This is a genomic window from Bacillus sp. ISL-39 (genome assembly GCF_018613295.1).
GTDB lineage: Bacteria > Bacillota > Bacilli > Bacillales > Cytobacillaceae > Mesobacillus.
Genome location: NZ_JAGGQM010000016.1, coordinates 57,672 through 114,535, shown reverse-complemented (window position 1 = coordinate 114,535; position 56,864 = coordinate 57,672). Strand labels below are relative to the sequence as shown.

56 protein-coding genes (1 of these 56 only partly in view) are annotated in these 56,864 nt (G+C 43.8%); 35 read left to right on the top strand and 21 right to left on the bottom strand.

The genetic code is table 11. From position 1 onward, the window contains the following. The first annotated feature begins 629 nt into the window (after nt 1-629). Nucleotides 630-2,009: a class II fumarate hydratase gene (fumC, locus tag J7E37_RS13670; RefSeq protein ID WP_215024479.1), complete on the top strand. Its 1,380-nt coding sequence runs from the start codon at nt 630-632 to the stop codon at nt 2,007-2,009. A 155-nt stretch (nt 2,010-2,164) separates the two neighbouring features. Here the strand turns inward: fumC and J7E37_RS13665 are convergent, their stop codons facing one another. Then, nucleotides 2,165-2,368 carry an alpha/beta-type small acid-soluble spore protein gene (locus J7E37_RS13665; protein WP_214781768.1) on the bottom strand — a complete coding sequence of 68 codons (204 nt, stop codon included), beginning with the start codon at nt 2,366-2,368 and terminating at the stop codon, nt 2,165-2,167. 357 nt (nt 2,369-2,725) lie between these two features. Between J7E37_RS13665 and J7E37_RS13660 the strand changes: the two genes are divergently transcribed. Further along, nucleotides 2,726-2,968 carry a hypothetical protein gene (locus tag J7E37_RS13660; RefSeq protein WP_214781876.1) on the top strand — a complete coding sequence of 81 codons (243 nt, stop codon included), beginning with the start codon at nt 2,726-2,728 and terminating at the stop codon, nt 2,966-2,968. Between the two features lie 75 nt (nt 2,969-3,043). Here J7E37_RS13660 and J7E37_RS13655 read toward each other — a convergent pair whose 3' ends face one another. Together J7E37_RS13655 and J7E37_RS13650 are read right to left on the bottom strand one after the other, a co-directional pair. Beyond that, nucleotides 3,044-4,144 carry an ABC transporter ATP-binding protein gene (locus J7E37_RS13655; protein ID WP_214781769.1) on the bottom strand — a complete coding sequence of 367 codons (1,101 nt, stop codon included), beginning with the start codon at nt 4,142-4,144 and terminating at the stop codon, nt 3,044-3,046. 134 nt (nt 4,145-4,278) lie between these two features. After that, nucleotides 4,279-5,178 (bottom strand): PucR family transcriptional regulator, encoded by a 900-nt coding sequence (locus J7E37_RS13650; protein ID WP_215024476.1) that lies wholly within the window; start codon nt 5,176-5,178, stop codon nt 4,279-4,281. 169 nt (nt 5,179-5,347) lie between these two features. Between J7E37_RS13650 and J7E37_RS13645 the strand changes: the two genes are divergently transcribed. Continuing rightward, nucleotides 5,348-5,608: a metal-sensitive transcriptional regulator gene (locus J7E37_RS13645; RefSeq protein ID WP_041966706.1), complete on the top strand. Its 261-nt coding sequence runs from the start codon at nt 5,348-5,350 to the stop codon at nt 5,606-5,608. A gap of 424 nt (nt 5,609-6,032) precedes the next feature. On the opposite strand, the gene J7E37_RS13640 is transcribed toward J7E37_RS13645, so the two are convergent. The 6 genes from J7E37_RS13640 to J7E37_RS13615 form a co-directional block, all read right to left on the bottom strand. Next, a complete protein-coding gene (locus tag J7E37_RS13640; protein WP_214781771.1) occupies nt 6,033-6,218 on the bottom strand; it encodes a hypothetical protein in 186 nt (61 codons plus the stop codon). A 58-nt stretch (nt 6,219-6,276) separates the two neighbouring features. Continuing rightward, on the bottom strand, nt 6,277-6,489 hold the full coding sequence (locus J7E37_RS13635) for a YheE family protein (protein WP_215024474.1): 213 nt from the start codon (nt 6,487-6,489) through the stop codon (nt 6,277-6,279). A 173-nt stretch (nt 6,490-6,662) separates the two neighbouring features. Next, nucleotides 6,663-7,847 carry a YheC/YheD family endospore coat-associated protein gene (locus tag J7E37_RS13630; protein ID WP_215024472.1) on the bottom strand — a complete coding sequence of 395 codons (1,185 nt, stop codon included), beginning with the start codon at nt 7,845-7,847 and terminating at the stop codon, nt 6,663-6,665. After that, entirely contained in the window at nt 7,844-9,211 is a 1,368-nt protein-coding gene (locus tag J7E37_RS13625; protein WP_215024470.1) for a YheC/YheD family endospore coat-associated protein, read from the bottom strand. Before J7E37_RS13625 ends, J7E37_RS13630 begins: the two co-directional genes overlap by 4 nt. Beyond that, nucleotides 9,208-10,293 (bottom strand): YheC/YheD family endospore coat-associated protein, encoded by a 1,086-nt coding sequence (locus tag J7E37_RS13620; RefSeq protein WP_215024469.1) that lies wholly within the window; start codon nt 10,291-10,293, stop codon nt 9,208-9,210. The genes J7E37_RS13625 and J7E37_RS13620 overlap by 4 nt, the downstream gene beginning before the upstream one ends. Before the next feature lie 449 nt (nt 10,294-10,742). After that, nucleotides 10,743-11,846: a YheC/YheD family endospore coat-associated protein gene (locus tag J7E37_RS13615; protein WP_215024468.1), complete on the bottom strand. Its 1,104-nt coding sequence runs from the start codon at nt 11,844-11,846 to the stop codon at nt 10,743-10,745. Between the two features lie 507 nt (nt 11,847-12,353). On the opposite strand from J7E37_RS13615, the gene J7E37_RS13610 reads away from it, so the two are divergent. From J7E37_RS13610 to J7E37_RS13595, 4 genes are all read left to right on the top strand, one after another. Further along, nucleotides 12,354-12,713: a YlbF/YmcA family competence regulator gene (locus tag J7E37_RS13610; protein ID WP_215024467.1), complete on the top strand. Its 360-nt coding sequence runs from the start codon at nt 12,354-12,356 to the stop codon at nt 12,711-12,713. A 349-nt stretch (nt 12,714-13,062) separates the two neighbouring features. Further along, the gene (locus J7E37_RS13605; RefSeq protein WP_214781785.1) at nt 13,063-13,935 is read left to right on the top strand and encodes a Cof-type HAD-IIB family hydrolase; all 873 of its coding nucleotides are present in this window, start codon (nt 13,063-13,065) and stop codon (nt 13,933-13,935) included. Between the two features lie 274 nt (nt 13,936-14,209). Continuing rightward, on the top strand, nt 14,210-15,718 hold the full coding sequence (locus tag J7E37_RS13600; RefSeq protein WP_215024466.1) for a coproporphyrinogen III oxidase: 1,509 nt from the start codon (nt 14,210-14,212) through the stop codon (nt 15,716-15,718). A 342-nt stretch (nt 15,719-16,060) separates the two neighbouring features. Continuing rightward, nucleotides 16,061-16,855: an enoyl-CoA hydratase gene (locus tag J7E37_RS13595; protein ID WP_251009659.1), complete on the top strand. Its 795-nt coding sequence runs from the start codon at nt 16,061-16,063 to the stop codon at nt 16,853-16,855. A 35-nt stretch (nt 16,856-16,890) separates the two neighbouring features. Here J7E37_RS13595 and J7E37_RS13590 read toward each other — a convergent pair whose 3' ends face one another. Next, nucleotides 16,891-17,076, bottom strand: coding sequence for a YhzD family protein (locus tag J7E37_RS13590; protein ID WP_214781789.1), 186 nt, complete (start codon nt 17,074-17,076; stop codon nt 16,891-16,893). 518 nt (nt 17,077-17,594) lie between these two features. On the opposite strand from J7E37_RS13590, the gene J7E37_RS13585 reads away from it, so the two are divergent. From J7E37_RS13585 to J7E37_RS13555, 7 genes are all read left to right on the top strand, one after another. Further along, nucleotides 17,595-18,494, top strand: coding sequence for an ABC transporter ATP-binding protein (locus tag J7E37_RS13585; protein WP_215024453.1), 900 nt, complete (start codon nt 17,595-17,597; stop codon nt 18,492-18,494). Beyond that, nucleotides 18,487-19,740, top strand: coding sequence for an ABC transporter permease (locus tag J7E37_RS13580; RefSeq protein ID WP_215024451.1), 1,254 nt, complete (start codon nt 18,487-18,489; stop codon nt 19,738-19,740). Before J7E37_RS13585 ends, J7E37_RS13580 begins: the two co-directional genes overlap by 8 nt. A 209-nt stretch (nt 19,741-19,949) precedes the next feature. Next, complete coding sequence (locus tag J7E37_RS13575) at nt 19,950-20,645, top strand: Type 1 glutamine amidotransferase-like domain-containing protein (RefSeq protein WP_215024449.1); 696 nt, start codon at nt 19,950-19,952, stop codon at nt 20,643-20,645. 412 nt (nt 20,646-21,057) lie between these two features. Next, the gene (locus J7E37_RS13570) at nt 21,058-22,281 is read left to right on the top strand and encodes a metallophosphoesterase family protein (RefSeq protein ID WP_215024447.1); all 1,224 of its coding nucleotides are present in this window, start codon (nt 21,058-21,060) and stop codon (nt 22,279-22,281) included. A 17-nt stretch (nt 22,282-22,298) separates the two neighbouring features. Beyond that, a complete protein-coding gene (locus J7E37_RS13565; protein WP_215024445.1) occupies nt 22,299-25,298 on the top strand; it encodes an AAA family ATPase in 3,000 nt (999 codons plus the stop codon). A gap of 76 nt (nt 25,299-25,374) precedes the next feature. Then, nucleotides 25,375-26,319 carry a 3'-5' exoribonuclease YhaM gene (gene yhaM, locus J7E37_RS13560; RefSeq protein ID WP_215024443.1) on the top strand — a complete coding sequence of 315 codons (945 nt, stop codon included), beginning with the start codon at nt 25,375-25,377 and terminating at the stop codon, nt 26,317-26,319. Between the two features lie 438 nt (nt 26,320-26,757). Then, a complete protein-coding gene (locus tag J7E37_RS13555) occupies nt 26,758-26,940 on the top strand; it encodes a sporulation YhaL family protein (RefSeq protein WP_215024441.1) in 183 nt (60 codons plus the stop codon). 44 nt (nt 26,941-26,984) lie between these two features. On the opposite strand, the gene J7E37_RS13550 is transcribed toward J7E37_RS13555, so the two are convergent. Next, nucleotides 26,985-27,866 carry a peptidylprolyl isomerase gene (locus J7E37_RS13550; RefSeq protein ID WP_215024439.1) on the bottom strand — a complete coding sequence of 294 codons (882 nt, stop codon included), beginning with the start codon at nt 27,864-27,866 and terminating at the stop codon, nt 26,985-26,987. 193 nt (nt 27,867-28,059) lie between these two features. Here J7E37_RS13550 and J7E37_RS13545 point away from each other — a divergent pair, with 193 nt between their 5' ends. The 3 genes from J7E37_RS13545 to J7E37_RS13535 all read left to right on the top strand — a co-directional run bounded on the left by J7E37_RS13545 (nt 28,060) and on the right by J7E37_RS13535 (nt 28,502). Next, entirely contained in the window at nt 28,060-28,140 is an 81-nt protein-coding gene (locus tag J7E37_RS13545; RefSeq protein ID WP_023615406.1) for a YjcZ family sporulation protein, read from the top strand. Between the two features lie 93 nt (nt 28,141-28,233). Next, entirely contained in the window at nt 28,234-28,317 is an 84-nt protein-coding gene (locus tag J7E37_RS13540) for a YjcZ family sporulation protein (RefSeq protein WP_064503397.1), read from the top strand. Between the two features lie 92 nt (nt 28,318-28,409). Beyond that, nucleotides 28,410-28,502 carry a YjcZ family sporulation protein gene (locus J7E37_RS13535; RefSeq protein WP_102261746.1) on the top strand — a complete coding sequence of 31 codons (93 nt, stop codon included), beginning with the start codon at nt 28,410-28,412 and terminating at the stop codon, nt 28,500-28,502. A 164-nt stretch (nt 28,503-28,666) separates the two neighbouring features. Here the strand turns inward: J7E37_RS13535 and J7E37_RS13530 are convergent, their stop codons facing one another. From J7E37_RS13530 to J7E37_RS13520, 3 genes are all read right to left on the bottom strand, one after another. After that, nucleotides 28,667-28,855: a hypothetical protein gene (locus J7E37_RS13530; protein ID WP_225650422.1), complete on the bottom strand. Its 189-nt coding sequence runs from the start codon at nt 28,853-28,855 to the stop codon at nt 28,667-28,669. Nucleotides 28,856-29,180: 325 nt separating this feature from the next. After that, on the bottom strand, nt 29,181-29,756 hold the full coding sequence (locus tag J7E37_RS13525) for an HTH-type transcriptional regulator Hpr (protein ID WP_214781806.1): 576 nt from the start codon (nt 29,754-29,756) through the stop codon (nt 29,181-29,183). Between the two features lie 236 nt (nt 29,757-29,992). Further along, on the bottom strand, nt 29,993-30,364 hold the full coding sequence (locus tag J7E37_RS13520; protein WP_214781808.1) for a YtxH domain-containing protein: 372 nt from the start codon (nt 30,362-30,364) through the stop codon (nt 29,993-29,995). 175 nt (nt 30,365-30,539) lie between these two features. Here J7E37_RS13520 and yhzF point away from each other — a divergent pair, with 175 nt between their 5' ends. Continuing rightward, nucleotides 30,540-30,731, top strand: coding sequence for a membrane protein YhzF (gene yhzF / locus J7E37_RS13515; RefSeq protein ID WP_214781810.1), 192 nt, complete (start codon nt 30,540-30,542; stop codon nt 30,729-30,731). Between the two features lie 46 nt (nt 30,732-30,777). On the opposite strand, the gene J7E37_RS13510 is transcribed toward yhzF, so the two are convergent. From J7E37_RS13510 to J7E37_RS13500, 3 genes are all read right to left on the bottom strand, one after another. Further along, complete coding sequence (locus J7E37_RS13510; protein ID WP_214781812.1) at nt 30,778-31,296, bottom strand: tryptophan transporter; 519 nt, start codon at nt 31,294-31,296, stop codon at nt 30,778-30,780. A gap of 124 nt (nt 31,297-31,420) precedes the next feature. After that, a complete protein-coding gene (gene serC / locus J7E37_RS13505; protein ID WP_215024437.1) occupies nt 31,421-32,503 on the bottom strand; it encodes a 3-phosphoserine/phosphohydroxythreonine transaminase in 1,083 nt (360 codons plus the stop codon). Nucleotides 32,504-32,847: 344 nt separating this feature from the next. Next, nucleotides 32,848-33,267, bottom strand: a complete 420-nt coding sequence (locus tag J7E37_RS13500; protein WP_215024435.1) for an HIT family protein — start codon at nt 33,265-33,267, stop codon at nt 32,848-32,850. 577 nt (nt 33,268-33,844) lie between these two features. On the opposite strand from J7E37_RS13500, the gene J7E37_RS13495 reads away from it, so the two are divergent. The 3 genes from J7E37_RS13495 to J7E37_RS13485 all read left to right on the top strand — a co-directional run bounded on the left by J7E37_RS13495 (nt 33,845) and on the right by J7E37_RS13485 (nt 36,802). Beyond that, nucleotides 33,845-34,585, top strand: a complete 741-nt coding sequence (locus J7E37_RS13495) for an ABC transporter ATP-binding protein (protein WP_215024433.1) — start codon at nt 33,845-33,847, stop codon at nt 34,583-34,585. After that, on the top strand, nt 34,578-35,789 hold the full coding sequence (locus tag J7E37_RS13490) for an ABC transporter permease (RefSeq protein WP_215024431.1): 1,212 nt from the start codon (nt 34,578-34,580) through the stop codon (nt 35,787-35,789). The genes J7E37_RS13495 and J7E37_RS13490 overlap by 8 nt, the downstream gene beginning before the upstream one ends. A gap of 290 nt (nt 35,790-36,079) precedes the next feature. Continuing rightward, complete coding sequence (locus J7E37_RS13485; protein WP_215024429.1) at nt 36,080-36,802, top strand: EcsC family protein; 723 nt, start codon at nt 36,080-36,082, stop codon at nt 36,800-36,802. A gap of 27 nt (nt 36,803-36,829) precedes the next feature. Here the strand turns inward: J7E37_RS13485 and J7E37_RS13480 are convergent, their stop codons facing one another. Continuing rightward, nucleotides 36,830-38,047, bottom strand: coding sequence for a M20 family metallopeptidase (locus J7E37_RS13480; protein ID WP_215024427.1), 1,218 nt, complete (start codon nt 38,045-38,047; stop codon nt 36,830-36,832). A 145-nt stretch (nt 38,048-38,192) separates the two neighbouring features. Beyond that, a complete protein-coding gene (locus J7E37_RS13475) occupies nt 38,193-39,584 on the bottom strand; it encodes a hypothetical protein (RefSeq protein ID WP_214781824.1) in 1,392 nt (463 codons plus the stop codon). Between the two features lie 313 nt (nt 39,585-39,897). On the opposite strand from J7E37_RS13475, the gene liaF reads away from it, so the two are divergent. Genes liaF through J7E37_RS13460 form a run of 3 tightly spaced genes read left to right on the top strand, consistent with a single transcriptional unit; the run spans nt 39,898 to nt 42,339 of the window. Next, nucleotides 39,898-40,650: a cell wall-active antibiotics response protein LiaF gene (gene liaF / locus J7E37_RS13470; protein ID WP_251009658.1), complete on the top strand. Its 753-nt coding sequence runs from the start codon at nt 39,898-39,900 to the stop codon at nt 40,648-40,650. Nucleotides 40,651-40,663: 13 nt separating this feature from the next. Then, the gene (locus J7E37_RS13465; protein WP_215024423.1) at nt 40,664-41,698 is read left to right on the top strand and encodes a sensor histidine kinase; all 1,035 of its coding nucleotides are present in this window, start codon (nt 40,664-40,666) and stop codon (nt 41,696-41,698) included. After that, nucleotides 41,698-42,339, top strand: coding sequence for a response regulator transcription factor (locus J7E37_RS13460; RefSeq protein ID WP_214781830.1), 642 nt, complete (start codon nt 41,698-41,700; stop codon nt 42,337-42,339). The genes J7E37_RS13465 and J7E37_RS13460 overlap by 1 nt, the downstream gene beginning before the upstream one ends. Nucleotides 42,340-42,795: 456 nt before the next feature. Here J7E37_RS13460 and J7E37_RS13455 read toward each other — a convergent pair whose 3' ends face one another. Then, nucleotides 42,796-43,305: an antibiotic biosynthesis monooxygenase family protein gene (locus J7E37_RS13455; RefSeq protein ID WP_215024421.1), complete on the bottom strand. Its 510-nt coding sequence runs from the start codon at nt 43,303-43,305 to the stop codon at nt 42,796-42,798. 303 nt (nt 43,306-43,608) lie between these two features. Between J7E37_RS13455 and hemE the strand changes: the two genes are divergently transcribed. The 5 genes from hemE to J7E37_RS13430 all read left to right on the top strand — a co-directional run bounded on the left by hemE (nt 43,609) and on the right by J7E37_RS13430 (nt 50,263). Then, nucleotides 43,609-44,655, top strand: coding sequence for a uroporphyrinogen decarboxylase (gene hemE, locus J7E37_RS13450; protein ID WP_215024419.1), 1,047 nt, complete (start codon nt 43,609-43,611; stop codon nt 44,653-44,655). Between the two features lie 90 nt (nt 44,656-44,745). Then, nucleotides 44,746-45,684 carry a ferrochelatase gene (hemH, locus tag J7E37_RS13445; RefSeq protein WP_215024417.1) on the top strand — a complete coding sequence of 313 codons (939 nt, stop codon included), beginning with the start codon at nt 44,746-44,748 and terminating at the stop codon, nt 45,682-45,684. A 142-nt stretch (nt 45,685-45,826) separates the two neighbouring features. After that, nucleotides 45,827-47,254, top strand: coding sequence for a protoporphyrinogen oxidase (gene hemY, locus J7E37_RS13440; RefSeq protein WP_215024415.1), 1,428 nt, complete (start codon nt 45,827-45,829; stop codon nt 47,252-47,254). A gap of 163 nt (nt 47,255-47,417) precedes the next feature. Beyond that, nucleotides 47,418-47,990, top strand: coding sequence for a TetR/AcrR family transcriptional regulator (locus tag J7E37_RS13435; protein ID WP_214781840.1), 573 nt, complete (start codon nt 47,418-47,420; stop codon nt 47,988-47,990). 74 nt (nt 47,991-48,064) lie between these two features. Further along, nucleotides 48,065-50,263, top strand: a complete 2,199-nt coding sequence (locus J7E37_RS13430; RefSeq protein WP_215024413.1) for a YhgE/Pip domain-containing protein — start codon at nt 48,065-48,067, stop codon at nt 50,261-50,263. A gap of 520 nt (nt 50,264-50,783) precedes the next feature. On the opposite strand, the gene yhfH is transcribed toward J7E37_RS13430, so the two are convergent. Beyond that, nucleotides 50,784-50,918: a protein YhfH gene (yhfH, locus tag J7E37_RS13425; RefSeq protein ID WP_214781845.1), complete on the bottom strand. Its 135-nt coding sequence runs from the start codon at nt 50,916-50,918 to the stop codon at nt 50,784-50,786. A gap of 170 nt (nt 50,919-51,088) precedes the next feature. Between yhfH and J7E37_RS13420 the strand changes: the two genes are divergently transcribed. From J7E37_RS13420 to J7E37_RS13395, 6 genes are all read left to right on the top strand, one after another. Next, nucleotides 51,089-51,823 carry an MBL fold metallo-hydrolase gene (locus J7E37_RS13420; protein WP_215024411.1) on the top strand — a complete coding sequence of 245 codons (735 nt, stop codon included), beginning with the start codon at nt 51,089-51,091 and terminating at the stop codon, nt 51,821-51,823. 14 nt (nt 51,824-51,837) lie between these two features. Beyond that, nucleotides 51,838-52,827, top strand: coding sequence for a lipoate--protein ligase (gene lplA, locus J7E37_RS13415; protein ID WP_215024408.1), 990 nt, complete (start codon nt 51,838-51,840; stop codon nt 52,825-52,827). Between the two features lie 170 nt (nt 52,828-52,997). Next, the gene (locus J7E37_RS13410; RefSeq protein ID WP_215024406.1) at nt 52,998-54,554 is read left to right on the top strand and encodes a fatty acid--CoA ligase family protein; all 1,557 of its coding nucleotides are present in this window, start codon (nt 52,998-53,000) and stop codon (nt 54,552-54,554) included. 289 nt (nt 54,555-54,843) lie between these two features. Beyond that, nucleotides 54,844-55,620 (top strand): enoyl-CoA hydratase-related protein, encoded by a 777-nt coding sequence (locus J7E37_RS13405; protein ID WP_215024405.1) that lies wholly within the window; start codon nt 54,844-54,846, stop codon nt 55,618-55,620. 281 nt (nt 55,621-55,901) lie between these two features. Beyond that, nucleotides 55,902-56,630, top strand: coding sequence for an AzlC family ABC transporter permease (locus tag J7E37_RS13400; RefSeq protein ID WP_353050020.1), 729 nt, complete (start codon nt 55,902-55,904; stop codon nt 56,628-56,630). After that, nucleotides 56,623-56,864 carry the 5' portion of an AzlD domain-containing protein gene (locus tag J7E37_RS13395; RefSeq protein WP_102261771.1) on the top strand. It continues 64 nt past the right edge of the window, so only the first 242 of its 306 coding nucleotides appear in the window; its start codon is at nt 56,623-56,625; its stop codon lies beyond the right edge, outside the window. Before J7E37_RS13400 ends, J7E37_RS13395 begins: the two co-directional genes overlap by 8 nt.

Genomic DNA, 56,864 nt, shown 5'->3' with positions numbered 1-56,864 from the left:
CCACGACCGAAAGCGGTAGCTTTTGGGAGGACGTGGCGTCATAGGCGGGCAGCGCTTGTCGGGGCTTAACGAGGCGATTGAGCTTTTTGTTCTGTGCAGCTGTCCAATTTTAGGGTGAATGTGCAATCATCGCTTATGTTGGTGCAATTATTACCATTCACTGGGCAATTATCGGCTATGGCGTGCAATTATGGTCCTTTTTTGTGCAATAATCTAACATTATAAAACATAAAGGGCAACAGACTTAAGAGTCCTATGAGAAACATCACAACGGTTTTTGTTTTTGTCACAGAATGTTACGAAACCCTTCCGTTGCCATCTGGCGTCCTGTGGTAATTTAATTATAAACACATGAAAATTCAGGAGGTTGTCAAGATGGCGGAGTTTGCAGTAACCTTAAGCATCGCAAGCATCATGATCCTGGGCTATTATATAGGCTATGCAATTTATAAGGCATAACCTGGAGCGAAAATAGACATAATGAAAAGCGGAAGCAGCATTCAAGCTGCTTCCGCTTTTTTTGATTTTCATGCACTTTTCTGTAATTTCTTCTAAAAAACAGTTATCCTATAGGCGAAAATGTTTTAAATGTTTCGATAAGTTAATAATTAGATTGAGGAGGGATCGTGTTGTCAGATTATCGGGTTGAAAGAGATACGATAGGCGAAATCAAAGTACCGTCAGATAAGTATTGGGGTGCACAAACTCAGCGGAGCAAACAGAATTTCAAGATAGGTACAGAAAGAATGCCGATTGATGTGATTTATGCATTTGCGGAAGTAAAGAAAGCTGCAGCGAGTGTGAATGCTGCTTCTGAAAAGTTGTCTGATGCAAAAGCGAAGGCAATCCAGGCAGCCTGCGATGAAATTCTTACCGGGAAATTTGATACCCATTTTCCGTTAGTCGTATGGCAGACGGGAAGCGGAACTCAATCCAATATGAACGTGAATGAAGTGGTCGCAAGAAGGGCGAGTGAACTGCTCGCAAATCAAGGGTCTAATGAAAAAGTCCACCCAAATGATGATGTGAACATGTCACAGAGCTCAAATGATACATTCCCGACAGCGATGCATATTGCCGCGGTAAAAAAGGTGACAGGGGAAGTTCTGCCTGCACTTGAGCTTTTCAAAGAAACTTTAAAGAGAAAAGAACAGGAATTCAATGATATCATCAAAATCGGCAGGACCCACCTCCAGGACGCAACTCCATTGACATTAGGCCAGGAGATCAGCGGCTGGAGAACCATGCTTGAAAAAAATGAGCAGATGATAAAGGATGGCCTCAAATACGTCCGGGATTTAGCGATTGGCGGTACGGCTGTAGGAACAGGCATCAATGCCGCGAAGGATTTTGGAGATCAGGTAGCGAAGCAGCTTGTTGAACAAACGGGCGAGACATTCCATTCAGCGCCAAATAAGTTCCATGCATTGACCTCTCATGATGAAATCGTGTTCCTTCATGGAGCATTAAAAGGGCTGGCTGCAGATTTGATGAAAATTGCCAATGATGTTCGCTGGCTTGCCAGCGGCCCAAGAAGCGGGATTGGTGAACTATCGATACCGGCAAATGAACCTGGCAGTTCAATCATGCCTGGTAAGGTTAATCCAACCCAAAGCGAAGCACTGACAATGGTGGCGACACAGGTGTTTGGAAATGATGCTTCCATCGGCTTTGCCGCAAGCCAGGGGAATTTTGAGTTAAATGTCTTCAAACCTGTTATCATTTATAACTTCCTGCAGAGCGCGAGGCTGTTGGCAGATGGAATGAGATCATTCAATGATAACTGTGCAGAAGGTATAGAGGCGAACCTTGAAGTAATTGCTGGCCATGTTGAGCGGTCATTAATGCTTGTAACTGCTTTGAATCCTCACATTGGTTATGAAAAAGCAGCAGAAATCGCCAAGCTCGCCTTCAAAGAAAATACAACCTTGAAGGAAGCCGCGATAAAAACAGGTTATCTGACATCAGAGCAATATGATGAGTGGGTTAAGCCAGAAAGGATGATTTAACAGACCTGGACGGGAACATTGAAACGAGACTGCCTGATTGGGGATATAATAGCTCATCGTTCCCATTTGGTGCTCGGAACCCTGCCAAATTTAAAGGCCCCCTATTGGAAGGGGGCCTAAGCCATTCTATTTAATTATCTTGTTAATTTTACAATTTAGCGTACAGAACCACCAAGTTGTTGCTCAGCCATTTGAACTAGGCGCTTAGTGATTTCTCCACCAACAGATCCGTTAGCGCGAGAAGTAGTTTCTCCACCAAGTTGTACGCCAAATTCTGTAGCGATTTCGTACTTCATTTGATCAAGAGCTTGTTGAACACCAGGAACTAATAATTGATTAGAGTTGTTACTGCTAGCCATTAATATTTCCTCCTTTGTGTTTTTCAAAGTTGTATTTGGGTCAGTATTGGAATCGAACCAATCATGGCTTTTGCCACGCCGCCTGGTTTAACCCTCGATAAGGAATTTGGCTGGGCTAGCCGGAATTGCACCGGCGCGCGTAATAGCTGCCTTCTAAGGCTTAACCCAATGGTTTGTTGCGCTAGTTGCTGCTTCGTTGTTTTCTGTTGCTGTTTTATTAATAACTAGTATGTTTTTTTTCGAGAACTTTATGCGCCAATGGATTAAGGTAATTAATTCCAAAGGCAACGTCCTACATAACCGTTTTCTAATCAACGCAAACTATCAATAGCAGGAAAGCAGAAAGGATTGAAGAGAATGGGTATGTGCCCGATTTGCAACGGCTTCAGAACTATCACTCCAGCGTGTCCAAACTGCAGCGGCAGCATGGAGAACAATGGACGTGAAGCGGATTTTTATGATGATTACAGCCCTTATATGCCAATCGATCAAATGAAGCTAGAAGATGGGTATCCAACTGATTTTTCTGAAGGGGAATGTCCGCATCTGTTCAAATGTACAAATTGCGGATCAAGCCAGGTTTTCTTGATTAAAGAATAAGGCTTTAATAACTTTTGGAAAAATGAGTATAGAAAAAAGCAACCGTGGCCACGGTTGCTTTTTTATCATCTAAAATTAAGGGCGGATTCTCTTTTCTGTTTCAGCGTCAAAGAAGTGGACCTTATTCATATCAAAGGCCAATTCGATGACTTGGCCTGGTGTTACGTCTGTACGTGAATCAACACGTGCCACAAAATCCTGGCCTTCGAACTGAGAGTAGATCATTGTTTCAGCACCAGTTAATTCAGATACTTCAACAGTTGCCTTGATAGTAGCGCCTTGAGAAGCATCGATGAATACTGGCTCATCGTGAAGGTCTTCAGGTCTTACACCAAGGATGATGTCTTTCCCTACAAACCCTTGTGCACGAAGAACTTTCATTTTTCCTTCTGGAATAGCGATTGAAGAGTTGTTGACTGTGAATTTGCCTTCTTCAAGCTTGCCAGTAAAGAAGTTCATGGAAGGTGATCCGATGAACCCGCCAACGAAGACGTTTTCTGGATTTTCGTAAACCTCTTTAGGAGCTCCAACCTGCTGGATGATACCATCCTTCATGACTACAAGGCGGGTCGCCATTGTCATCGCTTCCGTCTGGTCATGCGTTACGTAAATAGTCGTGGTATCAAGACGGCGGTGAAGCTTTGCAATTTCAGCACGCATTTGTACACGAAGCTTTGCGTCAAGGTTTGATAATGGTTCGTCCATCAAGAATACCTTTGCGTCACGGACGATAGCACGTCCTAAAGCAACACGCTGACGCTGACCACCTGAAAGTGCTTTTGGCTTACGATCTAGATAAGGCTCAAGACCAAGGATCTTGGCAGCTTCTTTTACACGGCGATCGATTTCGTCCTTAGGGAACTTGCGAAGCTTCAATCCGAATGCCATGTTATCGTAAACAGTCATATGCGGGTATAGTGCATAGTTCTGGAATACCATCGCGATGTCACGATCCTTAGGAGGAACGTCGTTTACACGCTTGCCATCGATATAGAAATCACCTTTGGAGATTTCTTCAAGACCAGCGATCATACGAAGTGTGGTCGATTTACCGCAGCCAGATGGTCCAACGAATACGATGAATTCTTTATCCTGGATATGAAGGTTGAAGTCTTCTACAGCTGTAACTTTGTTATCATAAATTTTATAAATATTATCTAGTTTTAACTCGGCCATTTTTTTAGCCTCCCTGTATGTTTGTCTACAAAAACAGTTTAGCGGAAATGACCTGAAATAATCATCGGCAGGGTGCACAAAAATAATGTAAGCCCTTTTATGCAATTTGTTTAATGTATATTGAAGTGGTTGAATCAGCGCATCTCCTCATAAAGGCTTGCAAGGTAGACTACAACGGCCGCGTCGAAATCCTTCAAGTTGACGCCAGTCTTTTCCATGAATTTGTCCAATCTGTACTGAAGTGTATTTCTGTGGACATAAAGTTTTTTGGCTGAAAGAGAAGCGTTCGAATTGCTTTCCAGAAAAACTTTGATCGTTGCCATCAACTCTTTATCTTCTCCAAATGCGTCAAGGATTGATAACTCAAGAATCTTTTTTAGGTAATCAGGCAAATGTGTCGCTAACAGCATAGGAAACGATTTTTCAAACGTGTATACATTATCACGAGTAGTATGACTGGTTAATTCCTCGAACACCTGCTTTTCTTTATCGAAAAAGTGAGGGAGCTGCGCAGTAACCTTTTGGAACTTACCCATATAAAAGGAAATCTTTACAAAGAAATCACTTTCAAACGTCGAGGCAATGGAATAAAGTTCTTCAGCGTTTTCCGACACTTTCTTTTTTTCTTCAATAATGATTCCAAATGAGCTGTGGATCCAGATGATGGGGTGGTCAGGAAAAAATCCGTTTAAAGCTTCATGGATCTCCTCTGTTTCCATATCTTTTACCTGAAGCCGGAACTGGATGAAACGGACTTCATCGTCTTCTGCGGCCGGCATTTCACCATCATGGAAGAGAAATCGGTTCCAGGAGTGGGCTGCCCCTGACAAATGTGTATGATTCTCCGGCTCGACAAAATGAAACATATTCTTCATGAGATCAAGCTGGCTTTCTGAAATTTTATCCTTTGGAATTCCGACCCAAATCGGCCTGGCATCGGCCTCTTTAAACCAAAAGTAATCATTTGATGGGGATGCCGGGATATTTTCTTGCGTGACAGAATCAGGGAAATAAGATAATATTTTATTAATCATATAAGTATCCTCAGATTTAATTTGATAAAAGCTGACATATCTTTTATTATAACAGGTGTAGCTTTTAAATGTTAATTCATGCAAAGAGCTGCCAACTGGTAGAAAAAAGGAAAAAACGTTGGTATAATAGATACAATACGGGGTACCGTAAGAGAGAGGTGTGTAGGAAATGGAATACACAACAGAAATGAAAAATCGTTTGAAGCGATTAGAGGGCCAGGTACGTGGAGTCATTCGCATGATGGAAGAAGAGAACCACTGCAAGGACGTAGTTACTCAGTTATCAGCTGTCCGTTCTGCAGTAGACCGCGCGATTGGTTTCATTGTCGCAAAGAACCTTGAATCTTGCATTACTGAAGCAGCGCAGGAAGGCAAAGATGCCGACGAAGCAATCAAAGAGGCAGTAAATATGATAGTAAAAAGCAGGTAAGACACCAGCATCCTTTTTAGGATGTGGTGTCTTTTTTTGTTTAAAAATAAAGTATTAAGTCTTTATACTAAGATTAGTGTCTAGCTCCAGCGCCTAGCCAGTTTTCATCCCTGAAAAGGCTTCTGGAGTATCTTGCGAGAAGCGTTAGCTTTGAGCAGCTCGAGTCGCAGTTTCGCCTCCTAACTCCTCGAGACGCTTCGGTCCTGCCAATGAAGTCAAAGAACGAATTCACTGTCAGGACCTCCAGCGCTTGTCGGAGTTGAACAGTCGGCTACACATTTCGATTTCGGTCCGCCCAATGAAGTCAAAGAACGACTTCACTGGTCGGCCCTCTAAGGCACAGGACGTGCAAATCCGCCAGCCACACGATGTGGCGTTTTAGGCGGACAGCGCTTGTCGGGGCTGTTCAAGGCGCTTACGCTTTTCATTTGTTTGGCGGGTCTTCGGGATAAAAGTCATGGCTTTCCTCAATATTGGGTGAACTGTCCAATCTGTGTACAGTACCACCGGCCATGCCTTCATTGATCATCCGGTCAACATCGACATAAACTGCATCCCGTCCCTCATATTTTATGTCCTCAGCAAACTTTTTGCCGCCTTTGTGCTTCATGGAATCCTCCTCCAATGATTTTAAGCTTAGAATTCCGGAAAAGGAGTAGAAACATACATCACTTATCATATACATGGAAGAGCATCAGCTCATGGATTTGCTCTTTCAACTGGTCGATATGCTCGTCAGAGGGCTGTTCAGAGGTCCACTGAATATCCCCATTCTGATGATAAATTCCCGTAAACTTTTGCTTTTTAAAATAAAATGAGAAATGCCAGCCAGGCATATCCTTATTCTCAAATAATGATTTGAATTGGAAATGAGTAATCAATCTGATTCCCCCTTTTAAAGATGTCTTTTCATTATTATATAGTATTCAAGCACGAAGAAGCGCAGATAATTACTCTGGAATAACAGTTGTTGTTTTGAAGGAGATGTAAAGTCATGAAAAATGAGCCGCATTACCTGGGCGGCCCACCATAAAACTGCATCTAGCAATCTCTATCAAAATCCAGTTTTCCTGAAAAATAAATCGACAAGAGCAGAGATCCTTTTTTCCTCAATCTGTGGTTCGTCGAAGCTCATTGGTTTTGAGTTGACTTCATAAATGACATAATTGCCTTTTTCAGTGATTCCGGCATCAAGTGAAAATTCCCCGAAGTAGCCCAACTCTTCAGTGAGCAGCTGGCCGATTTCCTTAACGGCCCAGTCGAAGAATTGGTCATGCCTGGCAGTCTTAACCTTAATATAAGGAAGCATGATCCCTCCATTCGGCAAGTGGGTGGTCAGGTCCTGCTTCCGGGATTGCCGGATGCCGATTCCTGTCACTTCATACCCATCTTTCCCATCAAGGGCATGTACTCGGAAGTCAAATCGCTTCCCGTCGATGGATGTCGGCATGACTTCTTTCTGGGCAATGTACTCATATCTTAACAGCTGTCTGGATTTGACCTTCCAAAATTCTTTTATGCCTGGATAAAGATGGCGATGTGAATGGCTCTCGAACTCGATTTCCCCGTTCTTTTGCCGCAGGCGGAAAATTCCGATCCCCTTTGAAGATGAAGCGGGCTTAAGATAAATCCCTTCATGTTTATTAAGGAAAGCAGCCAACTGGATCATTGATTTCACTGAAATACTTTCAGGCATTAGCTTTCTTAATTGAGGATGTCTGGAAAATAGGGAATAGAGCTTGTTTTTATTGATGAATCCAGGATTGAAAAAAGGGATTCCGAGTGCGGACAGGTAGTTTACGGCATCTTTAAAAGCTGGCTGCTGCTCTGCTTTCCGGAAGGGAACACGATTAAAAACAAGATGAGGAAGAGGGGCCTTCACAGGTATCCATTTTTGCGCAGTTGGTAAAAATACGACGCCGGTTAGTCCATCCTTGACGATTGTTTCCGGGGGGAAGACAACAATCAGTCCATTCCGCTTTAGGATTTCTTCTTGAAGGGCCTGAAACAATGATCCATTGCCAGACAGGGACATATTCTTGCTCATAGAGGTCATGATTCCAACCAGGGGACCAATATTTCCCTGGTTGTTTTTCAATAAGAACTGTTGGCTGTTTTCCGGAAGTGTATCTGATGAAGCAGCAGCGATGCTGATTTTATTAAAGCCAAAGCTGAGTTTTTCGCCAGCTTTGGCTTCATGCGTCCATGCCTTCGATTCAGTATTATAGCGCAGGATCATTTGAAAATATCCTCAGGTGCCGTAATCGCTTTTTCCGCTAAAAAAATGCCAAAGGATAGAGACAGCTTTCTGGTGAGCAAATCAAAATTCTTTAGCTTTGGATGCTTGAAAATCGACCGTCCTGGCTTTGAGTTGGCTTCAAAGAGCCATACTTTTCCTGATTTATCGATTCCAAAGTCAAAACCAAGCTCGCCTATTATTCCTTCCATGTTTTTTTCCAAGATGGAGCTAAGGACCAGTGCGGCTTCAGAAAGCTTCTTTTCACAAATCTCCATTTCGGTCTGGTCTTCAAATAGTTCATCAAGTGATTTTACGACTCCGCCGTTGTTCACATGGGTGGTCACGCTTCCCTGGCCGGCAATTTTTGCGGCGATCGCCGCTACCTGCCACTGTCCGTATTCATCTTTATTTGTATGGACCCTGAAATCAATGAGCCTTTTCTCGGATCTAAGCAGGCTGATGCCCTGCTGGACAATCATCTGGGAAAGGTTCCGCTTGTGAAAAATTTTCTTCATCAACTTTTCCAGGCTTTCAAACCTCGTTAACTTATTGATGCCCTCCTGGTCTCGATAGCGGCAATAATAATAGCCATTATGCTTATCGAACAGGATTTGGTGGATTCCCAGCCCAAGACTTCCATTAGCCGGTTTGATATAGACGTTCCCATAGTTTGAAAGCATCCTTTCAATCACTGAAAAAGAAGAAAATTGATGTGTTTCAGGCAAGTACTCTGCTGCACGTTCATCCTGCTGCAGGCGCTCAAATACATCCAGTTTGCTGAAAAAACCCGGGTTATACCATGGAATCAGGTAATCGGTCTGCATCCTGGATTTTAGGCTGCGAAGCTCAGATTTTCTTTCGGTTCGCCTGTTTGGAAGACGGTCGTAAACAACATTGGGGAAGGGCACCTTTATTCTCATCCAGCCTCCATCGACAAAGAAATAACCTTGTATCAATCCTTGATCCCAGTCGATATGTTCCTCGCCAAAGACAAAGGGAAGGGCGCCGACCGATTTATTGACGGAAAGAAGCTTGGCAAAAAACATAGACCTATCACCAATCGGTCTTAATGGAAAAGGCGTAAATCCAGATGTCAGGATGCCAATGAGGGGCCCGATAAATAATGTATTCTGATCGATAAAAAGATGTAACGATGTCGATAAATCGGGCATTGAGAGCTCCTTCTGCACATCATCACTCAGTACAATCACGTTTCTTCCTTTAGGATGAGGAGCACATGCGACATCAACTACCTTGTTGCCAAACGCGATTTTATTAATATCCTTGCTATTTGTCACCTCGGCAGGGACAAAGACTAGCTGTTTGGAGTGGGCAATGATTTCAATTGGATATTTTTTTCTCATAAGTGCTGTTCCTCTCTTTCTGGCAGAATTTCTGTTAGCATTCTGGCATATTCAAGTGGTGCTTTATATAGCACTTCTTTCAAATCCGGATTTGTGGAAGCGATGACTTTTCTGCCGGGCTTTGAGTTCGTATCAAGCACCCATAGGGCATGGTCCTTAGAAACACCAATATCTACGCCGAGTTCGAAAAGCCGTGGGAAAGACCCTTCAAGAATGCCGGGCAGGGTTGATAGAATTTCCTCTATTTCATGTAGTATGAATCTTTTTGTACGGATATCCAGGGAATTAGCATACTCATCAAATGGCAGTATTTCTCCGCCGGCACTTATGTTCGAAAGGATTCCGTCCTTGCTGCCGCGGCGGATTCCCTTGCCTCGCACAACCCACTTATCCTCATGGTCCTTTTGCAGCAGAATTCTTATGTCAAAAGGACAATTTTGCGAATCGGACAGCTGGAGGTAAGGCTGCATCATATACTCTTTTTTACTGAACAGGCGGTCGAGCCAATTTTCTGTCTCACTGGTGGAATCGAAATTTTTTGTTGACACCCTGCCGCCAAGGTCTGCTGAGATTACGAACTCTCCACCTGATTTTTCAATTTTATAGATCCCGGCACCGCCCGATCCGAAAAGCGGTTTCAAGACTGCCTTATCCATCTCTTCCAACTGGGCTACAACTGCTTTTCCGCTGGCGGCAAGAATCGTTCTAGGAATGTATGGAGACAGGGAAGATGTCGACAATACCTGGTAAATAGCCCATTTATTAGGCAATCCATTGCCCAGGAAGGAAATATCCGCTTTTTTCTTAAGCCATTTTACAATCGCCATGGCTTGCTTTGATGAAGGATCATTTGTATAAAAACAACGGTCATAAATGATCATCGGGAGCGGGAATTCAGACTTTACCCAGCAATCTTCCTTGTGGTCGAATTTTTCTCCCGAAACCAATTGTGTTACTGGATGGATTTTAGCTGGTGAGAACCTAAAGCAGGTGAATAAGTTTGGATTCGCCCGCCTGGCAATCTTGGTAAGATATGTTTGTTCACTTTTCATGGAAAGTGTCATCATTCCAAATGAAATCATTTGCATTTCTCCTTTTGTACAGTGATAAGAAAGTATTATTTTCACTTAGAGAATTGTCCAGCTCCAGCTCCTAGCCAGTTTTCATCGCTGGAAGAGCTTCCTCGACTACCTTGCGATAAGCGTCAGTTTTGAGCAGCTCGAGTCGCTTGTCTAGAGTCACCTCCTAGAAACTCCGAAACTTCAACTCCGCCGGCAAGGTCGGAGTCTCCAGTTTCTGCGTTTCTGGACAGTCGGCTATACTTTTCGATCTCGGTCCGCCCAATGAAGTCAAAGAACGGCTTCATCGGTCGGCCCTCTAAGGCCCAGGAAGTGCAAACCCGCCAGCCACAGGATAAGGAAAGCTTCGAAGCGAATCATCGCACGACCGAGAGCGGCAGCTTTTGGGAGGACGTGGCGGTATAGGCGGGCAGCGCTTGTCGGGGCTGAACAAAGCGCTTGCGCTTTTCTTATTATGGCTGGCAAAGTCCATAGCAATGGTCAATGATGGCTTTTGTTGAAGGCCTTATTTTCGTGTTTTTCTCTTCAAAGTTCTTGGAAGGCTTGGAATTGGCTTCGATCAGCCACAAGTTACCTTTAATATCTATTCCAATATCAATCCCCAGCTCGGCAGTGAGCCCCTCCGCATATTTGCTGATGACTTCTGCTGTTTCAAGGGCCAGCTCCTTCATCAATGCCAGTTGATGCCTCGCCTGTTCCTTTCCAAAAATCAGCGCGAGAGTATGCCCAGGTTTCATGACCTCGCCGCCACGGGCAATATTTGATACGAAGTACTGTTCAGCCGAAACCCTGGCGACAATGGAAGTAACCTTCCAGAATTGCTGGGCATTTTTATGGCAGAGGACCCTGAAATCCAGCCTCCTGCCATTTAATTCTGATAGCTGTATTCCCTGCTGGATGATGCAAAGGCGTTTTCCGACGATTGGAGAAATGGCGCTGGCTAGTTCTGACATATATTTGAAGCCTGGAAGGACCCTTTCCGGCATTGACGAAAATGACGCATGGTACAACCCATCATTTTTCGCCACCTGGATAATATTGCGTCCCTGGCTTCCGTGGACAGGTTTGATATATAGCGCATCATGCTTCTCGAGCATGTTTTGGAGCAGGGTCTCGGAGTATAAATGCGTTTCAGGTATGAACGGATGTAGATGGTCTTCTTGTACTATAGATTCATGGATTTCCCACTTGGAAAGAAAGCGGTGATTAAATATCTTTATTCCGCGAGCATCCAATTTATTTAAAAACCCCTTAAATCCTTTGCTGATTTCAGTCCTCCGTGATGAAACCCGATTATAGATGACAGCTGGAAAAGGAAAGAAACCTTTTTTCCATCCATCTTCTTCGTCATCATAAGAAAAGCCCTCGACTCCTTTTTCAGAAAAACCTTTAAGTGAAAAAACATAAAAGCTTCCCCCTAATTCGGATACACCCTGATGGAGCTCTTCGCAAAAGGAGTGGACTTTACCGAAGTCAGGTCCGTTATCTTCATTTATTTCGGTCAGCAAAGCGATGACAGGATTGTTGGGTAAGCTTTTCGATTTTGCTGGCGTCATAGCTTCTCCTCATTTTCTTTTAGGCTGTTTCAAGAAATAAGACAGTGAAATTTTTTCACTTCGAGAATTGTCTAGCTCCAGCGCCTAGCCAGTTTTCATCCCCGAATTCGCTCCTTGAGTATCTTGCGAGAAGCGTTAGCTTTGAGCAGCTCGAGACGTTTGTCTAGCTGCGGCTCCTAACTCCTCGAGTCGCTCCGGTCCTGTCAATGAAGTCAAAGAACGACTTCACTGGTCGGCCCTCTGAGGCACAGGAAGTGCAGACCCGACAGCCACAGGACGTGGCGTTCAAGTCGGGCACCGCTTGTCGTGGCTGACCGAGGCGCTTGCGCTTTTCTTAACAGCCTAATTGTAAAATAGGCAAACACACATATTGCATCCTATGAATAGTAGTTGTTATTGGTGATTTTAATGATAGGAGTTAAATTTCGCCTAACCCGAACTTTTGGCATTCAGCAACATAGTTTGTTATAGTGGAGTGGAGCGTTTAACGTAGAAGGAGTGATTTAAATGGCAGTCAATCTTTACGATTCAGCCTACGAATTGGAAAAAGCAATCAGGAACAGTTCGGAATACACAGAATTAAAAAATCTCTATGATGCTGTGAATAGCGATGAATCAGCAAAAAGAATGTTTGAAAACTTCCGCAATATCCAGATGCAGCTTCAGGAAAAGCAAATGACTGGGCAGGAAATTACCCAGGAAGAGGTAGAGCAGGCACAAAAGACAGTCGCTCTTGTCCAACAGCATGAATTGATTTCGAAGCTGATGGAAGCGGAGCAAAGAATGAGCATGGTCATTGCCGAGCTTAACCAGATCATTATGAAGCCTCTCGAAGAGCTTTACGGAAATCCGAACCAGCAGCAATAATAGAATGACAGGACTCCCGCCGATGTGCGGGAGTTTTTTGTTGATTGGAATAAAGGAAAAACTGTCGGTCATCAAGATTATGACGGACAAAAATCAGTGGAAAAGAGGGGGAATTGTCCGTCATCAAGGCTATGACGGACAAAAATCAGCGGAAGTGAAGAAAAACTGTCCGTCATCTATGACTCTCTTGGGCGGAAGGAGACTTATCATATACGCTGCCCTCATACCATCTGTGGACTGGGTCCCGCAAAGGAAGCTAATATCTAAACCCTGCCCCTGTTCTATTCTCTAGCTTTCTATCATACAAGTTAAATAAGGACAAAAACACCGAAGAAATGGGGGCATAAATATGATTTACCGTCTTCTTGCGCTTAACGTGGATGGCACGATTCTCCAATCAAATGGAAGGCTCCATAAATCCACGAGGGATGCGATTGAGTACGTTCAGCAAAAAGGGGTTTACGTAACTCTAGTAACTTCAAGAAGCTTCCCATCTGCCAAAAAGGTGGCTAAAGCGCTGAAAATAAATTCGTTGCTTGTCACTCACCTGGGATCTTATGTTTCTAATGACCTTCGCAGTGATCCAATTTTTGAAAAACGGATTCCCGAGGATGTAACCTTCCAGCTTGTCAGATTTCTTGAAAGCTTCCCTTGCCAAATCCGGCTTGTGCACGAAAAGTTCTCACTGGCAAACAAGTATAAATTAAACCACAATCTGCTGGCGAAAACCGTGTTTACTTCAGGTGACCCGATTTTTTACTCCCAGCAATTCACGGATTCTATCAGTGAAACACTGGTCAATGAGCCAGTCTCCCCTCCTAAAATCGAAGTCTATTTTGAGTACGAAGAGGATTTGAAGGATGCGCAGCAGGCGATTAATGGAATGTTTTCAGAAGTGTCCCTGTCGAGGCTGAATGATTACAGGCTTGACATCATGCCTGAGGGTGTCTCGAAACTGAACGGCCTGATCCAGTTGGGAGAACACCTTGGCATTCCATTGAAGGAAATGGTCGCAATTGGCGATAGCAGTGATGACATGGACATGATCGAAGCGTGCGGACTTGGAGTCGCAATGGGGAATGCTTCTGTGGAAGTAAAAAAAGCTGCTGATTGGGTTACCCGTTCGAATAATCAGCATGGAGTAAGCTACATGGTCAAGGAACACTTCCGCAAACAGCACCCGATCGAGTTTCTCCGCAAAATGAATATTATTAAAATGTAAAGTGGAAGCACGCCTGGAATTGTTCGCAGGCGTGCTTTTGCTTTGTTTGGGAATGATTTGTAGTTTTTCAGGAAGATATCTGGATGTTTCGCAAATAAAGGAAATCCTTTCGGAAGTATTCAATTCAGGAATGAGTTTTTAGGAAAATGAATAGGACGTCTATAATAATCTTCGGACCACAGCAGAAAACTGGTAGCTTTTACACTGTCTTGACCTTTGAATCATTATTCTATTACACTTATTGAAGCATGTTTAATTGAAAAAGGTGAATCTCATGAGAATTAATATAAAAGGTATTCAAGATGACAGATTACAGCGTCCTCTCGGGTTGATCGCTAATCTGTTTTTTGAAGAATCAGAAGTAGCATTAAACGAGACGGACCAGGAAGTTGATGCGGTAATTAAATTTGATGTTCAAAATGCCGGCGGAGAGTTTTTTGTAAAAGCAGCTTTGGAGGCAGATGGAGAGGCTTATTCAGCAGAAGCCAACAAAGAAATTCCAGCTGGTTTGAGCGAAAAAGAAGAATTCAAATTGCTCAAAAAAGTCATTTCAAGGGCTTATTTAAAAGTGCTGCAAGACTGGACAGGAATGATCCAGAAGTGGGGGATACTTACAGGGGTTCGTCCTACCAAGCTTTTGCATAAAAAGCTCCGCGAAGGAATGAATCAGCAGGATGCCCATAGAGAGCTGAAGGAACAGTATTTGATATCGGATGAAAAAATCCAGCTCATGCAGCAAATCGTTGACCGTCAGCTTGCTGTCCTGCCTGACCTGTATGATCTGAAAAATGGTGTCAGCATTTATATCGGCATTCCATTTTGCCCGACAAAGTGTGCCTACTGTACATTCCCTGCTTATGCCATCAACGGCCGGCAAGGGTCTGTGGATTCTTTCCTTGGCGGGCTTCACTACGAAATCCGCCGTATCGGGGACTGGCTGAAGCAGAATGATATCAAGATTACTACCGTTTATTATGGAGGCGGTACACCGACGTCGATTACCGCTGAAGAAATGGATATGCTGTATGAAGAGGTTCAGCAATCATTCCCGGATGTGGAGAATATCAGGGAAGTGACTGTCGAAGCCGGCCGGCCGGACACGATCACTCCTGAAAAGCTGGATGTGCTGAAAAAGTGGAATATCGACCGGATCAGCATCAATCCGCAGTCATACATCCAGGAAACCTTGAAGGCAATCGGCCGTCACCATACAGTGGAAGAAACGATAGAAAAATTCCATCTGGCCCGCCAAATGGGCATGAACAACATAAACATGGATTTGATCATTGGCCTTCCGGGGGAAGGGACGGAGGAATTTGCCCATACCCTGGCTGAAACAGAAAAGCTGATGCCGGAGTCCCTGACGGTTCATACTCTTTCTTTCAAAAGAGCGTCAGAAATGACAAGGAATAAACAGAAATATAAAGTATCTGGCCGCGATGAAATAGAAAAAATGATGAATATGGCTGAATCATGGACGAAGGAGCATGACTACGTGCCATATTATCTGTACAGACAGAAGAACATTCTTGGGAACCTGGAGAATGTAGGCTATGCTTTTCCTGAGCAGGAGAGCCTGTACAATATTATCATCATGGAAGAACAGCAAACCATCATAGGCCTGGGATGCGGCGCATCGAGCAAATTCATTGATCCCGAAACAGGTGTTATCACACAGTTCTCGAATCCAAAGGATCCAAAGTCATATAACGACAGCTTTGAAGAGTACGCTAATAAAAAGATCGAGATTCTCGACTCTTTGTTTAATAAGGCGAAAATTTAATGATGATAAGCTTCCGAAGATTCATTTCGGGAGCTTTTTTGGTTTGGGGAACGACTTGACCATTTTTGCGTGATTTGAAAATATATTAGCCAGCAAGTTCCTGGCAAAAACTTTTTATTCCGCTAAAGTCGCCGGCATTTTTGCGTAAACGGCTTCCAATTCCGCGAAAAGGATATTTAAATCCGCGAAAAACCAACTAAATTCTGCGAAGGGGAATAACCCTGCAATTATCCTCTGCGAATTTCTGTTTATTCTTTAAAAAATCTAAATAGTGAGAAAAAAGGTTTTTAAATATAACTTCTCCCTATATAATAAAAATATAAGGATAAATGGAGGGGATGAATGGTGGCGATTGAATTTTCAACGGACACTGTGAAATTAGACATTAATGGACGTGTTGCGGTTCTTGAATTGAACAGGCCAGCAGCACTGAATGCTCTTGATGTGGAAATGATCAAGGGAGTCACTATGAATCTGAAGGAAGTCTGCAAGTCTGATGAGATCGATATTGTGGTGATTAAAGGAGCCGGTCGTGCCTTTTCAGCAGGCGGTGATATCAAAACGATGCTTTCCAATACAAATGAAAGCGATTTCTATCATGTGATGGATGATATTCACGATATGATCGTGACTTTGTACAGCATGCCAAAGGTAACCATCAGCGCAGTAACAGGTGCAGCGGCAGGCCTGGGCTTCAGCCTTGCACTAGCGACAGATTACATAATCGCCGAGCCATCAAGCAAGATAGCGATGAACTTTATTGGTATTGGCTTGATACCGGATGGGGGAGGCCACTTCTTCATGGAGGAGCGCCTTGGGGAAACGAAGGCGAAGCAGCTGATTTGGGAAGGAAAGACTCTTTCTGCCACTGAAGCGCTGACACTGGGACTTGTTGACGAGGTGCCAACAGGAGATTTTACAGAAGCGGTTGAAGCTAAAATACAAGCATGGCTGAACAAACCGGTTCAGGCAATGATAAAGACGAAGAAAATCCTAGCAGAGAAAAACAGGCCTGCTCTGTTGAAAATCCTTGAACTGGAAAAATACGGACAGTTCAAAATGCGCCAGACAGAGGACCATCAGGAGGGCATCAATGCTTTCCTTGAAAAAAGGAAGCCGCAGTTCAAAGGAAAATAAACAAAAAGCAAAGAGGGTGGACCTCTTTGCTTTTCTTATGGATGAAAAAGAATTAATTTTCCTCTAGGTGAAGTACAGCGGTGGGTCTTATCGGTGAGATTTTTTTCTTCAAGCATTCTTGATCCGATTTCCTTTGCTTCTTCATCATTGCCGGCCTGGAATGATTCGTCAATCAATTTTTCCCCATTTGGTTCAAAGGCTGTCAGTTTGTAAGTCTCCATCACAACGTCCCCTTTTTAAAGATTAGTAAGTATAAAACTAACCTCGATAATTGTCTAGCTTCAGCGTCTAGCCAGTTTTCATCTCTGCTTGTGCTTCTTCGAGTATCTTGCGAGAAGCGTTAGCTTTGAGCAGCTCGAGTCGTTTGTCTAGTTGCACCTCCTAGAAACTCCGAAACTTCGAATCCGCCGGCAAGGTCGGAGTCTCCAGTTTCTGCGTTTCTGAGCAGTCGGCTACACATTTCCATTTCGGTCCGCCCAATGAAGTCAAAGAGCGACTTCACCGGTCGGCTCTCTGAGGCACAGGACGTGCAGACCCGCCAGCCACACGATGTGGCGTTTTAGGCGGGCAGCGCTTGTCGGTGCTGACTGAGGCGCTTCCGCTTTTCTTGCAAAATTCAGATGATTACTATTATTTTTGCATAACTTTTTTAAATATGCAAAACAAAAAATATATTTAAATATGAAACTATTTTCCTATAAAATTCGTAGTAATTTATTGGAAAAGGAGGAAGATGATTATGGTATTACAGCTTGAACAGGTTACAAAGAGATTTGGCAATTTTACAGCAGTAAATCAGCTGTCACTTAATATTCCAGAAAAAGAAATGTTCGGATTCCTTGGTGCGAATGGCGCCGGGAAGACAACGACCTTCCGGATGATCCTGGGTCTTCTTGATGTCTCGGAGGGAATGATTACGTGGGATGGCAAACCGATCAATTATGATTCGAGCAGTATCATCGGTTACCTTCCGGAGGAAAGGGGACTTTATCCAAAGCTTAAGGTCCGCGACCAGATAGTCTATCTTGCCAGGTTAAGAGGAATGCAAAAACAAGCTGCCCTCAAGGAGCTTGATTACTGGCTCAATCGCTTTAAGGTACCAGAATATGCGGATAAAAAGGTGGAAGAGCTGTCAAAGGGGAACCAGCAGAAAATTCAGTTCATTGCCGCTGTCATCCATAAGCCAAAGCTGTTAATCCTTGATGAGCCTTTTAGCGGACTGGATCCGGTGAATGTGGAACAGTTAAAAGAAGCAGTCGTCGAACTGAAAAATGCGGGCATGACGATTGTTTTTGCTAGCCACCGGATGGAGCATGTGGAAGAAATGTGTGAGCATATCTGCATCATGCACAAAGGAAGCCCTGTCGTCCATGGTTCCCTTAAAGAAATCAAAAGATCTTTTGGGAAAAAGAATCTGGTCATCCATGCGGATTTCGATACTTCTTTTCTTAAGGAGCATCCTGGAGTGGCAAAAGCAAAAATGACAGCAGAGGGAATCCATCTGCAAATCTCGGGGGAGCAAGTTGCCGAAGACATCTTGAAAGATATCGTTGGTAAAGGGTTCATCCGCAAATTTGTCCTTGAAGAGCCAAGCCTCAATGATATTTTCATAGAAAAGGTGGGTAATTCATATGAATAATTTTTTCATAATCCTGATCCATACATACATGAGTAAGCTGAAAACAAAATCCTTTTTAGTTACGACCATCCTGACAGTAGGGATTATGCTCGTGCTGACGAATATGACAAATATCATCGAGTTTTTCAATAAAGGTGAAGAGGCTGACAAAATTACAGTCATTGACGAGACTGGCCAGCTTTTTAAGCCGCTGAATGAGCAAATGAAGATGGTTAACGAGGAGCTTGTCCTGGAAAAACATGATGGAGATGAAGAAAGTGCGAGGAAAGCAGTCGAGGCAGGGGAATATAAAGGCCTTCTCGAATTAAGCTTGAACAATGAAGGGCTTCCGGCAGCTTCCTACAAGGCGATGAGCATAGCTGATTCTGCTATTCCAGGAGACCTGCAGGCTGCATTACAGCAGATTAAAACCTCGATGGCTTCGACACAAATCAATATCGCTCCAGATCAATTGGAAAAACTGTACGCGCCGGTTGAGTTTGAAAAAACAGCTCTCGAAAAAGATGCCAAAACGGAAGAGGAACTGAATCAAGCTAGAGGACTAGTCTATGTCCTGCTTTTCATCATTTATTTTGCGGTCCTTATGTACGCCAATATGATTGCCATGGAAGTCGCGACTGAAAAATCATCAAGAGTAATGGAAATCATGATATCAAGCGTATCGCCTATCAAGCAAATGTTTGCGAAGATTCTCGGTATTGGGCTGCTGAGCTTGACCCAGCTCGCGGTTCTTTTGCTGGTTGGGTACTACTCCATTAAACAGAACCTCGAAAGCATGGAGGGTGGATTTTTCGAGTTCTTTGGTTTTGGGAATATTCCAGCCAGCACGATCGTTTACGCTGTAATCTTCTTCATACTTGGGTACTTCCTGTATGCTACGATGGCTGCATTCCTTGGTTCACTTGTCAGCCGCATTGAAGATGTACAGCAAATGATTACACCAATGACAATGCTTGTAATCGCTGGCTTCATGATGGCAATGTTCGGGCTTAGTCAGCCAGAAGCGCCATTTGTAAAATATACATCCTTCATTCCGTTTTTCTCGCCGATGTTGATGTTCCTGCGCGTAGGCATGCTGAACATTCCTTTTTGGGAAATTGCCTTATCGATCGGTATCCTGGTTGCCACAATAGCCTTCCTGGCTGTATTCGGTGCCAGAGTCTACCGTGGCGGAGTCCTGATGTATGGAAAGTCAAACTCATTCAAGGACATCAAAAAAGCACTGCAGCTAACGAAAAATGAATAAGGGAAAGCCGCAATCATGTGATTGCGGCTTTTTTACAGGGAAATCAACCGGCTATGCGGAATATTTAGTAGAGGATGAAATAGTTTGTGCCCGAAATGATGAGGAAACCGAAATACGGTCACACAAATGGTGCACAAGCCCGTATGGAAGAGGAAAGGCAGATTTCAGGTCATAAGATTACTAGATGTATAGAAGGGAAGTGTTCATGGTTGCGACAGATTATTGCAATGGGAGGCGGGGGTTTTTCGATGGAGCCTGAGAACCCGCTTTTGGATTTGTACATTCTGGGGCAGTCGGAAATTCAAACTCCGAAAGTTTGCTTTGTGCCAACTGCCTCCGGGGATGCTGAGAATTATATATTAAGATTCTATAAAGCTTTTGAAGGCCATGAATGCATACCATCACATCTCTCATTGTTCCGTCCTCCGACAAGAGACTTAGAAGACTATGTCATGGATAAGGAGATCATTTATGTGGGCGGAGGCAATACGAAGAACCTGCTGGCTCTGTGGAAGGAATGGGGACTTGATGTAATCCTGCGGAAAGCCTGGCAGCAGGGCAGAATAATGGCTGGAGTAAGCGCGGGATCAATCTGCTGGTTCGAGGAAGGTGTGACAGACTCTTTTGGCAGCGGACTTGAACCGCTGAAGACTCTCGGGTTTTTAAAAGGGAGTAACTGCCCGCATTATGATGGGGAAGAGGAGCGTCGGCCTGCGTATCAGAGATTTGTGGGGTCGCGCAGGATAAAAGGCGGATATGCAGCAGATGACGGAGCGGCAATGCACTTTATCGATGAGGAACTAATTAAAGCGGTAAGCTCCAGGCCGGTAGCGAAGGCTTATCATGTTTGTGAGACTGATGGAAAGGTGCAAGAAAGGGAAATGGAAACAATATATCTTGGATAAAGGGAACTGCAGTTCTAATGGGGACTGCAGTTTTTTTTCTATAAAGTATAAACTTTTCACACTAAGACTGGTGTCCAGCTCCAGTGCCCAGCCAGTTTTCATCCCTGAGAAGGCTTCTCCGAGTATCTTGCGAGAAGCGTTAGCTTTGAGCAGCTCGAGACACTTGTCTAGCTGCGGCTCCTAACTCATCGAGACGTTTCGGTCCTGCCAATGAAGTCAAAGAGCGACTTCAATGTCAGGCCCTCTGAGGCACAGGGCGTGCAAACCCGCCAGCCACACGATGTGGCGTTTTATCGTGGGCAGTGCTTGTCGGGGCTGACCAAGGCGCTTACGCTTTTTTTGTTAGAACGTGCATTCGTATTTTTTGAGTGTTAAAATAAAGGAAAACAGGAAGTGGGAAAGGAATTATCCAATGAAACAGGTGAAGTTTTTACATACTGCCGACCTTCATCTTGATAGTCCGATGGTTGGCCTGCGGCATCTGCCGAAAGCCATTTTTCACCGGCTCCAGGAGAGCACATTTACGGCCTTGAAAAATATCACAGATGCTGCGATTAAACATGAAGTGGATTTTGTCGTCATTGCGGGAGATTTATTCGATGGGGAGGACCGAAGCATACGTGCCCAGGCTTTTCTCCGCAATGAGATGGAGAAGCTGGCTGATGAAGGGATAAAGGTATATGCAATCCATGGGAATCATGATCATCTTGGCGCAAAATCCCTGACTTTAGATTTTCCGGAGAATGTTCACTTTTTCTCAGAACAGGTAGAAAAGGTTGATTATAGAAAGGATGATGGCACTCTTGTCCATCTTTATGGCTTTAGCTACCCAGAGCGGCATGTGATGGAGCGGTGGATTGAGAAATATCAGAAGGTCGATGGCGCGGATTTTCACGTTGGTTTGCTTCATGGCCATTTTGAGGGTGTGAGTGACCATGGAAAATATGCGCCATTCAGGTTATCTGATCTATTAGAAAAAAATTATGATTATTGGGCACTGGGCCATATTCATAAAAAAGCGTTTTTATCACAGCAGCCTTATGTTGTCTATCCTGGAAACCCCCAGGGACGGAACAGGAAAGAGCTGGGAGATAAAGGGGCGTATATCGTTAATTTGTCAGAAGCAGGCTCAGAAGTTACCTTTTATGAAACTGCTGATGTGATTTGGGATGATGTAGTTATTGATGTCCAAGATTTGTTTAGTTTCAATGCACTCTATGAAAATTGCCTGGATGCCATCGATGGTAAAAGAAGAGAAGGAAAAGGGGTCCTGCTGGACATCAAGATTGAAGGCCTGAATTCCAGTCTGTCAGATGTGATTGAAAAAATAGAAAATGGCGAACTTCTTGAACTTCTGCAGGAAGCTGAAAAGGAAGAGGATTCTTTTGTCTGGGTGCACAGGCTAAAGTTTACCGAAGATATTGCTGTCGACCGCGCCGGATTGATTAAGCAAAGTGATTTCTATGAGGAGTTATTCAGCACGATTGAGCAATATGATGACTTGGGGAATTCTCTGTCTCCACTATTCCAGCACAGCCAGGCAAGAAGGCATTTAGGTATGCTGTCGGAACAGGAAAAAGAAGAACTGGTTGAGGATGCCGAGAGGATCCTTCTCCAAATGCTGCTGAAAAATTGAAGAAAGGAGGCCGAATGATGAGAATCATTGAACTGCATATATACGGTTATGGCAAGCTCGAGGATTATGAGATTAAATCATTAGGTCAAATGCAGATTTTCTACGGTGAGAATGAAGCTGGAAAGTCGACCATCATGTCATTCCTCCACAGCATCCTGTTCGGCTTTCCGGGCAAGCAAAGTGCCGAAAACCGCTATGAGCCAAAAAATAACCCAAAGTATGGCGGCAAGATAAAAGCCTTTTTTCCCGACAGGGGAGTGGCTGTCATCGAGAGAGTGAAAGGCAAGGCAACAGGTGATGTGACCGTATCTCTTGAAGACGGGACGATTGGCGGCGAAGAATTGCTTAAAGACCTTTTGAAACGAATGGATAAGAGCATCTTCCAGGCCATTTTTTCGTTCAACGTCCACGGGCTTCAAAATATCCATGCAATGAAGGGCGAAGAGCTTGGCAGATATTTATTTTCTGCAGGGACACTTGGAACAGACAAACTCTTCAATACCGAGGGTTTACTTCAAAAAGAAATGGAACTGCGTTTCAAGCCCAGCGGAAAAAGGCCATTGCTGAATGAGAAATTGAAAGAGTTGAAGGACATCCAATCTTCATTGAAGAATGCTGAGCAGCAGAATGAAAAATATTCAGAGCTTGCGAGGACGAAGGATGAATTGACGGATAAAACTGCCCAGCTTAAGAATGATATTTACCTGCTGGAGCAAACCGGAATTAAGCTTCGTGAATATAAGCGCAATGAAAAGCTTGTCATAGAAGCCGCAGGATTAGATGGAAAAATTAAAGTGCATGATCTGTCTTTTTTCCCAGAAGATGGCCTGAACCGGCTTGAGAAGTTGAACGAGCAGCTTAAATCAAACCAGGCTAGAACGTTAAGGGTAAAAGAAAAGAAAGATCAATTACTGAAAGATCTGGAAAGGCACAAGCCAAACTCCGATTTACTTGGTATGGAAACAGAAATTGAAGCAAGAATCGAAAATCTGCCTTTATATGATCAACTGAAGCAGGAAAAAAGACTGCTTGAATCCAAACTGGAGGAAATGACAGAAGAAATAGATCAGCTAAATGATAAGCTTCATACAGATTTCAATGAGGGAAATATCTATGAAATCAATACAAGTATCTTCATAAAGGAACATGCCGAAAACATAGATCAGACAGAGCAAAGGTTAAGGAATAAAAAGCTTGAGCTGGAGTCCGCTTTTGAAGAAGAAAAAAAGGCATTGGCAGAACTTGAAGCAAGGGCAGAAACTGCAAAAGATGAACTCCTTGATGAAGATGAACGAACAAAATTGGTGAAAGACCTGGACCTGCTAGGGAATAAGGAGAGAATCCATTCTGAATTGAACTACGTCATGGACCAGATTGAGTCGGCCAAAATCAAGGAAGAGACTGAAAAGGACAGACGAAGGCAGCAGCAGAAGAAAGATTTTAATCAATTGCTTCTTCTCGGCAGCATTCTTCTGATTGTTTTTCTTTGGGGAACTACAAATGGCTCCTGGTTCTTAGCCGGAATCGGGATTGCAGGATTGTTGCTTTTGCTGGCTGCCCGATTTAAGTCCGCTGACAAGAAGCCAATGGAGGACAAGCTCCTGTCCAGGTTGCTGGAGCGGGAAAAAGCGCTAAAAGAAAACCTGAACAGTCAGCTTGAAGGCAATGCATCTATGACCAAGAGCTTATTGGCCAAAGATGAGGAGGCGAGACTGCGCCATCGAGAGCTGCACATCAAAATTGAACAGCAGCATGCCCGTTTTGAAAAAGTAGTTCAGCAATTTGAAGCATGGGAAGCAGATGAAGCACAACTAAAGCAGAGAAGGACGGAATTACTGACACAATTCGGAATGACGGATACATCCGCAACTATTAAAGTAATGGATGCCTATCATTTAATAGAAAAACAAAAGCAGTATTTCCGTGAAAGAAAGAGAATAAAAGAAAGTTTGGAGAAAGTGGCTGAATCTTTAATCGAAATGGAAAGCAGCCTGAAACTGCTTGCACAACGATTCCTTCAAAATAGCAATCTTGCTCCAGTCGAGACGGCCGGACTGCTGAAGAAGACACTGCGCGAAGCAATTGACCAGAAGTCGAGATACCGTGAATTGACCGTTAAACTGGAGGAAATGGAAGAAGAGCTTTCAACACTACAGAAGGAAGAGTTGATATTCAGTCAAGAAAAGGAACGATTGCTTGCACAGGCCGGGGCTGAAGGTGAGGATGGATTCAGGCAGAGAGCGGAAAATGTCTCATTGGTAAAAGGCTGGAAGGCAAGACTGGAGGATATCGATCATCAGCTGCTTGCATCGGGAATCAGCGATGAGGACCGTGAAAAGATTCTAACAGGAATTCCGCTTGAGGAACAGATCGAGGACAACGATTCGAAGCTGGGAGAAAGAAAGCGGGAGTTATCCGCAAAGATTGACCTGATAGCCGATGTTAAGCATAAAGTGAAGGTGCTGGAAGAAGGCGGCATATATAGTGAATTGCTTCATAAGTATAAGCAGCTCCAGCATGAGTTCACGGAAGATGCGAAAGAATGGGCGAAGTTCGCGGTCGCCAGGGATTTGCTTTCGAAGACAATTGACCGCTATAAGGATGAGCGAATGCCGAGAATGCTGGCCAGAGCTGAAAGCTTTCTCTCGGTTTTGACTGATGGAAGCTATGTGAGGATTATTCCTCAAGTTACTGGCAGCAGCGGCTTCCTGATTGAAAGAAATGCCCATGTTTTATTTGAAGCGAATGAACTGAGCCAGGCAACTGCTGAACAAGTCTATGTATCCATCAGGCTTGCACTTGCTGCCGACCATTATGAACGTTATCCCTTTCCAGTTATCATCGATGACAGCTTTGTCAATTTTGATCATAACAGGGCTGCCCGGACAATTAACCTGCTCAGGGAAATGAGCAAAAACAACCAGATTCTCATCTTTACATGCCATCGCCATTTGCTGGACTATTTTACGGAAAAGGAAATCGTCAATCTGCAAGAAAAAAGTACAAATATAGTTTAGAAATGCCATGATTTGAGAATCAGAGACAATAGACTCTGTATGTTATACTGTTGCAGAGAGGAGAGGGCTGTTAACTATGAATAAAGGAATTTTAAATCACGAAACAGGGGACCAGGTGGAATTGTTCTTATTAATCAAGCATTCGTCAAAAGGGATTGCCAGCAACGGAAAGCCATTTTTGACGCTTATCCTCCAGGATCAGAGCGGGGAGATCGAAGCAAAGCTTTGGGATGTTTCCGATGAAGATGAAAGTACTTATAGTGCTGAAAGCATTGTAAAAGTACAGGGAGATATCCAGAATTACCGAGGGCGAAACCAGTTGAAGATCAGGCAAATCAGGCCTGCTTTACCAGCTGACTCTGTCAAACTATCTGATTTTCTTGAAACAGCCCCTGTCAGCAAGGATGAAATGAGCAGCAAGCTCACCCAATATATTTTCGAAATGAAGAACCCTAATATCCAGAGGGTCACAAGACATCTTTTGAAAAAGCATATGAATGCATTTATGGAATATCCCGCAGCGACAAAGAACCATCATGAATTTGTCTCAGGACTTGCGTATCATGTAATCTCAATGCTTGACCTGGCGAAGTCCATCACTACGCTATATCCAAGCCTTGATAAGGATCTATTGTATGCGGGAGTCATCCTTCATGATTTGGGGAAAGTCATTGAACTGTCCGGCCCGATTTCTACTACTTATACAGTGGAAGGAAATTTGATCGGACACATATCGATCATGGTCAATGAGATTGGCAAGGCAGCTGATGAGTTGGGGATTAGTGGTGAGGAAATAGTCATCCTTCAGCATATGGTATTATCACATCACGGCAAAGCTGAATGGGGCAGTCCGAAACCGCCAATGATCAAAGAGGCAGAAATTCTGCATTATATCGATAATCTCGATGCGAAAATGAATATGCTGGATCGAGCCCTTTCAAGAGTCAAACCAGGCGAATTCTCCGAAAGAGTATTCGCGCTAGATAACCGCTCATTTTACAAGCCCGTATTCCATAAGTAAAAAGCAAAAGGCCTGTCTCCAATTTTCTGGAAGAGGCCTTTTTGTTATTTATCTTCTGTTATAAGTTGAACTTAAGAATTACCCATTGAATGAAGCGGAAGGTGCGTAGACTCCTCCGAAAATGCTAACGTATTTCCATCGTGCGCGGGCAGTTTCAAGGATGTAATTCAATGTCCTGCGGGATGAAAGGTCAGTGGGAGACCCCACAGGCGCTTGCGCCGAGGAGGCTCCTAGGCCGCCAAGGAAGAATTTGCACTTTGAAAAAGCCGGCACTTGGGCTTTTTCTTAAATCTTCCCGCGGAAAGCGAAGCACCTGGAGCGAAATGAAAAAGCTAAACCTTTTGGTTCAACTTATAAAATGGCATATTTTTTAAAAAACCTCATATGAATACAATAAGAGTTCAATTAGGACAACCTTTAAATGGAGGGTATGCAAAAATGTCAATTCCAATCTGGGTAATAGCAGTCGCAGCAGGAATCGTATTCAGTGCCTTCATGGCAGTGAAAACAGGGAAAGAAGAACGAAAAGAAGAAATGGAAAGCATTGAGCGAGAGGGCGAGCTTTACATGAAGCGGCTTGAAAGAGAAAAACAACAGAGAGAAAAATCAATGGAAGCATAAAAAAACACTGGTCTCCAGAACATGAGGCCAGTGTTTTTTTTATATTATTGTGGTGTTTGTGCTTCTGCTTCTGGGAATTCAGCAGCACCTTTAAGGTCTTTATCTTTAATTTTAACGTTCGCAGCTTCCAGCTCACGCTTCAGGACCTCTTGAATCTTGTTAGAGTCCAGCTGAGCAAGCTTCAACTCATACTCAAGCTCGTCCTTCATTTCTTCATAAGATTCTTTTTCCTTTTTCTCAGTTACCTTGATGATGTGGAAACCGTGCTGTGATTTAACTGGTTCACTGATCTTATTTACTTCAAGGGCATAAGCAGCCTCTTCAAATTCAGGTACCATTTTACCAGGACCGAAGAATCCAAGATCTCCGCCTTGTGCAGCTGAACCAGGATCTTGTGAGTATTCCTTCGCTAAATCTTCAAACTTAGCGCCTTCCTCAAGCTTCTTCTTCACTTCCTGTGCAGTCTTTTCATCTTCCACAAGAATATGGCTTGCCTTGATTTCAGGCTTGTACTCTTCATAACGCTTCTTGACTTCATCTTCGCTGACCTTTACATCTTTAAGCGCAGCTTTTTCCATTAGAAGCTGGTCTTTAAGGACTTCTTTTAATTCTTCTTCATCTTTTAGCTGGTTTTGCTGAAGAACTAGCTCGAAGTTCTCTCCAAGCTCTTCCTTAAGCTCGGCCACTTTTTCCTCAACCTCTTTATCAGTCACTTCATAATTTTCCGCAAGAACTTTTTGGTAAAGCAATTCTTGAAGTGCCTGCTCTCCATATTTTTCCTTCATGGATTGATAAAGCTCTTCTTTAGTAATGTCGCCTGCCTTCGACTCAACGATCACTTCTGAAGAATCAGCATTGTCGTTGCTGCATGCTCCTAATCCCATTACTCCGGCTGCAACCGTGAGGGAAATTATCATTTTTTTCATGGTGAACATCTCCTAAACAGAAAATTCTAGTGGCCGTTTTTAATCCACAATCTCTACTATAACATAATTTCAATTTTCTACAAAAAATAAGGAATGGATACTATTGGTTATTTATTGAGATGGGCGGATATCTATACCGTTTGTTCGAGGATGCATAGGATGTAGAGAAGAGAAAAAAAGGAGGTAGTTGATAATGGGCCACTATAATTCAGGGTTTGCGTTAATCGTTGTCCTGTTCATCTTGCTGATCGTTGTAGGTGCAGCGTACCTTTAATCAACAAAATGCAAGTAATGCAGGATAGCTGCCTATGCGGATATGACATTACTTGAATAAGATATCATAACCACTTTGGAAGGAGGTGTTAATATGGGTGCAGGATACGGCGGCGGCTTTGCGTTAATTGTCGTGTTATTCATTCTGTTAATCATCGTGGGTGCAGCTTGGCTTTAATTTCTGAATGAAGAGTATGGGGGACACTTGGCCCCCGTACTTCTGATTTTCGATGTTAAAGCAAGTTCTCATAGCAGAAAGGAGGAACCTCAATGTCTGGAGGAGGCTGTGGATACGGCGGCGGCTTTGCATTGCTCGTTGTCTTGTTCATTCTGTTAATCATCATCGGTGCATCTTGGCTGTAGGTACTGATGAGGGCAATGCTTTCTGCATGCCTTAATGAAGGCTAATCATAAAGACTGGGAATAAAAAGCGGTGAGGGAGACCTCACCGCTTAATTTATGTAGTCTGAAACCAACGCCGGCAGCGCTTGTCGGGCTGACCGCGGCGCTCGGGCTGTTCTATTTAGTCACGTATAAAGAATTTCAACGAAGGATGAAATTAGCAAAATTGTAACTAAAATATTGATCGTCCTGAAAATATTTGCATGTTTGTCTTCTGGTATTTCCTTCTGGATGCAGAGGGAGTCTGTAAGCTTGTTTATATAGAAAAGAATGAAAGCAGCAAAAAGGACAAACACCAATAAAATGGAGATCATCGAAGAATCCCTCCTTAGCAATCTTTTTATCTTAAATACAATAACAAATATTTAAAGAAAAAGATAGTTTTTTATACAGGCAATTCCGTGCAGGAGGGGGGATGAGTCGCACATGGACTTCCAAATTGTAGGGAATGATTTAAATGTGAGAAAATGAGCAAACCATAAAAAGAGCAAAAAGCGGAGAGGTTAATATTCATTCATCCGCTTTAAAAGAGGCTTCCAGCTGGAAGCCAGCCAAAAAACCAGCAAGAGGAAGTGGACTAGGCTTCTGTCTCCGAGGGATTATCCTCCCTCTCATAACGAGTGCCATCATACGAAAATATCAGGCATACTCCTTCTTAGCTGGATCTATCTTCTTGAGTTTCCCGTCCTCATCAGAAAACTTCCTGTCAATATTAGAAAAAGATTTCTCGAATATTTCCATAAAGTCATCGCCATAAATATTGCGGACAATTGCCATGATTTCAATGATATCCGGGAATTTTCCATATAGTTCCTTTAATGGCATTGCCCCTGAAAAAACAGCATTACTGTCTGGTTCATAGCTTTCCATCAAAGCTAGCAATACGCCTTCGCCTTCTTCCGTAAGCTGGATATACGTATTTCTCTTATCGCTTTCCTTCTTGGAAAACTTTAAATAACCGCGTTCCTCAAGCTTTTTCGAGAAGTTGAAAGCAGTGGAAACATGCATGACTCCAAACTTTGCCACATCAGAAATCGAAGCCCCATTCAAATGATAAGCAATCCATAAAATATGATGCTCATTGATATTCAGGTCGAATGGTTTAATCCATTGCTGCCAGTCCTTCTCGACAGACTTCCATAGGGCCTTGCTCAACTGCGCAATTCTTTGGCTAAACATCATTGCTTCTTTCATAGAATAATTTTTATCTCCCATTCTCATATTCACCTACTTTATTGTTCTATTTTCATTATGCCAATAAAACAAAAATTAATAAAGATATAAATTTACAAAATTTTTTGAATTTGTTAAATTCATCTAAAGTCGTGTTGTTTTTATGTAATCACTTAGTTCTCAAAAGAAAATTCCAATTTGCATAATATATCTTTCTTGATAAAAAAGGAAAATCCTTCCCGCCGGAAAAATTTACTTTAGGGGAAGGATTATTCTGATTATTTTTCTTTAGAATTTGCAGCAGCCAATTCAGACTCCAAATCTTTAATTGAATCTTCAAGCTCCTTGACATCCTCCTGGAGACCTTTCTTATTTTCCTCCGTTTCAAGCTTCCACTCAAAAATAGCTGTCTTTACATCGGTAATAAATGTTTGGATGGAAGCTTTTCCTTCCTTTGAAGCGGTGGCCACTGTATTTTTCAACTCCATAGCCGAATCCTTAATATCCTTGATGGATCCGATGTATTCATTTTTATTAGCCAGAAGGGTTCTCCTTGTTTCATATCCTGACTTGGGTGCTGCAAGCAGCGTTGCAATTCCTGCTACAACACCACCTATAACCATTCCTGTTAAAACTTTTTTCGTTTTCATACTCTGACCACCTCATTAATTTTTCTGTATATGTTCTCCAAATGAATCCGGATTCCTCTTTTCTTCTATATTTAATTTCCTATTCTCGCACAAATAAACGTTATTAGCTTCATAGCCTTAAATTAACAGGCATAAAAATATAGTAAGGTCAGGTTCAGGAAGGGAGAGGAGGGGAATGGGGATTTTTACAAGTGTAGTGTTTTTCATCAGCGTTGCTTTCTTCGTGGGGGCCGTCCATCATCTCCTTGCGTTAAAGAAGCCAGGTATGTATCCTCCCAAGGCGCTTTTGCGGAAGAGAGCAGGTACCCTGGCAGGAGGAGGAGCCATTTTTTTACTGATCGGGATTATCTTTTACACATTCCAATAGAGCAAAACAAAGCCCCTGACCGCTATGGTCAGGGGCTGCAATTTTTTTAATTGATTTCAGCAAGCTTTGCTCTTTTAAAAATGTTCGTTGCCACGGGATAAAGAATGGCCATGAAAACGGCGTTGATTGCTGCTGTAGGAAGTACAACTGCAGCGAATAGAGCTGTGAACGGTCCTGGCAGGCCAACAATGAAATATGCAGAACCCAGGAAAACAACTCCTGATACGATGGTTCCAATCACTGTAAGGGCAGCTGCAGTATAAATAGAAAACTTGAAATTTTTCAGGGCCATCAGGATTCCGAAAAAGACAAACGCAGTAACAGGCTTATCAATTATGTTCGGGACAAGGCCTCCTGGGAAAGTAGTAGTCAATCCAGATATCAGTCCAGTGACGACTCCAACTAATAGTACACTCTTTTTGTCAGGATACAGGATGATTCCAAGGAACATCATCGTCAGCATCATATCAGGCTTCATGCCAAGGAAAAAACCTGGCATAACCGCGTGCAATACTGCCCCCATTCCCACTAAAAGTGACAATGCAACAAGATTCTTCGTATTCATTTCTCATCTCTCCTCTGCTATTCTAGCTAACTAGTACTCCTCCTGCAGTGCTCTCTGTGCCTGCAGCGAAAAGCTTTCTCCAATTATAACATATATTTTAATGGAGTAAAGGTTTAATATTCTGTTAATTTCTGCTTCTGAATGAATTCATGAAATCGGCAAGTTTCTCAACGTTTTCAAGAGGAACAGCGTTATAGATCGATGCTCTGCAGCCGCCAACGGATCTGTGGCCGCCAAGTCCAATAAAGCCGGATTCCTCCGCCTCGTGGAGGAAGGCCGAAGTCAAATCATCAGTTTCGAGTGTAAAGGTGACATTCATTCGTGAACGGCTACCTTTTTCGGCATGACCGGTATAGAACCCATCACTTCTGTCTATCGCATCGTAAAGCAGAGCAGCTTTTTGGCAGCTCATAAGTTCAAGCTGTTTTACTCCGCCCAGCGCTTCGGCCCATTCGAGCACCAGCATCAGGAAATATATCGATAAAGTAGGGGGAGTGTTATAAAGTGATTTTGAATCAGCGTGAACCTGATAATTAAGCATAGAAGGCAGACCTGGTTTAGAGCGCTTAAGCAAGTCCTTTTGGATAATGACGACTGTGACACCTGATGGGCCGAGATTTTTCTGCGCACCGGCATAGATGAGTCCAAATGATGATAGATTTAATGGCCTGCTGAGAATATCACTGGACATGTCAGCAACGAGCGGGTTAGGCAGGCCCTCAGGAAAGGAATGCCACTGGGTTCCATAGATGGTATTGTTCGTCGTGATGTGGAGGTAGGAAGTTTCAGCTGGTATATCGATTTCTGATATTCTGGGGATAGACTTATAATTGAGATGTTTGGAAGATGCGCCTACTACTGCCTTTCCAATCTTCTGAGCTTCTTTGAATGCTTTCTCTGACCATGTTCCGGTAAGGACATAACTCGCAGCCGATCCTTCCTCAAGAAGGTTCATTGGCACCATCGAGAACTGCAGGCTTGCACCACCCTGGAGAAATAGGATCTCATAATCATCAGGAATGTTGAGCAGCTCCCGGAGCAAATTTTTTGTACGTTCATTTATTTCTTCGAATTCATTGCTTCGATGGCTAAGCTCCATTACGCCCATGCCGCAGCCCAGGTAATTCATCATTTCTTTTTCTGCTTTCGCTAATACTGCCTCTGGCAATGCAGCTGGACCAGCATTAAAATTGAGTACTCGTTTCAAGTGGATCCCCCCGAAAAATAAATTACGGTATTTCTTTAATGTGTTAAAGTTATTAATATGCTACCAGAAAACCAAGCAAAATTCTAATGTTTTCAGAAAAATTAAAATAAATTTCAAGAAGTACGAATTTCTTTACATATGACGAAAGAAACAGATAGCTGTATGGACAGGTAGACGCCAATGCTTCCGAAAGAAGGTCTAACGGACAAACGCAAAGGAGAAACCGCAAAAAGTGTCCGATAGGAAGGCTCTATCGGACAAACACGATGTGGAAAGCCAGAATAGTGTCCAATATAAAAGTTGATTCTAGTACCAATAAAAAAACTCCCGCAATGGGCGGAAGTCTAAATCTTGCTATTGATTTCAGCAGCGATTTTCTGATAATCGTCCGAAGTGTATTGATCCTGGTGGGTTTTCCAGACAGCGCCGAATCCATCGCCATTGCCATAGCGCGGAATCAAGTGCATATGGAAGTGGAAGACAGATTGGCCGGCTGCTTCCCCATTGTTTTGAAGAACATTCAATCCGATTGGGTCGTATGCAGCCTTGATTGCATTGGCGACTTTTGGAACCGCCTTGAATACATTCGCCGCAATTTCATCCGTTAATTCATAGACATTTTCCTTATGTACTTTAGGAATGACAAGTGTATGTCCTTTCGTTACCTGACTGATATCGAGGAATGCCAGTACATTTTCGTCCTCGTAAACCTTAGCTGAAGGAATGTCGCCATTGATGATCTTGCAAAAAATACAATCACTCATTTGTTCCACCCTTTCCATTGTCATGTTTCTGGTATTTTATCACATTTTGCCAATAAACATAAAGAAAGAAAGGACAGGATCCGCATGGAATCCTGTCCCTGAAGGGAAAACGATTTACTGTTCATTGACGTTCTCAGCAGGTATACCTTTGATAAACACCTCATTTACAATTCATTTGAATTATAAAAATGATGGGTTATTCAGTACCTGGTTCAATCGGACCATCCCCTGTCTGCTTTAGTCGGTTTCACAACTTATAAAGCGGGAAGTGATCTGCGACACACACCTCATTTCAAAATGTCGGAGTGATGTTACTGAACGGCTGGGTTAACATTTACGTAGCGCAATGCAACCATCCCCTTGATTGAACGTTGAAACCAGTGTGCTTATAAATCGAATAATATGTCTTTAACAGACACCTCATTTCGAATTATTGCTTGTTTCCCCTTCAAAAATTATGATGCCCCGATGTGCTGCTTATATGCGAAAAAGTTTCGATATAAGTTGAAGCTTTTCCTAATGGATCTGGATTTGTTAAAATAACGGTACAGAAATATGAACTGGAAGGACGTTGTACATGTCTTTATTGGAAATTAACGAGGTGACCGGCGGATATACAAGAAATCCGGTTTTGAAAAATGTGAGCTTCACTGTCAATAAAAATGAAATCGTTGGCTTGATCGGCCTGAACGGTGCCGGAAAAAGTACGACAATCAAGCACGTAATCGGTCTGATGGAACCACATAAAGGTGACATTAAAATCAATGGCAGGACCTTTTTGGAAGGCAAGGAGGAATACAGGAAGCAGTTCACCTTTGTGCCAGAAACTCCTATTCTTTATGAAGAATTGACTCTTGAGGAGCATCTGCGTCTGACAGCCATGGCCTATGGCCTTGATGAAAAAGAATATGAGCAGCGAATAGATGCTTTACTAAAGGAATTCAGGATGAGCAAAAGGCTGAAATGGTTCCCGGCCCATTTTTCAAAAGGGATGAAGCAAAAGGTCATGATTATGTGCGCGTTTTTGGTACAACCCTCCCTTTATATCGTTGATGAGCCATTTGTCGGTCTCGATCCGCTTGGAATTCAATCCTTATTGGACCTGATGGACAAAATGAAGGAAAACGGAGCAGGCATTTTGATGTCGACGCATATTCTCGCAACGGCTGAGCGATATTGCGACCGGTTTGTCATTCTCCATAATGGGGAGGTCAGGGCACATGGGACGCTTAAAGAACTGAGGGATCAGTTCAAGATGCCTGGAGCAACACTGGATGATTTGTATATCCAACTGACAAAGGAAGAAGACTATGTTTAATCCCCAGCACTTATGGAAGGAGCGTTTCGGTACTTTTGCAAAGGAAACCGGAAGCTACCTTCGATACATATTTAATGGCCATTTAGTGATTGTCGTCCTGTTTTTATTGGGCACAGCGGCATTCTACTATCAAAAGTGGATTGATACGCTGCAGCCGGATTTCCCGGCAGCTTGGATCATCGCATTGATTCTTGCGGCCGTACTTTCATACAGCCCAATCCAGACATTCTTGACCGAGGCGGATAAAATATTTCTATTGCCGCTCGAAACCAGATTGGATGATTATTTCAGGAAATCTATTGTATTCAGCCTGAGCCTGCAATCCTATTTATTGCTGATGATACTCGCGGTGCTGATGCCGCTGCATGTAAAAATACATGGTGCTGACTTCAAAGCGTTTTTCATCTTATTGGTCGCACTCATCCTGATAAAATGGATCAATATCCTGATCCGCTGGAATGTACAGTACTTTATCGAGAGAAATGTAAAATTGACGGACAGCGTCATTCGTTTTTGCATCAATGCGGTGCTTTTGTATTTTATCTTTTCAGGAGCCCAGCTGATTTTTGCTGCGGTTCCAATCGTTGCCTTGATCCTGCTGTATTTGTATTACCAAAAACAGGCGAAGGACAAGGGTTTGAAGTGGGAGCAGCTGATCGAGGATGAAGAAAGACGGATGAACGCCTTTTACCGTCTGGCCAATATGTTTACGGATGTTCCGAAGCTGCGGGACCGCACGAAAAGGAGGAAATGGCTCGACTGGCTGGTTAACATCATTCCGTATAAGCAGGACCTGACCTTCAGCCATCTTTACTTAAGGACCTTCGCGAGGTCCGGTGATTATTTTGGCTTGCTTGTCCGCCTTACAATTATAGGGGGAGCAGCACTTTATTACCTCACTTATGGGCCAGGGCAAATTTTTTTCGCTTTGCTTTTCATGTATTTGACAGGGTTCCAGCTTTTGCCGTTATGGAACCATCATCAAAACAAACTATGGGTCGGTCTGTATCCGGTGCCGGAGTATGCAAGAATGAAATCCTTTACGAGCTTGCTATTGGGAATCATGATTTTCCAGGCAGCTGTATTTGCGGGGACAGTTCTGATTAAAGGAGAATGGCTGTCAGCAGCAATCGTACTCGCTTCCGGAATTGCGTTTTCGCTGTTTTTTGTTTATTTCTACAGCCGGAGCAGGCTGAAATCCTGATTAAGAATCCTTTTCGTAATCGCTTCAAGCTTTTATGAAAAGGATTTTTTTGAATCGTTTTTGCATTTAATACGTATTAGTAAAAGGCTGTTTGTAAAGATTGTTGGTAAAATCCTAAAGCCGATTTTAACGTATATAAAGTCATTTTGCTGGTCGGTATTAAGTTTGCATGCTCTTTTCTCATTATAAAGAGTCAAGTTTGCAAAGAAAAAATGTCATTCAATCCTATTTTTTAGTCAATAGCAACAAAGTTTGAGAAAAGAGCCTAGTAAAAACAAGGAGTGAAGGCTTTGAATGAATATGAATTGAAGGCTTATGAAGAGGTCCTTGCCTGGAAGCGGAAGCTGAATAAACGCTCTAGCCTTTTGGCGCGTGCATCTAAAAGAGCGCAGACGAAAGTGAATGAGCTGATTCCAGACAAAGTCCATCAATTTTTAACGGAGAGCATTAAAAATATGGTCAAGGCAACTCTGGCTGGATCGAATTACACAACGAGAAAACAGCAGGGAACAGGGCTGACACTTGCCGAAAAAGACCAGCAGCTTCTGAAAAAGCTGTCAGGATACAAGAGGACAGCAGCCGTCGAGGGGGCTGGAACTGGAGCCGGGGGCATACTGCTTGGAATGGCAGATTTTCCATTGCTTTTATCGATAAAAATGAAGTTTCTTTTTGATGCTTCATCTGTATATGGTTTTGACCCTTCAAGATATGAAGAAAGGCTATTTATCCTTCATGTTTTCCAGCTGGCTTTTTCAAGTGATGACCATCGAAAGCAGACACTGGATTTGATAGAAAACTGGGAAGCAAGAAAAGCTGAATTGACGGAACTGGATTGGCAGCAATTTCAGCAGGAATACAGAGATTATATTGACTTCGTCAAAATGCTGCAGCTGATGCCTGGGGTTGGAGCTGTTGTTGGAGCTTACGCAAATTACAATCTGCTTGACCAGCTTGGAGAAACTGCGATGAACGCCTATAGAATGAGAATACTGCAAACACCTCCGCAACCATGAGGAGCGGAGGTGTTATGCATTGGATCTTTAAGCTAATGTTTCACTTTTTTTATGCTTGATCTGTCCCTTTGTTTGATAGTTGAGCGCGGCTGCGCAAAGAGTCTTTGCCGCGATGACCATTGCTTTTTCGTCAAAATCGAATCTTGGGTGGTGGTGTGGGTACGACCCGTCTGATTCAGGCTGTGCCCCGGTGAAGAAGAAGGTACCTTTTACATTCTGCAGGTAGTAGGCAAAGTCCTCGCCGCCCATTTGAAGGTCGCTCTCTTCAATTTTTGTCACTTCCGGTACTTTAGTTGCGCAGTCAATCAGGAACTCAGTTTCTGCTGCATGGTTGACGACGGCTGGATAGCCTTTTTCATACTGGTAATCATAGGTGCAGTCTGTTGCCAGGCAGGTGCCATGGACTACTTTTTCAATTTCCGAAGATATGAAATCCCGGGTTGATTCGTTGAATGTCCTTACTGTGCCGATCAGCTTTGCTTTATCGGCAATTACATTAAAGGCATTGTCTGCTACGAACGAACCTACGGTCACAACTGCGGAATCAACAGGATCGACACGTCTGCTGACTATTTGCTGTAAGGTCGAAACAAGCTGAGCTCCAGCGACGATGGCGTCCTTTGTTTTATGCGGCTGGGCGCCGTGTCCGCCTTTTCCCTGGATCGCTATTTCAAACCGGTCAGCTGCCGCCATAATGGGCCCGATCCGGTATTGGATTGTCCCTGTCGGTTCAGTGGCCCACAGATGGGTACCGAAAATCACATCTACATCTTCAAGACAGCCGTCTTCAATCATCGAGATTGCCCCGCCTGGAGCATACTCCTCAGCATGCTGGTGAATCATCACATACGTTCCCTGCAAATTTCCCCTGTTTTCAAAGAGTACTTTTGCAAGCACCAATAATGTTGCTGTGTGGCCATCATGGCCGCATGCATGCATCACACCGGGAACTACTGATTTATATGGTACATCTTTCTCGTCCTGAATCGGCAGGGCATCAAAATCAGCTCTAAGGGCGACCGTTTTTCCGGGCTTTGCACCGTGGATTTTTGCGACTACTCCATTTCCGCCCACATTGGCTCGGACCTCAACGCCAAGTTTTTCATAATACGATTGGATATATTTAGCTGTGTTCACTTCCTGGAAAGACAATTCAGGATGTTGGTGCATATACCGGCGGATTTCCACCATTTCCGGAAAAAGGTTATCTATCTTTTTAAAAAGCTGATCCTGCAATTGATTCATCTCCTTATGTAAAATAGTTTGATAATTTAAATAATTATAGCACATAAATAGAATAAAAACATTTTAGAATCCTAGCAAAAGAAGCTCCCGTGAAGGAAGCTTCGTATATAAATGGAGCCACCTGAGTGGCATCCAGTGTTTTAAGTCATATAAGGAACATTGCAACGATCGTGGTGACAATAAGGCCGATTGTGACCGGAAGCAGATTCCTTCTCGCTAATTCGAACGGATCGACACCGCAAATTGCAGCTGCCGGAATCAATGCCCATGGAACTAAGGTGCCGCCGCCAACCCATATGCCAGCAATTTGGCCAAGGGCAGTAAGGGTAGCCGCTCCGGCCCCTATGGCAGTAGAGAAAATCGCTGCCACCGACCCTGCCAGAGAAATTCCGGAAAAGCCTGATCCATCGAGACCAGTGATTGCGCCGACAGCAGTGAGGGTCACCGCACCCACTTCAGCGTTGAGCGGGACAACAGAAGCAAGCGCCACTCCGAGGTCATTTACAATTCCCTGCGAAGTTTTTGGCAGGAATTCCCCGATGATTTTTGTGAAGCCTGAATCTCCAAGGTAGAAGAAGGCGGCGATTGGGATGACTGCTCCGAAAACCTTGAATCCGAACTGGAATCCATCGATGAGGTAGCTGGTTGTTTTCTCGAGCCCTTTATTTTTATGTGCGGCGATGGAAATGAGAAGAAGGATGAAGATCGAGGTCCCGCCTACCAGTGCGGTTGCGTCGCCTCCTTGTAAGTCGAGAATGGACATTGCTGCGACATCTGCTGCAAATAAAATCGGAACCAGGAGGGCGAAGAATTTTCTGGCACTGTCTGATAGCAAGCTTAGATCACTAGTTTGATCCAGTTCTACTTCGAGCGTACCGCCGCCCTTTAGTGTGCCGTTTCTCATGTCTCTTTTTAACAGATAGAAAGCGGTGACCGTTGTGACTAGACCCATGACAATGACAAGCGGGATACTGGCCTGAACAACCGAGCTGACAGGAATGCCAGCTGCATCAGCCGTCAGCTTTGGAGCAGCCTGGATGACAAAGTCTCCAGAGAGAGCAATTCCGTGCCCGAAGAGGTTCATTGCTACGGCTACCCCGAGCGCAGGCAATCCGACTCTGACAGCAACTGGTAAAAGGACTGCCCCCATCAATGCTACAGCAGGTGAAGGCCAGAAGAACCAGGATATGACCATCATGACAATACCAATCGTCCAATAAGCAAGCGCGGGTGTTTTGATCAGCTTTGCAAACGGGGATATCATCGCATCATTGATCCCGGTCACCGTAAGTGTCCTGCTCATCGCCACGATAATCGAAATAACAAGAATAGTAGGCAAAAGCTCGGTGATCGCATATATGAAGCTATTGAATATGCTGCTGACCGACCCACTCAAGGATCCCGTAGCGACGATGGCCAATAAAAAGATACCGGTAATCGATATAAGGGTTGTATCTCTTTTCATGACCATGAAACCGATAATGAGTAAGATGAATAAAACATATATCCAATGTAGTGCGGATAATTCTACAGCCATGGTATAAAGCTCCTTTCTAAATGACATGCTGTTTGCCCTTTATGCAATATAGGCAAATTTCCTAATTGAGTACTACAGGATATGATGGCAGCAAAAAGGTGTGAGCGGTATTGGGGATTTTTTTTCGGTCTCGAGACGGAGAGGAAAAGCTTCTCAGGAGGGGCGGAAAATGTCCATCCATCTTTTAATATGAAGCTATGATTCTATCCTGAGAACCAGCGATGTTTAACATAAAAAAAGGATTATCCCAGCTGGAAAAGAATAAGTGATTATGCTGGAAAGAAAGAAGGGGGAAGTTTTGGGGACACGTTCTATGAATCAGATAGCCGCTGCTGTCTTACTTTCAGCCATAGGGGTTATTCTGCTGCTAGTCAATTTAGGTGTCATTTCCTTGGAAATAAAAGAACTTTTTGTCGTAACATATCCTTTTCTACTCATTGTGTATGGAATAGTGGTTTTGTTGCAGAAGCGATTTGGCTGGGGGTCATTCATAGTCCTATTTTCATCACTGCTGATCATGGACCGTTTTGGCCTGGTTGTTTTTCAATTTCTTGATGTGTGGAAGCTTTGGCCTGTGGTGTTGATTTATCTAGGTGCAGCCATTCTGTTTAACAGCAGAAAAATAAAGGTTATTTACCGAACTGATTTTCCGTCAGCCAAGGAGAAGGAAAATATCCCGGCGACCGAAACGTCCTTGAAGAAAATTCGCGGAGTATCGATGGGCAAGGTAACATTCAAAAAGCAAAACTGGGCAGTCGAACCAATGGATTTATACAATATGGTCGGTGAATATTTTATCGACTTCAGCAAGGGCTTCATTCCTGACAGGGAGACGCCAATAAGGGTGAGAGGCTGGATTGGTGAAGTGAAAATGCTCATTCCGGAGGATGTCCCGGTAAACATCAATGCTGTCATAGGTATCGGTGAAGTAAAGCTCTTTGATTATGCCGAGGAGCAAATAAAGCATGTAGTTGCATATAAGTCGGATGATTATGATCAGGCACTAAGAAAATTGAACATTACGATCGAATTGAAAATCGGTTCTGTGAGGATTGATCGGGTGTAGGGGGGAGTAGCAAATGACAAGTATACGCTTATGGTTTATCCAAACGTTCTTGATGATGGCTTTCATAACTTCCCTCATCCTCTTCATCGGCCTTCAAGTTTTTTTATTCCTTGTTCCCGACAGCGGCCTTTCGACTGCTATGACCTTCTGGTTTTGGCTGTATAGCTTTGTCGTAATGGCTGCAGCTGGATTTTATTTCAGTTTACGAGGAAGCTATGTAATCAAAGGACGCCTGGGTGACATTTTTCAGTTTATTGCCACATTGCGCAGAGGCAAATTCACGGAAAGAATGAAAACGGATGAAAGAGATGAGATCGGACTCATTTCAGAAGAGCTTAATCAGTTATCTGAATACCTTCAGGAGCAGGTTCATTCATTGCAGCGGCTGGCAGAGGAAAAAACAGAGCTATCCAAGACCGCAAAGTCGGCCGCCATCATGGAGGAAAGGCAAAGGCTTGCCAGGGATCTCCATGATGTAGTCAGCCAGCAGCTATTCGCGCTTAGTATGATGTCATCTGCTTCACTGAGATGGTTTGACCAGGAACCAGAAAAGGCCCGGAAGCAGCTGGAGCAAATTTCTGGGATAGCGGGCAAAGCACAGGGTGAAATGAGGGCCCTTCTTCTTCACCTGAGGCCTGTCCAATTGAGCGGCGAGAGTTTGTGCGAAGGTATCATTAAACTGATCAGGGAGCTGAAGCAAAAAACGAACCTGGCATTCGAAGCAAGTGTCGATGAAATCGAGCATCTTTCGCAGGCTGCAGAAGAGCATATATTTCGGATTGTCCAGGAAGCACTTTCGAATATCCTGCGCCATGCCGAGGCAACAAAGGTGAAATTGGTGCTTGCGGAGGAGCAGCAATACATCCATCTATATATAGGTGACGATGGTAAAGGCTTTGACATACACGAAGAAAAGATGACATCTTATGGCCTTAAGACAATGCGGGAACGGTGCGAACAAATTGGCGGTACATATAATATCCGTTCAAAAGCGGATGAAGGAACATATATTGAAATACGGATACCGGCCTTGAGGAGGGAAGAGTAATGGGGAAAATAAGGGTTGCGGTAGTTGATGATCATGAAATGGTACGGAAAGGCATCATTTCCTATTTAGAAACTGAACCGTCAATTGAAATTGTGGGAGAGGCGGATAGCGGAAAAAGGGCCGTTTCACTTGTAAAGGAAACAAAGCCGGATGTTGTCCTGATGGACCTGTTAATGGAGAATGGATCGGGTATTGATGCAACCAGGGAGATTCTAAGCTTTTATCCAGAATGTAAAATCATCATCATCACGAGCTTTTATGACGATGAACAGGTTTTTCCGGCCATTGAGGCAGGGGCATTCAGCTACATGCTAAAAACTGCGACTGCGTCAGAAGTCATCAAGGCGATTGAAAAAGCTTCCAGAGGGGAGACGGTCATTGAACCAAAAGTGGCCAATAAAATGATGAAAAGGCTGAGACCGCAAGAGCGTAAACCACATGATGAACTGACAGAACGAGAACTTGATGTCTTGAAATGTATTGGTGAAGGTATGACAAACCAACAGATCAGCGAGGAGTTATTCATCGGTGTCAAAACCGTCAAAACCCATGTTTCGAATATACTGGGTAAACTCGGTTTGTCCGACAGAACGCAAGCAGCTGTTTATGCAAATCGTAACGGTTTGATCAAGACGACATAAGTGGAGGAGGGTGTCAGGAGATGACACCCTCTTTTATATTGGAAAAGTCTAATACTTAGCTGTGCTAGGATGGAGGCGAAATACGGAGTGGGTCAGCAAGAAGCGCCAACCATGGCCCTAATGAAGACAGAAAATGGCGATAGATTAACCAAAAGCGTAATCCATCACTCTTATGGAGACAAGAAATGATGGTTGATCAGAAAAAAAGCGTCATCCATGGCCCTGATGGAGACGCGAAACGGCGGTAGATCTGCAAAAAGCGTAATCCATCGCTCTGATGGAGGCATGAAACGGCGGGTGACAAGAAAAAAGCGTCATCTATGGCCCTGATGGAGGCGGGAAACGGCAGTTGATCAGAAAAAAGCGCCATCCATGACCGTGATGAAGACGCGAAATGGCGGGTGACAAGAAAAAAGCGCCATCCATTACCTCAATGGTGGCGCGAAAAGGCGACAATCATTCGCCTTCTATATAGTATTTCGAAACATATGAGGCACTCTCAAAAATATTCGGTCTTGCGGCATCTATTCCTGCTTCTGTGCCGCGTTTTTTGTGTGCATTCTCATAAGCCTTCGTTTTTTGCCAGTTCTCGAATGCTCCTTCGTTTTCCCATATTGTCAAAATGATATAAGTGTTGGATCCTAAAGGGCGAAGAACGCGGATTGCAACAAAACCTGGTTCATTCTCGATTAGCCTTGGCCTGTTCAAAAATCGGTCTTCAAAAAGGGGACGGCCTTCATCTGTTACGGGGATATTGTTGAGAACAGCGAACCCTTCATGGTCAAGTGAACCAGCGGAATCAATGATTTCATATTTCCTTGGTGAACTGAACACTGTTTTTTTGTCTGTCTCATGAACAAGGAGTGATGATTCATTGTTGTTCATCAAGATCATGGTTTCACCCTTGTGTTTTTCTTTTAATTTCAGCAAAAAATCTGGAGTTCCCGATGTAATAAATAGATTCATTTTCTCACCTCATCTAATAAAAGTACGTTACTTCTATTATACTAATTGTATGCTGATTAACCAAAGCTATCATCTGTTTTCCCTTTTATAGAGGAAGTAAAAGTAAAATTCGTCAAATTTTCAACAATTTAAAGCGTTTCCTATGAAATCGGCTGATAAAAACGATATAGTGTATATAGTTTGTTTTTTTGTTATAACAGCGCGAGGCTATCGCAAATCCGATTCGATAAATTGTTGTTTTTTATTTTAATCCTTTTATATTACAATGGAATACAGACATTACTGAAAGGTGGATTTCCCCTAATGAGCAAGATGATTAACGATACATTTTTAAAAGCGGCCAGAGGAGAAGCAACAGATTATGTTCCGGTCTGGTATATGAGACAGGCTGGAAGGTCACAGCCTGAATATAGAGAGATAAAGGCAAAATATTCCCTATTCGAAATTACGCACCAGCCTGAGCTTTGCGCATATGTCACAAGGCTTCCTGTAGAACAATATGATGTTGATGCGGCGATTCTATACAAGGACATCATGACACCTCTGCCAGCTATGGGCGTGGAAGTGGAAATTAAATCTGGGATTGGACCCGTCATTTCCAATCCAGTAAAAACATTGGCTGACGTTGAAAAGCTAGGTGCGATCAACCCTGAATCAGATATTCCGTACGTACTTGACACAATCAAGCTTCTTACAGAAGAACAGCTGTCTGTACCATTGATCGGCTTCTCAGGAGCACCGTTCACGCTTGCAAGCTATATGATTGAAGGAGGGCCTTCAAAGAATTACAACAAGACAAAAGCATTTATGTACGCTCAGCCTGAAGCATGGTTCGCGCTGATGGAAAAGCTAGGCGATATGGTGATTACATATGTTAAATCTCAAATCAAAGCCGGGGTTAAAGCAATCCAGATTTTTGATTCTTGGGTAGGAGCACTGAATGTCCAGGATTACCGAACTTTTATCAAGCCAGTAATGAACAGGATTTTTTCTGAACTGAAGAAAGAAAATGTTCCATTGATTATGTTCGGTGTTGGAGCAAGCCACCTTGCCATGGAATGGAACGATCTTCCGCTTGATGTTGTTGGACTGGACTGGCGTCTGCAAGTGAGCGAGGCTCGAGAACTAGGAATCCAGAAAACTGTCATGGGAAATCTTGATCCTGCAATCCTCCTTGCACCATGGAATGTAATAGAAGAAAGGGCAAAGGCGATCCTTGATCAGGGTATGGCACAGCCAGGCTACATCTTCAACCTTGGGCATGGTGTATTCCCATCAGTAAACCCGGAAACATTGAAAAAGCTGACTGCTTTCATCCATGAGTACTCTGCCTCAAAACTAGGCAAATAGCCTCTATTCTGCTTCAGAGCATTAGGTTTGGTAAAATGGTCTGATTTTTGGCAGAATAGTAGCTTAGAGACACGAAAAAGAGGTGCAATCATGACTAAGAAGAAGATGGGTTTGCTGGTTATGGCATATGGCACACCCTACAATGAAGAAGATATTGAACGATATTATACACATATCCGCCGCGGACGCACTCCGTCACCGGAAATGCTTGAGGACTTAAAACAGCGTTACGAAGCAATTGGCGGTATTTCTCCACTTGCGAAAATCACCGTTGCACAGGGCGAGAAGCTTGAACAGCATTTGAACAGCGTCCAGGATGACATTGAATTCAAGATGTATCTTGGTCTAAAGCATATCGAGCCGTTCATCGAGGATGCCGTGAAGCAAATGCATGATGATGGCATTGAAGAGGCAGTCAGCATCGTGCTGGCTCCGCATTTTTCAACTTTCAGTGTCAAATCGTATAACGGGCGTGCCAAAGAAGAAGCGGAAAAGCTTGGAGGACCTGAAATTGTATCGGTTGAACAGTGGTACAATGAACCGAAATTCATCAAGTACTGGTCTGACAGAGTGAGTAAAACCTTTGCTGAAATGCCTGCTGATGAGCGCGAGAATTCAGTATTGATCGTTTCGGCCCACAGCCTTCCGGAGAAGATTCTCCAAATGGGCGATCCGTATCCAGAACAATTAAAAGAAACAGCTGACTTGATTGCCAACCAGGCAAATGTGAAAAATTACGAGGTCGGCTGGCAAAGTGCAGGAAACACACCTGAACCATGGCTAGGGCCAGATGTCCAGGACTTGACGAGAGACCTGTACGAGGCAAATGGCTATAAAGCCTTTGTATATGTTCCGGCTGGATTTGTTTCCGACCATCTGGAAGTTTTGTATGACAATGATTATGAGTGCAAAAACGTGACGGATGATGTCGGAGCAAGTTATTACAGGCCTCCAATGCCAAATACAGAGCCTGAATTCATTGATGCATTGGCAGATGTTATTTTAAAGAAACTGTCAACTTCACGTTAGGCTGCTTTCGCATTGATTGTTGCTTTTCTTACATGTTCTAAAACCGCATTCCTGAATTAAGATAGCATTTATACAGGTTGAGATAGCAACAATGATTACGAAAAGAGCCTCGCTAAAACTTACTTAAAGAAGGCGATTTACCTTGACAGAAAAAAAGAAAGTTGTAATTGTAGGGGGCGGCATAACTGGTTTGGCGGCAGCATACTATTTGCAAAAGCATGCCAGGGAGAACCAGCTTCCTCTTGATGTGAAACTGGTCGAATCCTCCCATCGTGTCGGCGGGAAAATGCAAACGTATGTTAAAGATGGCTTCGTCATTGAAAGAGGACCAGATTCCTTCCTGGAACGAAAAGAGAGCGCAGGCCGACTTGCCAGGGAAGTGGGTTTAGGAGATAAATTAGTCAATAACAGTACGGGGAAATCTTACGTGCTGGTAAAGGACAAGCTCCATCCTATGCCTGGCGGATCAGTGATGGGAATTCCTACCCAGATCGGTCCCTTTGTTACAACCGGCCTATTTTCCTGGCCAGGTAAGTTCCGGGCTGCTGGAGACTTTTTTATGCCACCTTCAAAGGTAAAAGGTGACCAGTCCCTTGGTGAATTTTTCCGGCGCCGGCTTGGCGATGAGGTCGTTGAAAACCTGATTGAGCCCCTGCTCTCCGGTATTTACGCCGGGGATATTGATAACATGAGCCTCTTGTCTACTTTTCCGCAATTCTACCAGGTGGAGCAGAAATACGGGAGCTTGATTCTTGGCACAAAGAAGACAGCTCCCTCAGCAAAAAAGAAGCCTGCCGAAACTGGGCAGGCTAAGAAAAAGGGAATGTTCCTGACCGTGACGACGGGTCTGCAATCGTTTGTCGACGCCATTGAGTCGAAACTTGAACCCGGTTCTGTCATTAAAGGAATAAGGGTCGATAAGGTCAGCAAACTGGAGAATGGTTACCGTCTGAGACTGAGCAGCGGTGAATCGCTCGATGCAGACAGCATTCTATTAGCTGCACCGCATGAAGCAGCCCTGCATATGTTCTCCGACCACGAACATGTTTTTGATCCATTCCGCGACATGCCTTCTACATCTGTTGCGACGGTTGCCATGGCATTCCCCGAAAGTGTCATAAAAGAAGATATAGATGGTACCGGCTTCGTTGTATCAAGGAACAGTGATTATACAATCACTGCCTGCACCTGGACACATAAAAAATGGCCTCATACTACTCCTGAGGGAAAAGTCTTGCTCCGCCTTTATGTCGGCAGACCAGGTGACGAGGCGATTGTCGAGCTTTCGGACGATGAAATCATCAAGATTGCGCTCGAGGATTTAAACAAAACAATGGATATCCAGACACAGCCTGATTTTGCGGTAGTGTCACGCTGGAAAGAAGCCATGCCGCAGTATACTGTTGGGCATAAGGAAAGAGTCGCGAATCTGAAAAATGATCTGGCCAGTGAGCTTCCGGGTGTCTTCGTAGGCGGCAGCTCCTATGAAGGAGTCGGCCTTCCAGACTGTATAGACCAGGGAGAAGCAGCCGTCGAAAAGATCCTGTCTTATTTGAAGCTTCATGGATAAAGGCCGTTTCTTCATTGCTTATTGCGAACATACTGCTCTTGATAAAAAACCCTTTTAGGGTTTTTTATTTTTCCATTCTTGCCATAGTGTTAAATACATGATAAATTAATAATTGACGTACTGACCATTTTTCTCATTTAGTCATTTTTGGAGGTGATTAACCATGGCGGTCGACCGGAGACAGCAGATTCTTGAAGCGGCAACCAACTCTTTTTCACTTTACGGCTATAAGGCGACTACGATTGATCAGGTTGCAAAGCTGGCGAACGTTGGTAAAGGAACGATTTATACCTTTTTCAAAAATAAAGAGCAGCTTTTTGATGAAATCATTAATAGCCTCATCAAAGAAATGAAAGAAGTCGCAAATGAAGCAGTAGCTCCATCTGTTTCTTTTTATGAAAATGTCCACAGAGCTTTATATAGACTGCTGGAGTTCCGTAAAAAACATCAATTGACGATCAAACTCTCGCAAGAAGCCCGGGATATTGGCACACCCGCTGTTCTGGAGGTTATGGATAAATTAGAATCGGCCATTCTAAGCTTTATTAAGGAAAAGGTCATCCAGGCAATCCAAAAGGGTGAAATAAAGGAATGCGACCCGGAGATTACAGCCTTCATTATGATGAAGCTTTATATCGCGCTGATCTTTGACTGGGAAAAAAAGAACGAGCCACTTGAAAAAGAAAAAATCTCAGATCTGTTTGAGTTCTATATTTTTAAAGGATTGTCTGATTAAGGATAGTCCTTATTTTTAACAGTTGAATGACCAAATGAACAAAACGGTCAATTAATACAACATGGAGGACTAAAATGAAAAGAAACCTATTCACCCAAGAATTACTATCTATTTTTAGCAATAAGAAGCTTCTTATTCCGATCATTGCCGTCTTGTTCATACCGGTTCTTTACAGTGGAATGTTTTTATGGGCATTCTGGGATCCGTACGAACATCTTTCAGAACTTCCCGTTGCTGTTGCCAACAGTGATTCAGGGTCAACGATTGATGGTGAGAAGCTGGAACTGGGTAATGACCTTGTTGAAAAATTAAAGGAAAATAAGGATTTTGGATTTGAGTTTGTGTCCGAAGAAGAAGGGACTAAAGGGCTGGAGCAGCAAAAATATTATATGCTCATCAAAATCCCTAAAGATTTCTCTGAGAATGCATCAACTTTGATGGAAGATCATCCTGAAAAACTTGAGCTTGTTTATATGCCTAATGAGAGCTTCAACTTCTTATCGGCACAGATTGGCGGAACAGCAGCAGAAAAAATCAAAGCATCCGTGTCCGAGAAGGTTTCTGAAACGTATGCTGAAACCATGTTTGACAATATCGGCGAATTGGCCGATGGTCTGTCAAGAGCGAGTGACGGAGCTGCAGACTTGAACGACGGAGCAGTCAAGCTAAAGGATGGCAGCCAGGAGCTGTATAATCATTTATCTGGTTTGGCAAGCAAGTCGATTGAGTTCAACAAGGGGATAAGTTCGGCTAATTCCGGAACAAAAGAGTTGGCTTCTGGAGCTGGGAAACTTGCTGGGGGCCTTGGCCAATTGGTGGAAGGCGAAACGAAGCTGGAGGATGCTTCGGGGAAACTTCTGGCAGGCCAGAAAGATTTACAGGCAGGAGCTTCAGGAGTTAAAGCAGGGTTAGATCAAATAAATAGCAAGATACCAGCAATGATCAAGGGAACTACTCAAATTGAAGAAGGTTCTGAAGAACTCGGCCAGAACCTATCAGCATGGAAAGCAGGGGCTGATGAAGCTGCCGGCGGTGCAGCTGAACTTCATGCGGGCATTCAAGAGCTTAAGAAGCAAATGGAGGCTATGGCGCCTTTATTGGGTGAATATCCTGATAAACAGCAAAAGCTAGCCCAGGCGCTTAATGAACTTGAAGCTGGCAGTGCAAGCCTTGAACAGGGAACATCGACACTTTCGGATTCGGCAGGTGCACTCGCTGGCGGTTCAGAGACAATTTCAGCAGGCTTAAAAGAAGTAATTGCAGGACAGGACCAGCTGCAACAGGGAATTTCTGAACTTGCAGCAGGCAGTGGACAACTTGAAATAGGTGCTGCAAAGCTGGCAGCCGGACATGAAGAATTTCATACTGGCCTTCAACAGTTCGGTGACAAGCTAAGTGAGGCGAAAGCTGGTTCTGCTGAGCTGGCGAATGGAAGTTCCCAACTTGTTGGTGGAATGGATCAGCTGGCATCTGGTTCCGCAGCCATGACGGATGGCGCGGATCAACTGGCATCAGGTGCTGAAAAATTGTCAGAAGGCAATACAAAAGTGGCGGATGGGACGGCAAAGCTTGCTGAAAAGCTGAAGAAGGGAGCAGGAGAAGCACAGCTTAATCCAAATGAGGATACTTATAATATGCTGGCGGCACCAGTCGAGCTGCAAAGTGAAACATACAAAGCAGTTCCAAACTATGGGACAGGGTTTGCACCATACTTTTTATCTCTTGGTTTATTTGTCGGTGCATTGCTGCTTTCAATCGTATTCCCATTAAGGGAACCAGCTGGTGTTCCTGCCAGCGGCGTAAGCTGGTTCTTCGGAAAATTTGGTATTCTGGCAGGAATCGGCGTATTGCAGGCACTTGCAGCAGATGCCATCCTTCTTTTAGGGCTGGGTCTAAAGGTAGAGAGCACTCCGCTATTCCTTATTTTCTCGATTGTTACAAGCCTGACTTTCATTGCATTGATCCAGTTCCTTGTGACATTGTTAGGAGATCCAGGCCGTTTTGTTGCAATCGTCATCCTGATTTTGCAGCTTACGACAAGCGCAGGAACTTTCCCGCTGGAATTAATACCAGGATTTTTACAGAAGTTTAATGCGTTTTTGCCAATGACTTATTCAGTACAAGGATTCAAAGCTGTCATTTCAAGCGGGGATTTTAGTTTCATGTGGCAAAATGCAGGGATTTTGGGCGGGTACATTTTAGTCCTGGCTGCAGGCACAGCATTATATTTCAATTGGATGTTCAAACGGAAATTCGCCATGTTAGCTGAATAACGAAAAGCAATAATCAATTCGAAAAAACAGCCATAACCAAAAAAGAAGCCAGCTCAAAGATATCGAGCTGGCTTTTCATGTGCAGTTTGACAACTGCGGGAAAGGGATTGTATTACACCCGGAAAACCGGGGAAGGAAAACGAATTAATCTTGATTTATAGTTGTATAAATCTACTTCGAGAAATGTCCAGCTCCACCGCCTAGCCAGTTTTCATCTCCGAGAGTACTTCTCTTGAGTATCTTGCGAGAAGCTTCAGCTTTGAGCAGCTCGAGACGTTTGTCTGGTTTCGCCTCCTAGAAACTCCGAAACTTCAACTCTGCCGGCAGGGTCGGAGTCTCCAGTTTCTGTGTTTCTGGGCAGTCGGCAATACTTATCGACTTCGGTCCGTCCAATGAAGTCAAAGAACGACTTCACTGGTCAGCCCTCCGTGGCACACGATGTGCTAGACCCGCCAGACACAGGACGTGGCGTTATAGGCGTGCAACGCTTGTCGGGCTGAACAAGGCGCTTGCGCTTTTCTTATAGTTTACCAGGGTCCATGCATCCATCACACTTATTTCCGTAGCATTCATGCTGTTCATCAATCGATTCTCCACACTCAATACATTGCTTCTTCGGCAAATTACGAAAGAATTCTACGACATTTTCAATCATGCTGTTCCCTCCAAACAAGTTGTGTTTTGGTACAGATTTATTATTTACTTTATTGTATTATAACAGAATGGATGGCGTCAATCATAATTTTCTGAAAAAGCCGTTAAAGTGAAAAAATGGGCAAAATGAAGTATAGTGAAAGAAAAAGAGTGATAATAGGAGGGAAATCATTGAAGCTGACAATAGTAGGGTTCTGGGGTGGATACCCAAAGGTGAATGAAGCCAGCACTGGATATTTGCTCGAGCATGAAGGTTTTAAGCTAATGATCGACTTTGGCAGCGGCGTACTGGCGAGACTCCAAAATTTTGTCCAGCCAGAAGAGTTGGATGCCTTGGTACTGTCGCATTATCATCCGGATCACATCGCTGACATAGGCGTATTACAGCATGCCCGTCTGATACAGGGGTTCCTGGGGAAAAAGTCCCCGCAGCTTCCAATTTACGGACATACTCAGGACAAGCAGGAGTTTGCGAAGCTTACATATAAAAACATCACAAAAGGGATCGCTTATGATCCGGCAAAAAAACTTTACATAGGGCCTTTCACGATTTCATTCTTGTCTGCCGTCCATCCGGTTCCTTGCTATGCAATGCGGATTGAAGCTGGAGGTAAGTCACTTGTGTATACTGCCGATACTTCATTTAAGGAAGAGTTCATCCCATTTGCTTCGGGAGCAGACTTGCTGCTTTCTGAGTGTAATTTTTACGGGAACCAGGATGGCAAAGGTGCGGGGCATATGAATAGCTATGATAACGGAAAGCTTGCTTCCGAAGCGGACGTTAAACAGCTGGTACTTACCCATTTGCCGCATTACGGAGAAATTGACCAGCTTTTTTCTGAAGCTTCTACAGTTTTCAATGGCCCGGTTACCCTTGCGCGGGAAGGGCTCGAAATCACTCTATAAAAGGAGACTCAACCATGTTATTTATTGATAATAAGGGAATCACAGATCCAAGGATCAACCTGGCAATTGAAGAATATGCCTTGAAGAACCTGGATATCAATGAAACTTACTTACTCTTTTATATAAACGAACCATCCATCATCATTGGCAAGAACCAGAACACAATCGAAGAGATCAATACGGAATATGTCGAGAAAAATGGCATCCACGTTGTCCGCAGGTTATCCGGAGGCGGAGCTGTATACCATGATCTTGGCAATCTGAACTTCAGCTTCATCACGAAGGACGACGGAGAAAGCTTCCACAACTTCAGGAAGTTTACCGAGCCAGTAGTTACTGCCTTAAGAAAACTTGGAGTTGATGCGGAGCTAAGCGGGAGGAATGACTTGCTGGCAGAAGGAAGAAAGATATCCGGAAACGCACAATTTTCGACCAGAGGACGCATGTTCAGCCACGGAACCCTGCTGTTTGACTCGGAAATCGAAAGCGTCGTTTCCGCGCTTAACGTAAAAAAAGATAAAATAGAATCTAAAGGCATCAAATCCATTCGCAGCCGAGTTGCGAATATCTCTGAATTCCTCTCAGAAAAAGTGACAATTGAGGAATTCCGTTCGCTTCTGCTGAAAAATATCTTTGATGGACTGGATGATATTCCGGAGTATGTCTTAACAGAGAAAGACTGGGAAAATATCCATGAGCTTTCTAAAGAAAGGTACCAGAACTGGGAATGGAATTATGGGAAATCTCCTAAGTTTAACCTGCAGCATTCGCATCGTTTCCCGGTTGGGCAAATCGATGTCCGTTTTGAGGTAAATAAGGGGATCATCGAAAACTGCAAAATCTATGGGGATTTCTTTGGTGTAGGCGATGTCACCGAAATCGAGGACAAGCTGACAGGACTTAAATATGAAAAGTCTCAAGTTGCCGATGCGCTGAAAGAAGTGGATATCAAACATTATTTCGGAAATATTTCTAAAGAAGATTTCATTAACTTAATATATTAAATTTAGAAACGTGGTATTGATGATACCGCGTTTTTAATTTATTTAATGTAAAATTGGTAGAATTTCGACATATTTTCCTTGAATCCATAATTTTCTTTCAATATAATATATTTAGAAAACTTTTTACAAAGTTTGGTGACTCTTGTCACCGCAAAGGGGGAAGGGAGTTAATGAATCTTTCATCACAGCTTCATCACACTGCCTCAATGCTGGGCAATAAGCCGGCATATTTTTTCATGGACAAAGCAAGCACCTATGCAGAGCTAGATGCTGCTGTAACGAAGTTTGCTTCTGGTCTTGAGAAACTAGGGGTAAAAAAAGGCGATCATATCGCATTGTTGCTAGGAAACTCTCCACATTTTGTCATCAGTATGTACGGAGCGCTAAGGCTCGGTGCAACAGTCATTCCCATCAATCCAATTTACACAGCAGATGAAATCGGCTATATCTTGAACAATGGCGATGTAAAAGTAGTCGTCGGGCTAGACCTGATGCTGCCGCTCGCAGAAAAAATGCATCAGCTTCTGCCAAAGGTCGAACACTTCGTGATTGCGGAGACAGGTCAGAGCCAGATGTCTGATGAGGAATTGTCCAAGCTTTCTTTAGGTTCAAAAATGAAACCGTTTACACATGTCGTTGGTGCCGGAGACCTTCATTTCAAGGGTCCTGAACTGAATGATGATGATGTCGCAATCATTCTTTATACGTCAGGAACGACAGGCAAGCCTAAAGGGGCTATGCTTACACACGAAAATCTTTACAGCAATGCGAAAGATGTAAGCGATTACCTTAAGATGAATGAAGATGACAAGGTAATCACAGCTCTGCCGATGTTCCACGTTTTCTGTTTGACGGTCGCTCTTAATGCGCCGCTGATGAACGGCGGAACACTGTTGATTGTCCCTAAATTCAGCCCGGCAGAAGTGTTCCGGATTGCCAGGGAATACGAGGCAACTGTTTTTGCAGGCGTGCCGACGATGTATAACTTCCTATTCCAGTATCCAGAAGGAAATCCCGAAGACCTTAAGTCACTTCGACTGTGTATTTCTGGCGGTGCTTCACTTCCGGTTGCGCTTCTTCAGAATTTCGAGCGCAAATTCAATGTAATGGTTTCAGAAGGATATGGTTTGTCGGAGGCCTCACCGGTAACTTGCTTCAACCCTCTTGACCGCCCGCGCAAAGCAGGTTCAATTGGAACCTCAATCGTGAATGTTGAAAACAAGGTTGTCAATGAAATGGGAGATGAAGTGGCTCCCGGGGAAGTTGGCGAATTGATTGTCCGCGGCCCGAACGTAATGGCAGGCTATTATAAGATGCCAGAAGAAACAGCTGCGGCTATCAGGGATGGCTGGTTGTATACAGGTGATCTTGCCCGCATGGACGAAGAAGGATATTTCTACATCGTTGACCGAAAGAAGGACTTGATCCTCGTCGGCGGATACAATGTATATCCGCGTGAAGTCGAAGAAGTATTATATAACCATCCTGATGTAGTTGAAGTAGCTGTCCTCGGCGTTCCGGATCCGAATTTCGGCGAAGCAGTCAGGTGCTATGTTGTCAGCAAGAATCCTGAATTGACCGAAGAGCAGCTGCTGGACTATTGCCGGGAGCACCTGGCAAAATACAAGGTGCCAAGCGCGATCGAGTTCCTCGAAGAACTTCCGAAAAATACAACAGGGAAAATTTTAAGAAGAGCATTGAAAAACCAGGTTCTGCAGGGACAATAAACTATGAAATGAGAGGCAGGCGCCCGTGCCTGCCTCTTTTTTGAAGGCTCTTTTCTCAAACTTTGTTGCTCTTGACTACAAAATAGAATTGAATGACCTATTTTTCTTCGCAAAGTTGACTCTTTTGTGAGAAAAGAGCATGCGAACTTAATACCGACCAACAAAATGGCCTACTATTACGTTAAAATCGGCTTTAGGATTTTAACAACAATCTTTACGAGCCTTTTTGAAAAGCAGAAGGAAATTTGTACTTGAGGCTAGAATGTCAATGGAGAAGGAGTTGATCAGTATGGGTAACATCACTTTTCAATTAGAGGGATATACAGGAATTGTCACGCTGAATCGTCCGGACGCATTAAATGCTTTTAATTATGATACGCTAGATGAATTGCAGAAGGTCATTGAGAAAATCAGGACAAACCGTGATGTAAGGGTCGTGATTTTTACAGGAGCGGGTGAGAAAGCATTCAGTGTTGGCGCAGATTTAAAGGAGCGCCGTACACTGTCTGACGAGGACGTAAAGAGGAACATCTATAAAATTGGAGAGGTCTTCACGATGATTGACCAGTTGCCGCAGCCGACAATCGCAGCAATCAATGGATTTGCCTTCGGCGGCGGAATGGAGCTTGCCCTGGCATGTGATTTCCGTGTTGCCGCGGCTGAGACGCAGATGGGATTGACGGAGACGAGCCTGGCGATCATTCCTGGTGCAGGAGGAACCCAGAGGCTGCCAAGGCTGATCGGCCAGGCAAAAGCATTAGAGCTGATCTTGACAGCGCGCCGGCTGAAAGCGGAGGAAGCTCTCGATTATGGCCTCGTTACCGCCGTAGTAAAAAAAGAAAACTTGCTTGATGAATGTATGAAATTTGCCGAAATGATGCTGGCTAACGGACCTGTCGCACTGCAGCAGGCAAAGTATGCCGTCAAACAGGGAATGAACGCAGACCTGCAGACAGGACTGCAAATTGAGCGCAAAGCCTACGAAGTCACCATCCCGACAGAAGATCGCCTCGAGGCACTGGCAGCGTTCAGCGAGAAACGAAAGCCAGATTTTAAAGGAAAGTAACTCAACACGGCCGCGGCCGTGTTTTTTTATGTGCAAAGACTGGGTTTTTGACCGCTAATAAGGATGTTGACTACCTTTTGCAATCAATCGGCGGATTTTTAAATATATCGACAGCACTTTCCGAGAGACCAACTGCTTATTTAGCAGTCTGCCGGGCCTGGGTATTAATACGCATAAATTATTTCGATAAAAGAAACACTTTTCCAAGCTGCTGGAAGTATGTATAATATATTTTAATTGATTAAAGGATTTTATATTTTACATAGAAAGGCGGGAAGCGAGTGGAAAGTACATTGGTTGTTAAGCAGGCAACAGATTTTAAAAGAGGAATTCAATCAGGCATCAGTATTGCGATAGGTTATATGCCGATTGCACTTACCTTTGGCTTGATCGCCAAGACAACAGGACTTGCGCTCGGTGAAACGGTCATGATGAGCATGCTGGTGTTCGCGGGGGCCGCACAGTATATTTCGTTAAGTCTCCTTGCGCAGGGGATAGGGATCTTTGAAGTCATTCTGACGACCTTTATCGTGAATATCCGCCACTTTCTCATGTCTGCGTCCTTGAATGAAAAGGCAGAAGAGGATACCGTAGGTGCAAGAATGGGCTATTCATTCGGGATCACGGATGAGACATTTTCAGTCGCCGCGACACGAGAAGGTACTGTCAATGCCCGGTATATGTTTGGCTTGAACCTTACTGCTTACTCGAGCTGGGTTGTTTTCTCCGGGCTGGGCTTCCTCATCGGTGCAGGATTGCCTCAGACACTGCAGGAAAGCATGTCAGTCGCATTATATGCCATGTTTGTGGGCTTACTGGTCCCATCGATGAAAGGTAATGTAAAAGTTGTATACCTGGCCGTACTCGCAGCTGCGTTTAATTCGATATTTACAATGGCTGAACTCATGTCCACAGGCTGGGCCATCGTGCTGGCAACATTGCTGTCAGCGATTCTTGTAGAGGCAGTTGAAACATTCAAGAAAGGCAGGAGGGCAGAAACACATGAGTAAAGAAATTGTCATCATGATCATAGGTATGGCTATCGTTACCTATATACCGAGGATGCTTCCATTTGTAATGTTCCGCGGAAAAGAACTGCCTCCATTCCTGCAAGGCGTCCTGAAAAATGTCCCATATGCCACACTGGGAGCGCTGATCTTCCCGGCAATCCTGTTCATTCAGGAAGACATCTGGTACGGACTGATCGGAGCCGCCGCCGCCTTCATCGTTGCCTTTATGGGAGC

What these genes read in the sequence shown, in the direction of transcription:
- J7E37_RS13540 (WP_064503397.1), top strand. Translation starts at nt 28,234, where the DNA reads ATGGGTGCAGGATACGGCGGCGGCTTTGCGTTAATTGTCGTGTTATTC.
- J7E37_RS13500 (WP_215024435.1), bottom strand. Translation starts at nt 33,267, where the DNA reads ATGAGTGATTGTATTTTTTGCAAGATCATCAATGGCGACATTCCTTCA.
- J7E37_RS13405 (WP_215024405.1), top strand. Translation starts at nt 54,844, where the DNA reads ATGGGTAACATCACTTTTCAATTAGAGGGATATACAGGAATTGTCACG.
- hemH (WP_215024417.1), top strand. Translation starts at nt 44,746, where the DNA reads ATGACTAAGAAGAAGATGGGTTTGCTGGTTATGGCATATGGCACACCC.
- J7E37_RS13610 (WP_215024467.1), top strand. Translation starts at nt 12,354, where the DNA reads ATGGCAGTCAATCTTTACGATTCAGCCTACGAATTGGAAAAAGCAATC.
- J7E37_RS13410 (WP_215024406.1), top strand. Translation starts at nt 52,998, where the DNA reads ATGAATCTTTCATCACAGCTTCATCACACTGCCTCAATGCTGGGCAAT.
- J7E37_RS13465 (WP_215024423.1), top strand. Translation starts at nt 40,664, where the DNA reads ATGACAAGTATACGCTTATGGTTTATCCAAACGTTCTTGATGATGGCT.
- J7E37_RS13460 (WP_214781830.1), top strand. Translation starts at nt 41,698, where the DNA reads ATGGGGAAAATAAGGGTTGCGGTAGTTGATGATCATGAAATGGTACGG.
- J7E37_RS13645 (WP_041966706.1), top strand. Translation starts at nt 5,348, where the DNA reads ATGGAATACACAACAGAAATGAAAAATCGTTTGAAGCGATTAGAGGGC.
- lplA (WP_215024408.1), top strand. Translation starts at nt 51,838, where the DNA reads ATGTTATTTATTGATAATAAGGGAATCACAGATCCAAGGATCAACCTG.
- J7E37_RS13590 (WP_214781789.1), bottom strand. Translation starts at nt 17,076, where the DNA reads ATGGAGACTTACAAACTGACAGCCTTTGAACCAAATGGGGAAAAATTG.
- J7E37_RS13550 (WP_215024439.1), bottom strand. Translation starts at nt 27,866, where the DNA reads ATGAAAAAAATGATAATTTCCCTCACGGTTGCAGCCGGAGTAATGGGA.
- J7E37_RS13605 (WP_214781785.1), top strand. Translation starts at nt 13,063, where the DNA reads ATGATTTACCGTCTTCTTGCGCTTAACGTGGATGGCACGATTCTCCAA.
- J7E37_RS13495 (WP_215024433.1), top strand. Translation starts at nt 33,845, where the DNA reads ATGTCTTTATTGGAAATTAACGAGGTGACCGGCGGATATACAAGAAAT.
- J7E37_RS13615 (WP_215024468.1), bottom strand. Translation starts at nt 11,846, where the DNA reads ATGACGCCAGCAAAATCGAAAAGCTTACCCAACAATCCTGTCATCGCT.
- J7E37_RS13600 (WP_215024466.1), top strand. Translation starts at nt 14,210, where the DNA reads ATGAGAATTAATATAAAAGGTATTCAAGATGACAGATTACAGCGTCCT.
- J7E37_RS13455 (WP_215024421.1), bottom strand. Translation starts at nt 43,305, where the DNA reads ATGAATCTATTTATTACATCGGGAACTCCAGATTTTTTGCTGAAATTA.
- J7E37_RS13630 (WP_215024472.1), bottom strand. Translation starts at nt 7,847, where the DNA reads ATGATCCTGCGCTATAATACTGAATCGAAGGCATGGACGCATGAAGCC.
- J7E37_RS13490 (WP_215024431.1), top strand. Translation starts at nt 34,578, where the DNA reads ATGTTTAATCCCCAGCACTTATGGAAGGAGCGTTTCGGTACTTTTGCA.
- J7E37_RS13520 (WP_214781808.1), bottom strand. Translation starts at nt 30,364, where the DNA reads ATGAAAACGAAAAAAGTTTTAACAGGAATGGTTATAGGTGGTGTTGTA.
- J7E37_RS13480 (WP_215024427.1), bottom strand. Translation starts at nt 38,047, where the DNA reads ATGAATCAATTGCAGGATCAGCTTTTTAAAAAGATAGATAACCTTTTT.
- J7E37_RS13435 (WP_214781840.1), top strand. Translation starts at nt 47,418, where the DNA reads ATGGCGGTCGACCGGAGACAGCAGATTCTTGAAGCGGCAACCAACTCT.
- J7E37_RS13555 (WP_215024441.1), top strand. Translation starts at nt 26,758, where the DNA reads ATGTCAATTCCAATCTGGGTAATAGCAGTCGCAGCAGGAATCGTATTC.
- J7E37_RS13655 (WP_214781769.1), bottom strand. Translation starts at nt 4,144, where the DNA reads ATGGCCGAGTTAAAACTAGATAATATTTATAAAATTTATGATAACAAA.
- J7E37_RS13665 (WP_214781768.1), bottom strand. Translation starts at nt 2,368, where the DNA reads ATGGCTAGCAGTAACAACTCTAATCAATTATTAGTTCCTGGTGTTCAA.
- J7E37_RS13565 (WP_215024445.1), top strand. Translation starts at nt 22,299, where the DNA reads ATGAGAATCATTGAACTGCATATATACGGTTATGGCAAGCTCGAGGAT.
- J7E37_RS13475 (WP_214781824.1), bottom strand. Translation starts at nt 39,584, where the DNA reads ATGGCTGTAGAATTATCCGCACTACATTGGATATATGTTTTATTCATC.
- J7E37_RS13580 (WP_215024451.1), top strand. Translation starts at nt 18,487, where the DNA reads ATGAATAATTTTTTCATAATCCTGATCCATACATACATGAGTAAGCTG.
- hemE (WP_215024419.1), top strand. Translation starts at nt 43,609, where the DNA reads ATGAGCAAGATGATTAACGATACATTTTTAAAAGCGGCCAGAGGAGAA.
- J7E37_RS13585 (WP_215024453.1), top strand. Translation starts at nt 17,595, where the DNA reads ATGGTATTACAGCTTGAACAGGTTACAAAGAGATTTGGCAATTTTACA.
- J7E37_RS13660 (WP_214781876.1), top strand. Translation starts at nt 2,726, where the DNA reads ATGGGTATGTGCCCGATTTGCAACGGCTTCAGAACTATCACTCCAGCG.
- yhaM (WP_215024443.1), top strand. Translation starts at nt 25,375, where the DNA reads ATGAATAAAGGAATTTTAAATCACGAAACAGGGGACCAGGTGGAATTG.
- liaF (WP_251009658.1), top strand. Translation starts at nt 39,898, where the DNA reads ATGAATCAGATAGCCGCTGCTGTCTTACTTTCAGCCATAGGGGTTATT.
- J7E37_RS13545 (WP_023615406.1), top strand. Translation starts at nt 28,060, where the DNA reads ATGGGCCACTATAATTCAGGGTTTGCGTTAATCGTTGTCCTGTTCATC.
- J7E37_RS13530 (WP_225650422.1), bottom strand. Translation starts at nt 28,855, where the DNA reads ATGATCTCCATTTTATTGGTGTTTGTCCTTTTTGCTGCTTTCATTCTT.
- J7E37_RS13625 (WP_215024470.1), bottom strand. Translation starts at nt 9,211, where the DNA reads ATGAGAAAAAAATATCCAATTGAAATCATTGCCCACTCCAAACAGCTA.
- J7E37_RS13620 (WP_215024469.1), bottom strand. Translation starts at nt 10,293, where the DNA reads ATGATTTCATTTGGAATGATGACACTTTCCATGAAAAGTGAACAAACA.
- J7E37_RS13595 (WP_251009659.1), top strand. Translation starts at nt 16,061, where the DNA reads ATGGTGGCGATTGAATTTTCAACGGACACTGTGAAATTAGACATTAAT.
- J7E37_RS13510 (WP_214781812.1), bottom strand. Translation starts at nt 31,296, where the DNA reads ATGAATACGAAGAATCTTGTTGCATTGTCACTTTTAGTGGGAATGGGG.
- J7E37_RS13650 (WP_215024476.1), bottom strand. Translation starts at nt 5,178, where the DNA reads ATGATTAATAAAATATTATCTTATTTCCCTGATTCTGTCACGCAAGAA.
- yhfH (WP_214781845.1), bottom strand. Translation starts at nt 50,918, where the DNA reads ATGATTGAAAATGTCGTAGAATTCTTTCGTAATTTGCCGAAGAAGCAA.
- J7E37_RS13535 (WP_102261746.1), top strand. Translation starts at nt 28,410, where the DNA reads ATGTCTGGAGGAGGCTGTGGATACGGCGGCGGCTTTGCATTGCTCGTT.
- J7E37_RS13430 (WP_215024413.1), top strand. Translation starts at nt 48,065, where the DNA reads ATGAAAAGAAACCTATTCACCCAAGAATTACTATCTATTTTTAGCAAT.
- J7E37_RS13525 (WP_214781806.1), bottom strand. Translation starts at nt 29,756, where the DNA reads ATGGGAGATAAAAATTATTCTATGAAAGAAGCAATGATGTTTAGCCAA.
- J7E37_RS13570 (WP_215024447.1), top strand. Translation starts at nt 21,058, where the DNA reads ATGAAACAGGTGAAGTTTTTACATACTGCCGACCTTCATCTTGATAGT.
- yhzF (WP_214781810.1), top strand. Translation starts at nt 30,540, where the DNA reads ATGGGGATTTTTACAAGTGTAGTGTTTTTCATCAGCGTTGCTTTCTTC.
- J7E37_RS13640 (WP_214781771.1), bottom strand. Translation starts at nt 6,218, where the DNA reads ATGAAGCACAAAGGCGGCAAAAAGTTTGCTGAGGACATAAAATATGAG.